General features: G+C 67.7%; 45 protein-coding genes and 1 rRNA gene (1 of these 46 running past the window's edge). 16 read left to right on the forward strand and 30 right to left on the reverse strand.

Annotated elements, in window-relative coordinates:
- Both A6745_RS08690 and A6745_RS08695 read right to left on the reverse strand, forming a co-directional pair.
- A 16S ribosomal RNA gene (locus tag A6745_RS08690) occupies nt 1–1,355 on the reverse strand; the annotation flags it as partial.
- Nucleotides 1,356–2,297: 942 nt separating this feature from the next.
- The gene (locus tag A6745_RS08695; protein ID WP_066125907.1) at nt 2,298–2,564 is read right to left on the reverse strand and encodes a hypothetical protein; all 267 of its coding nucleotides are present in this window, start codon (nt 2,562–2,564) and stop codon (nt 2,298–2,300) included.
- Between the two features lie 96 nt (nt 2,565–2,660).
- Here A6745_RS08695 and A6745_RS08700 point away from each other — a divergent pair, with 96 nt between their 5' ends.
- The 3 genes from A6745_RS08700 (at nt 2,661) to A6745_RS08710 (ending at nt 8,814) form a co-directional block, all read left to right on the forward strand.
- Nucleotides 2,661–3,569, forward strand: a complete 909-nt coding sequence (locus A6745_RS08700; RefSeq protein WP_066125909.1) for a LysR substrate-binding domain-containing protein — start codon at nt 2,661–2,663, stop codon at nt 3,567–3,569.
- Nucleotides 3,570–3,944: 375 nt separating this feature from the next.
- Nucleotides 3,945–6,008, forward strand: coding sequence for an alkaline phosphatase D family protein (locus tag A6745_RS08705; RefSeq protein WP_066125912.1), 2,064 nt, complete (start codon nt 3,945–3,947; stop codon nt 6,006–6,008).
- A 316-nt stretch (nt 6,009–6,324) separates the two neighbouring features.
- The gene (locus A6745_RS08710; RefSeq protein ID WP_066125914.1) at nt 6,325–8,814 is read left to right on the forward strand and encodes a DUF3772 domain-containing protein; all 2,490 of its coding nucleotides are present in this window, start codon (nt 6,325–6,327) and stop codon (nt 8,812–8,814) included.
- Between the two features lies 1 nt (nt 8,815).
- Here A6745_RS08710 and A6745_RS08715 read toward each other — a convergent pair whose 3' ends face one another.
- From A6745_RS08715 to A6745_RS08725, 3 genes are all read right to left on the reverse strand, one after another.
- Nucleotides 8,816–10,465 (reverse strand): putative bifunctional diguanylate cyclase/phosphodiesterase, encoded by a 1,650-nt coding sequence (locus A6745_RS08715; protein WP_197488127.1) that lies wholly within the window; start codon nt 10,463–10,465, stop codon nt 8,816–8,818.
- Nucleotides 10,466–10,725: 260 nt separating this feature from the next.
- Complete coding sequence (locus tag A6745_RS08720; RefSeq protein WP_066125917.1) at nt 10,726–11,622, reverse strand: EamA family transporter; 897 nt, start codon at nt 11,620–11,622, stop codon at nt 10,726–10,728.
- A 6-nt stretch (nt 11,623–11,628) separates the two neighbouring features.
- Complete coding sequence (locus tag A6745_RS08725) at nt 11,629–11,925, reverse strand: YciI-like protein (RefSeq protein ID WP_066125919.1); 297 nt, start codon at nt 11,923–11,925, stop codon at nt 11,629–11,631.
- A gap of 137 nt (nt 11,926–12,062) precedes the next feature.
- Here A6745_RS08725 and A6745_RS08730 point away from each other — a divergent pair, with 137 nt between their 5' ends.
- Nucleotides 12,063–12,353 carry an antibiotic biosynthesis monooxygenase family protein gene (locus tag A6745_RS08730; protein WP_066125922.1) on the forward strand — a complete coding sequence of 97 codons (291 nt, stop codon included), beginning with the start codon at nt 12,063–12,065 and terminating at the stop codon, nt 12,351–12,353.
- A gap of 175 nt (nt 12,354–12,528) precedes the next feature.
- A complete protein-coding gene (locus tag A6745_RS08735) occupies nt 12,529–14,097 on the forward strand; it encodes a gamma-glutamyltransferase family protein (protein WP_066125924.1) in 1,569 nt (522 codons plus the stop codon).
- A 163-nt stretch (nt 14,098–14,260) separates the two neighbouring features.
- Here the strand turns inward: A6745_RS08735 and A6745_RS08740 are convergent, their stop codons facing one another.
- The 4 genes from A6745_RS08740 to A6745_RS08755 all read right to left on the reverse strand — a co-directional run bounded on the left by A6745_RS08740 (nt 14,261) and on the right by A6745_RS08755 (nt 17,074).
- Nucleotides 14,261–14,848 carry a hypothetical protein gene (locus A6745_RS08740; RefSeq protein WP_066125926.1) on the reverse strand — a complete coding sequence of 196 codons (588 nt, stop codon included), beginning with the start codon at nt 14,846–14,848 and terminating at the stop codon, nt 14,261–14,263.
- 160 nt (nt 14,849–15,008) lie between these two features.
- Complete coding sequence (locus tag A6745_RS08745; RefSeq protein WP_066125928.1) at nt 15,009–15,470, reverse strand: RcnB family protein; 462 nt, start codon at nt 15,468–15,470, stop codon at nt 15,009–15,011.
- Between the two features lie 110 nt (nt 15,471–15,580).
- The gene (locus A6745_RS08750) at nt 15,581–16,255 is read right to left on the reverse strand and encodes a 3'-5' exonuclease (RefSeq protein ID WP_082852980.1); all 675 of its coding nucleotides are present in this window, start codon (nt 16,253–16,255) and stop codon (nt 15,581–15,583) included.
- Between the two features lie 105 nt (nt 16,256–16,360).
- Nucleotides 16,361–17,074 carry a glutathione S-transferase gene (locus tag A6745_RS08755; RefSeq protein WP_066125930.1) on the reverse strand — a complete coding sequence of 238 codons (714 nt, stop codon included), beginning with the start codon at nt 17,072–17,074 and terminating at the stop codon, nt 16,361–16,363.
- Between the two features lie 213 nt (nt 17,075–17,287).
- Here A6745_RS08755 and acnB point away from each other — a divergent pair, with 213 nt between their 5' ends.
- A complete protein-coding gene (gene acnB, locus A6745_RS08760; protein WP_066125932.1) occupies nt 17,288–19,879 on the forward strand; it encodes a bifunctional aconitate hydratase 2/2-methylisocitrate dehydratase in 2,592 nt (863 codons plus the stop codon).
- Between the two features lie 151 nt (nt 19,880–20,030).
- On the opposite strand, the gene A6745_RS08765 is transcribed toward acnB, so the two are convergent.
- The 5 genes from A6745_RS08765 to A6745_RS08785 form a co-directional block, all read right to left on the reverse strand.
- The gene (locus tag A6745_RS08765) at nt 20,031–22,232 is read right to left on the reverse strand and encodes a TonB-dependent receptor (RefSeq protein ID WP_066125934.1); all 2,202 of its coding nucleotides are present in this window, start codon (nt 22,230–22,232) and stop codon (nt 20,031–20,033) included.
- A gap of 259 nt (nt 22,233–22,491) precedes the next feature.
- Nucleotides 22,492–23,220 (reverse strand): phosphate signaling complex protein PhoU, encoded by a 729-nt coding sequence (gene phoU, locus A6745_RS08770; protein WP_066125937.1) that lies wholly within the window; start codon nt 23,218–23,220, stop codon nt 22,492–22,494.
- Between the two features lie 126 nt (nt 23,221–23,346).
- A complete protein-coding gene (gene rpiA / locus A6745_RS08775; RefSeq protein ID WP_066125939.1) occupies nt 23,347–24,027 on the reverse strand; it encodes a ribose-5-phosphate isomerase RpiA in 681 nt (226 codons plus the stop codon).
- A 235-nt stretch (nt 24,028–24,262) separates the two neighbouring features.
- Nucleotides 24,263–25,921, reverse strand: coding sequence for an acyl-CoA dehydrogenase family protein (locus A6745_RS08780; RefSeq protein ID WP_066125941.1), 1,659 nt, complete (start codon nt 25,919–25,921; stop codon nt 24,263–24,265).
- Between the two features lie 92 nt (nt 25,922–26,013).
- Nucleotides 26,014–26,901 carry an isocitrate lyase/PEP mutase family protein gene (locus A6745_RS08785; protein WP_066125943.1) on the reverse strand — a complete coding sequence of 296 codons (888 nt, stop codon included), beginning with the start codon at nt 26,899–26,901 and terminating at the stop codon, nt 26,014–26,016.
- 368 nt (nt 26,902–27,269) lie between these two features.
- Between A6745_RS08785 and acnA the strand changes: the two genes are divergently transcribed.
- The 6 genes from acnA (at nt 27,270) to A6745_RS08820 (ending at nt 35,759) form a co-directional block, all read left to right on the forward strand.
- Complete coding sequence (acnA, locus tag A6745_RS08795) at nt 27,270–29,948, forward strand: aconitate hydratase AcnA (protein WP_066125949.1); 2,679 nt, start codon at nt 27,270–27,272, stop codon at nt 29,946–29,948.
- A 43-nt stretch (nt 29,949–29,991) separates the two neighbouring features.
- Entirely contained in the window at nt 29,992–31,353 is a 1,362-nt protein-coding gene (locus A6745_RS08800; RefSeq protein WP_066125951.1) for a dihydroorotase, read from the forward strand.
- 35 nt (nt 31,354–31,388) lie between these two features.
- Complete coding sequence (locus A6745_RS08805; RefSeq protein WP_066125954.1) at nt 31,389–32,117, forward strand: isochorismatase family protein; 729 nt, start codon at nt 31,389–31,391, stop codon at nt 32,115–32,117.
- A 14-nt stretch (nt 32,118–32,131) separates the two neighbouring features.
- The gene (locus A6745_RS08810) at nt 32,132–33,169 is read left to right on the forward strand and encodes a CobW family GTP-binding protein (RefSeq protein ID WP_231885953.1); all 1,038 of its coding nucleotides are present in this window, start codon (nt 32,132–32,134) and stop codon (nt 33,167–33,169) included.
- Between the two features lie 169 nt (nt 33,170–33,338).
- The gene (locus tag A6745_RS08815; protein WP_066125956.1) at nt 33,339–34,349 is read left to right on the forward strand and encodes a Bug family tripartite tricarboxylate transporter substrate binding protein; all 1,011 of its coding nucleotides are present in this window, start codon (nt 33,339–33,341) and stop codon (nt 34,347–34,349) included.
- 3 nt (nt 34,350–34,352) lie between these two features.
- Nucleotides 34,353–35,759, forward strand: coding sequence for an FAD-dependent oxidoreductase (locus A6745_RS08820; RefSeq protein WP_066125958.1), 1,407 nt, complete (start codon nt 34,353–34,355; stop codon nt 35,757–35,759).
- A gap of 244 nt (nt 35,760–36,003) precedes the next feature.
- On the opposite strand, the gene A6745_RS08825 is transcribed toward A6745_RS08820, so the two are convergent.
- A complete protein-coding gene (locus A6745_RS08825) occupies nt 36,004–36,690 on the reverse strand; it encodes a GntR family transcriptional regulator (RefSeq protein WP_066125960.1) in 687 nt (228 codons plus the stop codon).
- 129 nt (nt 36,691–36,819) lie between these two features.
- Nucleotides 36,820–38,193: a DNA recombination protein RmuC gene (gene rmuC, locus A6745_RS08830; RefSeq protein WP_407922725.1), complete on the reverse strand. Its 1,374-nt coding sequence runs from the start codon at nt 38,191–38,193 to the stop codon at nt 36,820–36,822.
- A 236-nt stretch (nt 38,194–38,429) separates the two neighbouring features.
- On the opposite strand from rmuC, the gene A6745_RS08835 reads away from it, so the two are divergent.
- Complete coding sequence (locus A6745_RS08835) at nt 38,430–40,559, forward strand: bifunctional 2',3'-cyclic-nucleotide 2'-phosphodiesterase/3'-nucleotidase (RefSeq protein WP_066125968.1); 2,130 nt, start codon at nt 38,430–38,432, stop codon at nt 40,557–40,559.
- Nucleotides 40,560–40,646: 87 nt separating this feature from the next.
- On the opposite strand, the gene A6745_RS08840 is transcribed toward A6745_RS08835, so the two are convergent.
- The 9 genes from A6745_RS08840 to A6745_RS08880 form a co-directional block, all read right to left on the reverse strand.
- Nucleotides 40,647–41,399, reverse strand: coding sequence for a DNA-3-methyladenine glycosylase (locus tag A6745_RS08840; RefSeq protein ID WP_066125970.1), 753 nt, complete (start codon nt 41,397–41,399; stop codon nt 40,647–40,649).
- A gap of 21 nt (nt 41,400–41,420) precedes the next feature.
- A complete protein-coding gene (locus A6745_RS08845; RefSeq protein WP_066125972.1) occupies nt 41,421–41,777 on the reverse strand; it encodes a Spx/MgsR family RNA polymerase-binding regulatory protein in 357 nt (118 codons plus the stop codon).
- Entirely contained in the window at nt 41,774–42,580 is an 807-nt protein-coding gene (locus tag A6745_RS08850; RefSeq protein ID WP_066125975.1) for an ABC transporter permease subunit, read from the reverse strand. Before A6745_RS08850 ends, A6745_RS08845 begins: the two co-directional genes overlap by 4 nt.
- Nucleotides 42,577–43,494 carry an ABC transporter permease subunit gene (locus tag A6745_RS08855; protein ID WP_066125978.1) on the reverse strand — a complete coding sequence of 306 codons (918 nt, stop codon included), beginning with the start codon at nt 43,492–43,494 and terminating at the stop codon, nt 42,577–42,579. The genes A6745_RS08850 and A6745_RS08855 overlap by 4 nt, the downstream gene beginning before the upstream one ends.
- Nucleotides 43,491–44,618 carry an ABC transporter ATP-binding protein gene (locus A6745_RS08860; protein ID WP_066125980.1) on the reverse strand — a complete coding sequence of 376 codons (1,128 nt, stop codon included), beginning with the start codon at nt 44,616–44,618 and terminating at the stop codon, nt 43,491–43,493. The genes A6745_RS08855 and A6745_RS08860 overlap by 4 nt, the downstream gene beginning before the upstream one ends.
- Nucleotides 44,619–44,623: 5 nt before the next feature.
- Nucleotides 44,624–45,748: a polyamine ABC transporter substrate-binding protein gene (locus tag A6745_RS08865; RefSeq protein ID WP_066125982.1), complete on the reverse strand. Its 1,125-nt coding sequence runs from the start codon at nt 45,746–45,748 to the stop codon at nt 44,624–44,626.
- 162 nt (nt 45,749–45,910) lie between these two features.
- Entirely contained in the window at nt 45,911–46,639 is a 729-nt protein-coding gene (locus A6745_RS08870) for a 3-deoxy-D-manno-octulosonic acid kinase (RefSeq protein WP_066125985.1), read from the reverse strand.
- Nucleotides 46,629–47,057, reverse strand: a complete 429-nt coding sequence (locus tag A6745_RS08875; protein WP_066125987.1) for a group II truncated hemoglobin — start codon at nt 47,055–47,057, stop codon at nt 46,629–46,631. The genes A6745_RS08870 and A6745_RS08875 overlap by 11 nt, the downstream gene beginning before the upstream one ends.
- The gene (locus A6745_RS08880) at nt 47,057–49,591 is read right to left on the reverse strand and encodes an ABC transporter permease (RefSeq protein ID WP_156513330.1); all 2,535 of its coding nucleotides are present in this window, start codon (nt 49,589–49,591) and stop codon (nt 47,057–47,059) included. The genes A6745_RS08875 and A6745_RS08880 overlap by 1 nt, the downstream gene beginning before the upstream one ends.
- A gap of 282 nt (nt 49,592–49,873) precedes the next feature.
- On the opposite strand from A6745_RS08880, the gene A6745_RS08885 reads away from it, so the two are divergent.
- The 3 genes from A6745_RS08885 to A6745_RS08895 are packed head-to-tail and all read left to right on the forward strand — an operon-like array spanning nt 49,874 to nt 52,695.
- Nucleotides 49,874–50,848: a TRAP transporter substrate-binding protein gene (locus tag A6745_RS08885; RefSeq protein ID WP_066125989.1), complete on the forward strand. Its 975-nt coding sequence runs from the start codon at nt 49,874–49,876 to the stop codon at nt 50,846–50,848.
- A 14-nt stretch (nt 50,849–50,862) separates the two neighbouring features.
- Nucleotides 50,863–51,363 (forward strand): TRAP transporter small permease, encoded by a 501-nt coding sequence (locus tag A6745_RS08890; RefSeq protein ID WP_066125991.1) that lies wholly within the window; start codon nt 50,863–50,865, stop codon nt 51,361–51,363.
- 54 nt (nt 51,364–51,417) lie between these two features.
- Nucleotides 51,418–52,695, forward strand: a complete 1,278-nt coding sequence (locus A6745_RS08895; protein WP_066125992.1) for a TRAP transporter large permease — start codon at nt 51,418–51,420, stop codon at nt 52,693–52,695.
- A 76-nt stretch (nt 52,696–52,771) separates the two neighbouring features.
- Here A6745_RS08895 and A6745_RS08900 read toward each other — a convergent pair whose 3' ends face one another.
- The 5 genes from A6745_RS08900 to paaG form a co-directional block, all read right to left on the reverse strand.
- Complete coding sequence (locus A6745_RS08900; RefSeq protein ID WP_066125993.1) at nt 52,772–54,769, reverse strand: phosphatase PAP2 family protein; 1,998 nt, start codon at nt 54,767–54,769, stop codon at nt 52,772–52,774.
- A gap of 150 nt (nt 54,770–54,919) precedes the next feature.
- A complete protein-coding gene (locus tag A6745_RS08905) occupies nt 54,920–55,363 on the reverse strand; it encodes a hypothetical protein (protein ID WP_066126443.1) in 444 nt (147 codons plus the stop codon).
- A gap of 287 nt (nt 55,364–55,650) precedes the next feature.
- Complete coding sequence (gene paaK, locus A6745_RS08910) at nt 55,651–56,964, reverse strand: phenylacetate--CoA ligase PaaK (protein WP_066125995.1); 1,314 nt, start codon at nt 56,962–56,964, stop codon at nt 55,651–55,653.
- Between the two features lie 105 nt (nt 56,965–57,069).
- On the reverse strand, nt 57,070–57,543 hold the full coding sequence (paaI, locus tag A6745_RS08915; RefSeq protein WP_066125997.1) for a hydroxyphenylacetyl-CoA thioesterase PaaI: 474 nt from the start codon (nt 57,541–57,543) through the stop codon (nt 57,070–57,072).
- A protein-coding gene (gene paaG, locus A6745_RS08920; protein WP_066125999.1) for a 2-(1,2-epoxy-1,2-dihydrophenyl)acetyl-CoA isomerase PaaG crosses the window boundary here: on the reverse strand, nt 57,540–57,671 show its 3' portion. Its footprint extends 657 nt past the window's final position; the window shows 132 of its 789 coding nt (coding positions 658–789); the start codon falls outside the window, past its right edge; its stop codon occupies nt 57,540–57,542. Before paaG ends, paaI begins: the two co-directional genes overlap by 4 nt.

Genomic DNA, 57,671 nt, shown 5'->3' on the forward strand with positions numbered 1-57,671 from the left:
ACATGCTGATCCGCGATTACTAGCGATTCCGACTTCACGCAGTCGAGTTGCAGACTGCGATCCGGACTACGATCGGGTTTCTGGGATTGGCTCCCCCTCGCGGGTTGGCAGCCCTCTGTCCCGACCATTGTATGACGTGTGAAGCCCTACCCATAAGGGCCATGAGGACTTGACGTCATCCCCACCTTCCTCCGGTTTGTCACCGGCAGTCTCATTAGAGTGCCCTTTCGTAGCAACTAATGACAAGGGTTGCGCTCGTTGCGGGACTTAACCCAACATCTCACGACACGAGCTGACGACAGCCATGCAGCACCTGTGTTCCAGTTCTCTTGCGAGCACAGCCAAATCTCTTCGGCCTTCTAGACATGTCAAGGGTAGGTAAGGTTTTTCGCGTTGCATCGAATTAATCCACATCATCCACCGCTTGTGCGGGTCCCCGTCAATTCCTTTGAGTTTTAATCTTGCGACCGTACTCCCCAGGCGGTCAACTTCACGCGTTAGCTGCGCTACCAAGGACCGAAGTCCCCAACAGCTAGTTGACATCGTTTAGGGCGTGGACTACCAGGGTATCTAATCCTGTTTGCTCCCCACGCTTTCGTGCATGAGCGTCAGTGTTGTCCCAGGAGGCTGCCTTCGCCATCGGTGTTCCTCCGCATATCTACGCATTTCACTGCTACACGCGGAATTCCACCTCCCTCTGACACACTCTAGCCCGGTAGTTAAAAATGCAGTTCCAAAGTTAAGCTCTGGGATTTCACATCTTTCTTTCCGAACCGCCTGCGCACGCTTTACGCCCAGTAATTCCGATTAACGCTTGCACCCTACGTATTACCGCGGCTGCTGGCACGTAGTTAGCCGGTGCTTATTCTGCAGGTACCGTCAGTTGCTCCAGGTATTATCCGGAACCGTTTCTTTCCTGCCAAAAGTGCTTTACAACCCGAAGGCCTTCATCGCACACGCGGGATGGCTGGATCAGGGTTGCCCCCATTGTCCAAAATTCCCCACTGCTGCCTCCCGTAGGAGTCTGGGCCGTGTCTCAGTCCCAGTGTGGCTGGTCGTCCTCTCAAACCAGCTACGGATCGTCGCCTTGGTAGGCCTTTACCCCACCAACTAGCTAATCCGATATCGGCCGCTCCAATAGTGCGAGGCCCGAAGGTCCCCCGCTTTCTCCCGTAGGACGTATGCGGTATTAGCTACGCTTTCGCGTAGTTATCCCCCGCTACTGGGTACGTTCCGATACATTACTCACCCGTTCGCCACTCGCCACCAGACCGAAGTCCGTGCTGCCGTTCGACTTGCATGTGTAAGGCATCCCGCCAGCGTTCAATCTGAGCCAGGATCAAACTCTTCAGTTCAATCTCTGTTTGTGCACCTTGAATCTCATCCTAAGACTCAACCCAAGATGCGTTCGCTAGCTTATTCAAAGGAAGTGAGGTTTAAAAAACCTTACTTCAATTGTGTAAGCGCTTGATGATACTTTTGCTTCGGCGCGAATCTGCGTAAACGCAAACCGCACCATGCACACGCATCAAGCGCCCACACTTATCGGTTGTTCAGTTGTTAAAGAGCGGTACTGCGAACTGCTTTTACTATCAGCGCCGTGCAACTTCCGTGTCACGCCGCCTTGCTAATCTTGTCCTGCCTACTGCTTGCCTTGCGTCGTCCGCCGCTGTGTCAGCAGCAGAGAAACGAGATTATGAAGAAGTTTTTTGACGCTGTCAAGTCAGTTCGTTTCGCCTCTCCGTTTTTCGATCAACTTATTCGTCGATCGGGATTCCTCAGCCGCGCTTGGCGCCACACCTCAGAACCACCCCGGATAAGCGCGTTTTCTGCAAAAAGCCCTCAGAAAACAACCACTTGACCTAACTTTCTTCACTTCGTCTCGCCGCAGTTTCGGCAACAGAGGGACGGGATTATGAAGAAGTTTTTTCAGCGTGTCAAATCAATCCGCTTCGCCACCGTTTGCAGCCAACCAACCTCTCGTTGACCGGGATTCCTCCGCCGCGCCTTACGCGCCAAGCTCCGGAACCACCTCGGCAGCTGCTTCGCCCAAACCCCAGGCAAAACAACGCACTGACCAGACTTTTCTTCACTGCCCTGCTTTTTCCTACCCCTCGGCATCTACCGCGTCGTCGCTAATGCGTAGAACGTTTCAACTGCCGAGCCAGCAACTATAGCACGGGCATTTTGAAGAATGCAAATTGGAAGGGGATCGTCCAGGCAGTCCAGCAACGGCCGCTGCCCTCCCCCTATACGCTGCCCCTCCCCCTATAGAGACTTCCTGACCCATCGCAGGCCTACCAAGTATGCACATCCCATGGGCCGCGCGAATGACGGGCGCGCGTCTGCGCCGCCATGTCCCGGACGTGAGCGGATGCGCCGATGTCTTTCAACATCCAGTCGTCCATATGCAGGATTTCGCCTTCTGGCGGCAGCACGGATTCCTCCGCGCGCACCCGACGAAACCAGTCGAGGAGCCGGCGCCACCGGCCTTTGACGACGGTGCCCTGCGACAGGGCTGATGGGGTAGACGGTAAAGGCGGGCTGTGGGCATCGAGGGGCATGGTGCGCTCCAGGTCAATATATGGTCAGGATATCCACCCAAAAGCACCGCGAAAATCGATATATTTCACCCATTCCGGTCGATTTTTCTTACCAATATGAGCCGACTTCCCCTGAATACGTTGCCCGTCTTCCGCTGTGCGGCGGAATTGCAGAACCTGAGGGCAGCGGCAGCCCAACTGCATCTGACGCACAGCGCGGTCAGCCAGCAGATCCGCACCCTGGAGACCCAACTGGGATTCGAGTTGTTCGACCGGCGTGGACGCGGCATTGTGTTGAATGCTGCGGGCCAGGCCCTGCTGCGCGGCGTGGGCCCCGCGCTCGCCATGCTGGAAGACGGGGTGCAGGCGGCCGCCGCCGCGGCCAGCGGAACGGAACAGCGCTTGCGCGTGACCGTGCTGCCGTCTTTCGCGCAGCGGTGGCTGCTGCCGCGCATGGCCAGTTGGCGCGCCCGGCATCCTCATCTTGCGCTGGAGATCGAGGCCTCGCAGAACGTGGTGGACCTGCCTCGCGCGGGACTGCACGCCGCCTTGCGCTATGGCCGAGGCCCGTGGCCGGGCCTGGAGTCCGAGCCGCTATTGGAAGCGCCGTTGCCCTGGGTGGTGGTGGGATCGCCCGGCGCCGCGCAACGGTTGCGCGAGGCATCGCCCGAGGTCCTCACACGCGAGCCCCTGCTGGGGGACAGGGACCTCTGGCAGGCCTGGTTCCAGGCCGCCGGCGTCCGTACGCGTGTGACCCCCGTGGCGGTGTTCAACGATGCGGGCCTGTTGCTGCAAGCCGCGGAACAGGAACTCGGACTGGCGCTGACACGCGAGCTGCTGGCCGCCGACGCGCTGGTGGAACACCGGCTGGAGCGCATCTCGCCGCTGTCCATTCATTATGAGGACACGCAGACCTATCACCTGGTGTATCGGCCGGAGCTGCGCGACTGGCCGCCGTTGCTGGCGTTGCGCGCCTGGCTGCGCGACGAATTGCGGGCGGCCCAAGCACGCGTGGACGCGCGATGATGATGCCGCACCACGGCAGGCGGCGCGCCCCGTTCGGCCGGCTACCGGTCCCATGAGCCGCGCAGGGAAGAACGCGGAAGCGGACGCGGCCGGCGGTGCAGGCACGCCGGTCGACTCGCCGGCACCGCCGGATGCGCCTTGCCCAACGGTCCCGGCAGATCGGTCTGCGACACCCATCCCAGCACGCGGCGTTGCGTATCGACGATGAGGACGGCGTGTGCGCGGCCGCCGGCCAGTCCGTCCCCCGATCTGTCACGCCGATGCAATGGCCCGATGCGGTAATAAGCGCGCTTACGACTTATTACGCCAAACAGACAGCACCGCCGTCATCCACGCACCGCCTGTCTGCATCGACCACATACCGGACGCATATTCATGGACCGCAGAAAATTCCTGAAATGGGGCAGCTTCCTCACCGTTTCCGTCGCCACGACCACCCTGGCAGGTTGCGGCGGCAGCAATGACGACGACGGCAATGAAGGCGGCGGCGAATCGGGCGGCCAGACGCCCCCCGCCAACGGGTCCATCACCTACAGCTTCCCGCAAGGCGTGGCCTCGGGCGATCCGCGTCCGGACAGCATCGTGCTGTGGACCCGCATCGAAGGCGATGCGCAGAATGCCGTGCCGGTAAGGGTGGAACTGGCCTACGACGAAGCCTTCGCCCAGAAGGTGAACCTGACCGACGCCACGATCAGCGCCGAGCCCGACTGGGACCACACCGTCCGCCACAAGATCACCAACCTGCTGGCCGGCACGACCTATTACTACCGCTTCACCGTGGGCGAGACCGTCAGCACCGTCGGCCGCACGCGCACCGCGCCCGCCGAGGCCGCCTCGGTCGACGAACTGCGTTTCGCCTTCATCTCCTGTCAGGACTGGAGCGTGAACCACTGGGCCGCCTTCGACGAGCTGGTGAAGGAAGACCTGGATTTCATCGTGCACCTGGGCGACTACGTGTACGAGACCGTGGACGCGGGCTTCCAGTCGGGCGTGGTGGAAAGCGCCCATGGCCCGCTGACGCTGCCCGACGGCACGCTGCGCTCGGACGGCGCCACCTACGCGACCACGCTGGCCGACTACCGCACGCTGTACCGCAGCTACCGTTCCGATCCGCGCCTGCAGGCGCTGCACGCGCGCTTCCCCATGATCGCGATCTGGGACGACCATGAGTTCTCGGACGACTGCTGGCAGGATCGCCAGACGTACGAAGTGGGCGACGACGAAACGCCGCGCACCGCGCGCCGCCGCAGCGCCAACCAGGCCTGGTTCGAGTTCATGCCGGCCGACGTCAGCCTGGACCTGAACAATCCCTCTTTCAACAACATCCAGATCTACCGCGCGTTCCGCTTCGGCAAGCTGGCCTCGCTGGTGATGACCGACCAGCGCCTGTACCGCGCGGATCACGTCATCCCGGAAACGGCGGCCGGCAGCGAGATCGGCAGCCGGTACTTCGTGCCCAAGGCCACGCTGGCCGCCCTGGAAGGACAGAAGATCACCGCCGCGGGCGGGGCGCTGACGCCGGTTTCCATGCTGAGCGATACGCAACGCGCCTGGTGGAAGCGCCAGATGCAGAACAGCACCGCCACCTGGAAACTGTGGGGCAATGAAGTCTCGCTGCTGCGCATGCAATTCGATGGCACGCAGGCCGTGGCCAGCCTGCTGGCGCAAGGCATCGTGGCATCGTTTCCGACGGTGCCGCTGCAGGCCGCCACGATCGCCCTGATCCAGGACCTGACCGCCGCGGCCAAACCCAGCCCGTCCGCCCCGCCGGTCACCGACTACGACAACCTTGAGGCTGTGCTGGCCGCCGCGCCGGCCAGCCTGCCCGGGCCGGCCATCTCGGCCATCAAGGACTCGCTGAACAGCCAGTTGCCCCCCTCGATGCTGCTGGACGAATACCTGCTGAACGTCGACCAGTGGGATGGCTACAACGCCGAACGCAAGGACCTGATGGCGCATCTGCTGAACAACGGCATCCAGAACGTGGTGGCCTTGACCGGCGACATCCACGCCTTTTTCGCCGGCTCGGTCATGGCCGACTACGACGTGGCGACCGCCGACCTCGAACCCGTGATGGTCGACCTGGTGACGGCAGGGGTGTCCAGCAACTCCTTCTTCAGCTATTTCAAGAGCGTGGTCGACACCAACCCGGCGTTCGCCGCCGCGAAGCCGCTGATCTACTCGGAGTCGGGCGGCGTGGTCACCAACACGTTCAACACCACGCTGAACCAGTTCAATGGCAATTGGATGAAGTACGTCGACACCAACGCGCAAGGCTACGCGGTGGTCTCGCTGACGGAAAGCAGCCTGTCCTGCATCTTCAAGAAGCTCAAGCCGCTGGACGGCGACAAGGCCCCCGCCTCGCCCGCGGTGGCCAGCCAACAGGTGCTGACCGTGGCCGCCGGCGACCCGAACGTGACCGTGGTCTCGCCGATCTAGGCACCGGCTGTCCAGGCGGCCAAAAGGCCGTCCGCGCTCTGCCTCCGCCGAAACAGGCTTCCGCACGTGTTTCGGGATCGGACGGCCGACGTGGACGGCTTTTTTGCTGCTGGCCCGGCGCGCCAGGCACGTCACGCTCCCGTGGCGGATCGATACCCGATACCGGCATCGGTCGCGCGATGAGCGTTCTGGGACGCGTGCGGGGCGCGCATCGCCCGCACCGATCAGACGATTCCTTCCCCGACAGATTTTGTCGCACCCGCCCTGGGCAGACTTGCTATGCTGCCCGCTCCCGAGAGATGAACGCCGTGTGCGCATGAAGTCCAAGAATTTCATCTATGCCGGCCGCCTGCGCGGCTGGATGCTGTGCTGCCTGCTGGCACTGGCGGCCCTGATGGCCGCGGGCGCCGTCCAGGCGCAACCCGACGCCGCGCAGGATGCCGACTCCAGGCTGTCCCAGGCGCGCGAGCGTATCGACGCCATCCGCAAGGGCCTGGACGGCAAGCCTGTCGACAGCGACCTGGAAAAGTGGCGCGGCGACGTGCAGCAGGTGCAATCCCAGGCGGATGCCCTGGCCGAGTCGCTGGCCCCGCGCCTGGCCGACGTCACCGCCCGGCTGAACCAGTTGGGCCCGGTATCCGAGGACGCGAAGGAGGCGCCCGACGTCGCCGAGCAGCGCCGCCAGTTGGAGAAATCCAGCAGCAGTGTCGACGCCCAGGTCAAGCTGGCGCGCCTGTTGTCGGTCGAGGCGAGCCAGACGGCGGAGCGCATCTCCGCCATGCGCCGCACGCAGTTCCAGGAAAGACTGGGCGAGCGGCGCGGCACGTTTCTGTCCGCCACCTTCTGGCGCGAATTGCGCAACGAGGCGCCGCGCGACCTGCGCCGCGTGGGCGACCTGGGCCGTGACCTGCTGGCCGGCATGAGCGAGACGCCCGCCTGGGCCTGGATCGCGCTGGCGATCATGCTGGCCGGACTGCTGGCGCTGCGTCGCTGGCTGCGCGAACGGCTGCTTCGGTTGACCAGCACCCGCGTGCCGCCGGGCCGCCTGCGCCGCTCGTTCCTCGCCGCCGCGCTGGCGCTGCTGGGCGCCGCGGTGCCGGGCGCGGTCGCGAGCCTGATCAGCATCGCCCTGACCTGGAGCGGGTCGCTGGAAGATGACATCCAGGCCCTGCTGGGCGACATGGTGGGCATCGTCTGCCTGGCGGGCTACATCGGCGGCCTGGGCTACGCGCTGCTGTCGGCCAGCCGCCCGTCATGGCGCCTGCTGCCGTTGCCCGATGCCGTGGCCGAAGGATTGCGCTGGCTGCCCAGCAGCCTGGCCATCCTGGCGGTGCTGATGTGGCTGTCGCAGCGGCTGCCCGCCCTGCTCAACATCAGCCTGACCGCCACCATCGCCTTGAACGGCCTGACGGCCCTGGCGCTGGGCGGCGTGCTGGCCGTGGCGCTGATGCGCGGCGAACGCCGCCGCCGCGCCGCCGCCATCGCCGAGGCGGCCGCCTCGGCCGACGCAGGCGCCGATGCCGGCCAGCCGGTGCCGCCGCGCCCGTTCTGGGTGGGCATCCTCGTCAACCTGGCCTGGCTGGCGCTGATCGTCAGCCTGGGCGGCATCCTGATCGGCTACGCGGCCTTGGGCACCTTCATGATCGGCCAGGGCCTGTGGGCGCTGATCGTGGTGTCGTCCGCCTACTTGCTCTCGGTATTGCTGGAAGACGGCTGCACCACGCTGCTGGCCGGCCGCTATGTCGATGAGAAGACGCCGCAGTCGCGGTTGCGCCAGCAGGCAGCCGTGCTGCTGTCGGGCGCGAGCCGCATCGCGGTGCTGATGGTGGCGGCGGTGCTGCTGGCCAGCCCCTTCGGCGAAGGTCCCGACGAGCTGGTACATCGGCTGGACCTGCTGCACCGCGGACTGCAGATCGGCGAGATCCAGTTGAAGCCCGGCTCCTTGCTGCAGGCCCTGCTGTCGCTGGCGTTGGGCATCCTGGCCGTGCGCGTGCTCAAGCGCTGGCTGACCGACCGCTACCTGCCCACCACCAATTTCGATCCCGGCATGCAGACGTCGGCGGCCACGCTGTTCGGCTACGCGGGCATCGTGTTCGCCGTGTCGCTGTCGCTGTCGGTGCTGGGCCTGGGACTGGAACGCGTGGCGTGGATCGCGTCCGCGCTGTCGGTGGGTATCGGTTTCGGCCTGCAGGCGGTGGTGCAGAACTTCGTGTCGGGCCTGATCCTGCTGGCCGAGCGGCCGGTGCGCGTGGGCGACTGGGTGTCGCTGGGCGGCATCGAAGGCGACATCCAGCGCATCAACGTGCGCGCCACGGAGATCCAGATGGCGGACCGGTCCACGGTGATCGTGCCGAACTCGGAATTCATCACCAAGACGGTGCGCAACGTCACACACTCGAATCCGCTGGGCCGCGTGCAGATCCGCCTGCCGATGCCGCTGGCCACGCATCCGGCCGAGGTGCGCGACCTGATGCTGTCCGCCTTCGCCGAGCGTGAGGAAATCCTGGAGACGCCCGCGGCCGACGTGTACCTGGACGGCATCGAGGGCGATCGCCTGATGTTCAACGCCGTGGGCTACGTCAGCTCGCCGCGCGCCGCCTATGTGACGCGCAGCAAGCTGCTGTTCGAGATCCTGCAGCGCCTGGCCGAGGCCGGGCTGGAAATGTCGCCGCAGACCACGATGCTGCTGCGCGAGACGGCGCCGGCTCCGCACGAACCCCTGGTTCCGCCGGAGAGCACCGCGGTGGCGCCCCCGCAGGATGCGCCCATGCCCGAGGACCCGCCCCCCACGCCCGCCAAGGGCTGAATCAGCCGAAGCGCGGCTTGAGCATGTTGACCAGCGCGCGCTCGGCCATGGGCCGCGACAGGCCGAAGCCCTGCCCCAGCGTGCAGCCCAGGCTGCGCAGCACCTCGGCCTGCGCCTCGTGCTCGATGCCTTCGGCGGTGATCTCGATCTTCAAGGCGCGGGCCATGCCGATGACCGCGGTGACGATCGCCAGGCTGCGCGCGTCATCGGGCAGCTTGCGCACGAAGGACTGGTCGATCTTCAGGCGATCGACCGGATAGCGCGCCAGATAGCCCAGCGACGAGAAGCCCGTGCCGAAGTCGTCCAGCACGACGCTGACTCCCATCGCGTGCAGGCGTTGCAAGGTGGTATCGATCTCCTTGCTGCCTTCCATCAGCACGCCCTCGGTGATCTCGAGTTCGAGCAACTCGGGCGCCAACTCGGTACGCACCAGGACGTCGACGACTGCATCGGCGAAATCGGGGCGGCGGAACTGGACCGGCGACACGTTGACCGCCACGCGCGGCGGGTCTTCGTAGCGCGTCTGCAGCATGCGGCCGAAACGGCATGCCGTTTCGAGCACCCAGGCCCCCAGCACTTCCATCAGGCCGGCGGTTTCGGCCACCGGTATGAATTCCGCGGGGCTGACCTGCCCGCGCGCCGGATGGCGCCAGCGAACCAGGGCCTCGGCCACGCGCAAGCGGCCGTCCATCAGATCGAATTCGGGCTGGTAATCGAGATACAGGCTGTGCGCATTCACGGCGGCGGCCAGGTCGCTGGCCAGGGCCCAGCGGTCGCTGAGCGCGCTCTCCATCTTGGGTTCGAAGACCCGCAGGCTGTTGCCGCCGCCCTGGCGGGCATGCGACAGCGCCAGGTGCGCGCGCCGGATGAGATCGTGCGCGCAGGCGGTATCACCCCCGCCCTGGTGTTCGTAGAGGCCGGCGCTGGCGCGCGGATAGGCCACGCGGCCGCTGACCTGCAAGGGTTCGCTGACACGCTTGAGCATGGCCTGGGCCGTGGGCACGGCGGGATCGCCGGCGTCCAGCACCATCAGGAATTCGCCCGCCCCCAGGTGGGACACCACGCCGTCGTACCCGCTGAAAGTGCGCAGCCGGTCGGCCACGGCCAATACCGCGTTCTCCCACTCGGGCAGGCCGCTGGCGCGCGGCAGCGTGCCGACGTCGTCCAGGCCCAGCGACATCACCGCGACGGGACGCCGGCGCAGCAGCAGGGCCAGGCGCTCTTCGAACAGAAACAGGTTGGGCAGGCGCGTGGATGCATCGTGATGCGAGGCGTACCAGGCGTTGCGGCTCTCGGCCGCCCGGCTGGACACGTCCATGGTGACGCCGACATAGCGCCGCCGGCCATTCTGCCGCAGCGGCGAAATGGCCTGCAACACCGTGCGGCGCGACCGGTCGCCGCATTGATAGACGCATTCCTGCTCGAAATGGCGATCGGCCGCCAGCGCCTTGAGCCAGCTTTGCTGGCCGCCCATGCCGACGTCGGGCGTATTGGGATCGAGCAGGGACAGAAAGGAGCGCTTGCCGATCAGGTCGGGAATGGCCTGGCCGGTGAGATCGGCGTAGGCTTGATTGGCATAGCTGAGCGTGCCGTCGGGTTCGCACTCGAACAGGCCGCACGCCGCGCGCGACAGCAGATTCTCGTAATCCACGAACGTCTCCATTGCTGCGCGGCTCCGCGTATCCATTCCTCGGAAACTATACCGAATCGACTCACGAGCGCCAAGGCATCCGCCGCGCAAATGCCGGATTTTATGTGCCGGATAGCGTCAAATCCGCGAAGTACGGCAATTCAGGAATGTTGCAGCAGGAAGGAATCCGCCCGGCGTGCGCATGTTCCGGGCGCCTGAGGGATGGCCCCGGGGCGCCGCCCCCCAGGCCGAGCAGAGCCGTGCTCCCGTGGCGGCAATCCCTAGGCCTGAGGCAGCGCGCGCCGCGCGGCGATGCGGCCCGCGTAAAGATTCAGCGCCAGCCCGCCCAGCACCAGCGCGGCGGCATAGAGCTTCCAGCCCGGCAACGGCTCGGCCATCAGCCAGGCCGAGGACAGCATGCCCAGCACGGGCACCAGCAGGGCGGTCGGCGTGACGGTGGAAGCGGGATGGCGCGACAGCAGCCAGTTCCAGGCGCCGAACGCGAAGGTGGTGTTGCCCAGGCCCTGCCACAGCACGGCCATCCAGCCATTGAACGAGGCATGCGAAACCGCGTGGGCGATGGCGGCCGGCCCCTCGACCATCAGGCTGACGGCCAGCACCGGCGCCGTGCCATACAGGCTGCTCCAGGTGGTGAGCGCCAGCATGTTGACCTTGCCCGCGCCGCGCACCAGGGTATTGGCGCATCCCCAGCAGAAGGCCGCGCACAGCACCATGCCCAGGCCCGCCAGCGTGACGGACGCCCGTGCATCCACGACACTGTGCCAACCCACCAGCGCAAAGCCCGTCACCGCCAACACCAGCGCGGCGCCCTGCAGCATGCGCAGGCGCTCGCCGCCGATCAGCATGGCAAGCAGGATGGTGAAGAAGACCTGCGCCTGCACGACCAGCGAGGCCAGGCCCGGCGAGATGTCCTGCCGCATGGCCCAGTACAGCAACCCGAACTGGCCGACGCTGAGCAAGGTGCCGATGGCCGCCATGCGGGTCCAGGGCACCTCCGGACGCTTGACCAGGAAGACCCAGGGCAGCGCCGAGAACAGGAAGCGCAGGGCCGAGAACAGGAACGACGGGAATTCGTCCAGCCCCCACTTGATGACGACGAAATTCGTGCCCCAGACGAAAACGACGGACAACGCCAGCAGCAGGTGGGAGAACGGCATGGAACGTTACGGCACGGAGTGCGCCGCCCCCTCCCCCACCACCGTCGTCCAGGTTCGCACCCGCCAATGCGTGACCAATCCTTCGCGCACATAGGGGTCGGCCGCCGCGAAGGCTTCGGCCGCGGCAGGGCTGTCGCCCTGGAACAGCAGCACCGCCCCATCGGGGGGATCGGCCAGCGCGCCGGCCAGCACCAGATCGCCGCGCTGCGCGGCCTGGCGGGCCAGGGCCAGGTGTTCTTCACGGTAGGCAGCGCGGCGGGCCACGTAATCGGGCACGACGTCGTAGAAAAGCAGGAAATGCATGATGTCTACTCCCAGGCCGCGATGGCCCTCCCAGGCGCATCATCATATACGCATGACGATCGCGTGGCCGGGCCGCTTGCGCCATACTGGCGTCCTGGCCGCTCCATTGTGGACGCGGCATCCATCGGAGACAGGGAATGATCCAGGAAATCGCCAGCATCCGCGTGCAGGCAGGCAAGGAGGCCGAATTCGAGGCCGGCGTGGCGCAGGCCAAGCCGCTGTTCCTGCGCGCAAAAGGCTGCCATGGCATGCAGCTGTATCGCAGTATCGAGAATCCGCAGCGCTACACCCTGGTGGTCGACTGGGAAACCGTGGACCACCACATGGTGGACTTCCGCCAGTCGGACGATTTCCAGGAATGGCGCAAGCTGGTGGGACCGTATTTCGAGTCGCCCCCGGACGTGCATCACGAACAGCAGGTGGTGTAAGGCCGCAACGGCCAGGCCACCGAAGCGCCGGCGCGCGATCCGCGCCGCTCGGAGACCTGCGGGCCGCGACCTACAATGGCGCGGTCCCATCACCGATTCCCGCGCCCTGGCCGGGCGCCTTCCTTGAGGCTACTCCGTGCAGCATCCCTCTCATCCCGCCCGCGGCACGCGCGGCATGGCGACCGCCCCCAATGCCCTGGCCTCGCAAAGCGCGCTGGCTGTATTGCGTGAAGGCGGCAACGCCGTCGAGGCGATGATCGCGGCTGCGGCGACCATCGCCGCGGTCTATCCGCACATGAACAGCCTGGGCGGCGACGGCTTCTGGCTGATCAGCCGGCCGGGCCATGCACCGCTGGGCCTGGAGGCCTGTGGCGCGGCGGCGGGCGCCGCCAGCATCGATTCGTACCGGGCGCGCGGCCTGGACCGCATTCCGTTCCGCGGCGGGCTGGCGGCCAACACGGTGGCCGGCACCGTGTCCGGGTGGGACGCGGCCTACACCTGGTCGCGCCAGGAACTGCGCGGCCGCATGCCGGTGGCGCGCCTGCTGGAAGACGCCATCGGCTATGCGCGCGACGGCATCCCGGTGTCGCGCAGCCTGTCCGCCTGCATTGCCGCCAAGCGCGACGAGCTGGCCGACGTGCCGGGTTTCGCGCAGACCTTCCTGCCTGATGGCGAAGTGCCCGCCATCGGCAGCCGCTTTTGCCAGCCGCGCCTGGCCGCCACGCTGCTGCAGCTGGCGATGCGGGGCCTGGACGATTTCTATCAGGGCGACCTGGCGCACAGCATCGCTGGCGACCTGGAGCGCGTGGGCAGCCCCTTGCGGCTGTCCGACCTGCAATCGCACCAGGCCGTCTGGAAGACGCCGCTGACGCTGGCGCACTCGCTGGGCACGGTGTACAACATGCCGCCGCCCACGCAGGGGCTGGTGTCGCTGCTGATCCTGGGCCAGCTCGACCGCCTGCTGGAAGACGGCATGGACCCGCTGGGCGCGCCGTTCGTGCATGCCTGCGTCGAGGCCACCAAGCAGGCCTTCGCGATCCGCGACCGCGACATCACCGATCCCGCGTACATGAGCATCGACCCGCAGCAGTTGCTGGCCGCCGAGCGCCTGGACGAGATGGCTGCGCGCGTGCGGCCCGGCATGGCTGGCGCCTGGGCGGGCGGCAAGGGGCCGGGCGACACGGTGTGGATGGGCGTGATCGACGCCGACGGCGTGGCGGTCAGCTTCATCCAGAGCATTTATCACGAGTTCGGCAGCGGCGTGGTGCTGGAGCATTCGGGCCTGCAGTGGCAGAACCGCGGCTGCAGCTTCTCGCTGGATCCGCAATCGCGCAATCCGCTGATGCCGCGCCGCAAGCCCTTCCATACCCTGAACCCCGCGCTGGCCCGCTTCTCGGACGGACGCACGATGGTCTACGGCAATATGGGCGGCGACGGCCAGCCGCAATCGCAAGCGGCCGTGTTCAATCGCATCGCGCATTTCGGCATGAACCCGCAGGCCGCCATCGACGCGCCGCGCTGGCTGCTGGGACGCACCTGGGGCAACAGCAGCGAAACGCTGAAGCTGGAGTCGCGGTTCCCGCCGGACACTGTCCAGACGCTGCGCGCGCTGGGCCATCCGGTGGAGGTGCTGCAGGCCTACGACGAGACCATGGGCCACGCCGGCGCGATCGTGCGCCATGCCGATGGCCTGCTGGAAGGCGGCAGCGATCCGCGCAGCGACGGCGCGGCCGTGGGCTGGTAGCACGCGAGGCGCGTGGCGCCTGCCTGCCGCGTGGCGATGCGGCGCGGCGCTGTGCGATGCGGTGCGGCGCTGTGCGGTGCGGTGCGGCGCTGTGCGGTGCGGTCAGGGCGTCGCGCGCGCAACGCCGCAGGCAGACAACCGGCGCCGGGCGTTCCACGCCGGATCAGGAACCACCGCGAATCCGCCCGCGCAACGTGCGCACCTGCCGGCCCGCCAACTGGTAGCCGCCCCAAAGACAAAAAGCGCGCGAGGTCAGCGCCAGCCACATCAGCAGCGCGCCCAGCAGCGTGAGCGTGGGAAATATCCAGAACAGGCCCGCGTGGATCGCCAGCACCGCCACGCCCGCCGCCGCCAGCAGCATGCCCTGCGTCATGCGGCGCAAGGCGTCCAGGGCCCGGCTGGATGCGCGCGCCGCGCCGACGATGCCGATGACCGCCACGACCGCCGCCATCACGTTCACCAGCATGATCAGCAAGACCCGCGGCGCCGCTTCGCCCGGCGGGCGCGGCAGCACCTGCAGGATGACGGCATCGATGCCGGTCAGCGCCACCGAGCAGGCCAGCAACCAGACCAGCGGCGCCCACATGCCGGGCAGACGCGGATAAGGATTGCCGGCGGGGAAGAAATCGCGCACGGACCTGGGAATGTCCTGCAATCCGCCGGGCGTGCCCGCGCGCACCTTCGCCTCGAAATGGCGGCAATGCGAAATGAGGGCATCCAGGCTGGCAGGCGCGTCGATGATCGTCGGCATGGGCAGCCGCGGCGGTGCGCGGTGGGTGAAATCCGGATCCACCTATGCTAGCGCGATGCGGCCTCTGGGGCACCGCCGATGGACGGATACGCGGAATGAGGCCCGCGGGCCGGGGCCGGGCCGGGCGTGTCCGCGGCCCAGGCCCCCAGGCCCGCCGTGGTTATTGGCTCAGTACGGACTGCAGCACCATGCCCGTGGCCATGCCGATCAGGAAATAATCGGAACCCACGCTGATCCAGTGCGAACCGCGCGGCGGCGGCGCCAGGTGGCGTGCGCGGTAATCGGTCACGACATAGTGGCCGCCTCGGTACGGCGCGGGCACGTACTCGCCGCGCGACCAGCGGTGGTAATGGCGGGGCGGCGCGTAGCGCGGGGCCTGATGATAGTGACGTTCGACCACGACGCGCGGGGGAGGACCGCGGCGCTCGTGGCGCCAGTCGCGGTGATCGTGGCGGGCGCCGCGCCATTCATGGCGGTCGTGGTCGCGGCGGTCGTGGCCGTGATGCTTGTCGCGCTGTTCGTGGCGCCCGCGATCGTGGCCGCGATGATCGTCGGCCTGCGCCAGGCCGCTGACGCCCAGCAGCGAGCCGCTCAACATGACTGCAATCAAGCGCTTGTACATGGCACGTCCTTGCTCCGTTTAGGGAGATTTCAGTATAAGGATCGCGTCAGCCAGGGAAAGGGGTTCGAAATCGGCTGAAATCAGCTTGCAGTCAGCGCAACATTTGGGAATCAAACCGTACCGAGACGTGTGCGCGCCGCCAGGGCCACCGCCACGGTGGTGTGCACGTCGGCCAGCGCGCGGTGGGTGGGCGCGCTGACGCCCAGGTGCCGGGCCAGCAGCCCCAGCTTGTGCGAGGTCAGCTCCGGCCACGCGCGGCGCGCCAGGGCCAGCGTGCAATGCGTGGGGTTGGCGAAGGGCATGCCCGTGGTCTCGGCGGCCGCCAGCAGAAAGCGGCGGTCGAACGAGGCATTGTGGAAGAACACCGGCACGTCGCCGATGAACTCCAGAAACGCGCCAAAGGCATCGGGCATCGGGATGCCATGCCGGTCCACCTCGCCCTGCGTGATGCCGGTGAGCTGCGAGATGAACGGCGGTACGCGCGATTTGACGCGCACGACCTGGGTGTATTCGCGTTCGACCAAGCCGCCGGCGCCGACACGCACCGCCGCGAATTCGAGGATCTCGCAGGAGGCCGTCGACAGACCGGTGGTTTCCAGGTCGGCCACGGCGAACGGCGCGCCCAGCGCGGAAAGCGCCGCGGCGGCCTGACGCGCGGCCGGTGCCACGCGGGCGGGCAGCTTGGCGGGCGCCAGCGCCGGATCGGACGCCACCGACGAATACGGATCGGCATAGGCGCCGGCATGGGGATTCGGCGTGGAATAGCGGCGGCGGAAATAGGCCATGCGAACGGAAGGAAGGCGGTGGACCGTGGGATTGTAGGCGCTGGCGCGCCGCCCTTGAGCCCCCGCCCGCGAAGACGCGTGGAACCGCCCTGCGCGGCCGGCCCGCTATTTCCCATCCAGCTCCGGGTAATGCCGGAAGATGCCGTCGCCGAACGGCAGCCTGCGTCCACTGGCGAAATAATCCCGCAACTCGGGCAGGTTGGCCACGCGCCCGTGCAGCGCCATCACCTTCGGATACTGTGCCGACACAGACATCATGCGCTTGGGGAAGGCGTAGAGCAGGCCATCGACCAGATGGAACAGGGACAGGTCCGCATAACTCCAGCGCCCGCCTTCCGCCAGCCAGTCCCCCTGTGCGCTGTACAGCACCCGTTCGAAGTACGACAGGAATTTCGGAATGCGTTCGGTGCGGAAATTCTCGGCGCGGCGAGCGGCCTCTTCGCGCTGGTCCTCGTAGTAATCGCTGGCCGCGATGGGATGGTGCGTGTCATGCGCCTCGGCCACCATGTCGGCGATGGTCAACTGCAATTGATTGACCCAATAGCGGCCCGACACCGACGCCGGCGCCAGCCCGTGCTTCTCGCCCAGGTACAGCAGGACGTTGGCGGTCTGGCCCAGCGTCAGTTGCCCGGCCTCCATGTAGGGCGGCGCGAAGGGCGGGTGCTTGCGGTCGCACTGCATGTCGTCGGCCACGGCCTGCGCCGTGGCGCCGGGTTCGCGGGCGCATTCCTTGTACGGAATGCCCGCGGCCTCCAGCGCCAGCCGCACGAACTCGCCACGGCCAGGAATGCCGTCCCAATACCAGAGGTTGTAGGTCATGAAGGCTCCTTGTTTCCGGACACGATGACGGCCCCGAACGGGGGCCGTTCGACACATTGCGCCGCAGCAATCGTCGTGCCCGCGCCACGGGTATGGATGCAAATGGACCTCAACTCTTATATAAGATATAAGACATTTGCCCCCGCCCCTCGGTTGCCTCTACAATCGCTGCCGAAACCCTTCCGCCAACCCGACTTCTCTAGGCAGGCATCCATGCTGGAAACCTATCGCAAACACGTGGCCGAGCGCGCCGCGCTGGGCATTCCTCCCCTTCCCCTCTCCGCGCAGCAGACCGCCGATCTGATCGAGCTGCTGAAGAACCCGCTCGCCGGCGAAGCGCAAAACCTGCTGGATCTGCTGACGCACCGCGTGCCCGCCGGCGTGGATGACGCCGCCAAGGTCAAGGCCTCTTACCTGGCCGCCGTGGCGCTGGGCTCCGAATCGTGTGCGCTGATCAGCCGCGCCAAGGCCACCGAACTGCTGGGCACGATGCTGGGCGGCTACAACATCGGCCCGATGGTCCAGTTGCTGGACGACGCCGAAGTCGGCGCCGTCGCGGCCGAAGGCCTGAAGAAGACGCTGCTGATGTTCGACGCCTTCCACGACGTGAAGGAAAAGGCGGACAAGGGCAATGAAAACGCCCGCGCCGTGGTCCAGAGCTGGGCCGACGCCGAGTGGTTCACCAGCCGCCCCGAACTGCCCGAGAGCCTGACCATCACGGTCTTCAAGGTGCCCGGCGAAACCAACACCGACGACCTGTCGCCCGCCCCCGACGCCACCACGCGCCCCGACATTCCGATGCACGCGCTGGCCATGCTGAAGAACAAGCGCGAAGGCGCCGCGTTCCAGCCGGAAGAAGACGGCAAGCGCGGTCCGGTCAAGTTCATCCAGGACCTGAAGGAAAAGGGCCACCTGGTCGCCTACGTGGGCGACGTGGTCGGCACGGGTTCGTCGCGCAAGTCGGCCACCAACTCGGTGCTGTGGTTCACGGGCGAGGACATCCCCTTCGTGCCGAACAAGCGCTTCGGCGGCGTGTGCCTGGGCAGCAAGATCGCCCCGATCTTCTACAACACCATGGAAGACGCGGGCGCCCTGCCCATCGAGCTGGACGTCTCCAACATGGAAATGGGCGACGTGGTCGAACTGCGCCCGTACGAAGGCAAGGCTTTGAAGAACGGCGAGGTCATCTCCACGTTCGAAGTGAAGTCCGACGTGCTGTTCGACGAAGTGCGCGCCGGCGGCCGCATTCCGCTGATCATCGGCCGCGGCCTGACCGCCAAGGCCCGCGAGGCGCTGGGCCTGCCCGCCTCGACCCTGTTCCGCCTGCCCAAGGACCCGGCCGATAGCGGCAAGGGGTACACCCTGGCCCAGAAGATGGTCGGCCGCGCCTGCGGCCTGCCCGAAGGCAAGGGCGTGCGTCCGGGCACCTACTGCGAACCGCGCATGACCTCGGTCGGCAGCCAGGACACCACCGGCCCCATGACCCGCGACGAACTGAAGGACCTGGCCTGCCTGGGCTTCTCGGCCGACCTGGTGATGCAGTCGTTCTGCCACACCGCCGCCTATCCCAAGCCCGTCGACGTCAAGACGCACCACACGCTGCCGCAGTTCATCAGCACCCGTGGCGGCATCTCGCTGCGCCCCGGCGACGGCGTGATCCACTCGTGGCTGAACCGCATGCTGCTGCCCGACACCGTGGGCACCGGCGGCGACTCGCATACCCGCTTCCCCATCGGCATCTCGTTCCCCGCCGGTTCGGGCCTGGTGGCCTTCGCCGCCGCCACGGGCGTGATGCCGCTGGACATGCCGGAATCCGTGCTGGTGCGCTTCAAGGGCAAGATGCAGCCCGGCGTCACGCTGCGCGATCTGGTCAATGCCATCCCGCTGTACGCCATCAAGCAGGGCCTGCTGACGGTCGCCAAGCAAGGCAAGAAGAACGTGTTCTCGGGCCGCATCCTGGAAATCGAGGGCCTGCCCGACCTGAAGGTGGAACAGGCGTTCGAACTGTCCGACGCCTCGGCCGAACGCTCGGCCGCCGGCTGCACGGTGCACCTGAACAAGGAACCGATCATCGAGTACATCAACAGCAACATCGTGATGCTGAAGTGGATGATCGCCAACGGCTATGAAGACGAGCGCTCGCTGGGCCGCCGCATCAAGGCCATGGAAGCCTGGCTGGCCGATCCGCAACTGCTGCAGCCCGATGCCGACGCCGACTATGCAGCCGTCATCGAGATCGACCTGGCCGACATCCATGAACCCATCGTGGCCTGCCCCAACGACCCCGACGACGTGAAGACGCTGGCCGACGTGGCCGGCGCCAAGATCGACGAAGTGTTCATCGGCAGCTGCATGACCAACATCGGCCACTTCCGCGCGGCGTCGAAGCTGCTGGAAGGCAAGCGCGACATCCCGGTCAAGCTGTGGGTCGCCCCGCCGACCAAGATGGACGCCCAGCAACTGACCGAGGAAGGCCACTACGGCGTGTTCGGCACGGCCGGCGCGCGCACCGAGATGCCGGGCTGCTCGCTGTGCATGGGCAACCAGGCGCAGGTGCGCGAAGGCGCGACGGTGATGTCCACCAGCACCCGCAACTTCCCGAACCGCCTGGGCAAGAACACGAACGTGTACCTGGGTTCGGCCGAGCTGGCCGCCATCTGCTCGCGCCTGGGCCGCATCCCGACCAAGGACGAGTACATGGCCGACATGGGCGTCATCAACCAGAGCGGCGACCAGATCTACCAGTACCTGAACTTCGACAAGATCGCCGACTACAAGGACGTGGCCGACGTGATCGAGGTGTAAGGCACCTGCCTGCGGCGCCTGGCGCGCAGGCGCTCGCGACAGCGGCATAAGCGAAGGCCCCGGAGCGATCCGGGGCCTGCTTTTATGGTTTTCCCACTTGAGGGCGTCCCCTTGAGGAGACCGGCTGGCGGGCTCTGAACCGCCAGCCGCTTCAGAACTCCATGCTGGCCGACAGCGTGAAAGTGCGCGGCGCGCCGAGGTTCAGGTAGCCGCTGCCCGCATAGCCGCCGACGGACGACCAGTAGTCGCGGTTGGCGATGTTCTCGACACGCGCGCGCCACGTGACCAGGTGGCCGCCGATGTCGGTCATGTAACGGACGCCCGCGTCGAAGCGGGTCCAGCCCGGCACCCTGAGCGTATTGGCGGCATCGGCATACGATGCGCCGGTGTAGACCATGCGGCCGTCCACGGCCAGGCCCTGCACGCCGGGGATATCCCATTCCACGCCCAGGTTGGCCATGAAGCGCGGCACGCCGATGACGCGCTTGCCGTCGGTGGCGGCGCTGCCGGTGGAGCGCTGCTCCGCATCGATCCAGGTCAGGCCGCCCAGCACGCGCAGGCTGCGCGTGACTTCGCCGTAGGTCGTGAACTCCAGGCCCTGGTGGCGATCCTCGCCCGCCTCGCGGAACACCTGGTCCGAGCCCGTGAAGCCGCGCGGCTTCGCGATGGAGAAGAACGCCAGGCCGGCGCCCAGGCCGTTGCGGTCGAACTTGACACCGACTTCCTTCTGCCTGGACACGTACGGCGCCAGCGCCTGGCCTTGGTTCTTCACCGGGGCGCCATTGGCGGTCTGCGGCGCGGTATCGCCTGCCGTCAGGGCTTCGATGTAGTTGGCGTACACCGAGACTTCCGGCGTGATGCGGAACAAGGCGCCCACGGCCGGCGTGTTGCGGCTGGCATCGTAAGGCGTGCCGCGCGCGCCGGTGTTGTAGGCGTCGTCGCGTTGGTACAGCTTCTGGTGGCGGATGCCCAGCGTCACGATGGCGCGGTCGTCCAGGAACGAAAGCGTATCGCCCAGCGCGTAGCTGGTCGTGCGGACCACGCCCTGCTTGGCGGGATCGTCCAGGTCATTGCCGCGCAGGGCAGAGCTGCTGATCAGCGGCTGGCCGTAGCTGACCGGGTTGTAGATGTTGGTGGCGAACTGGTTCGAGAAGTCCATCAGGTAGGCGTTCTTCTTCTCCAGGTCGTAGAAGGCGCCCGTGGCGACCAGTTCATGCTTGACCGGGCCGGTGACGACCTTGGCGCGCACGCCCAGCTCGCCGGTATGCACCGAGTCCTCGCGCGCGTTGTCGAAACGGTAGAAGCTTCCGTCACCCGTGGCGCCGTTGGTCACGGTGACGTTGCCCAGCGAGTTGCGTTCCTTGCTCTGCCGCGTGCCGTAGGCCGCCCAGGCGGTGACCTTGTCGGTGATGTCGTATTCGCCGCGCAGGGTGCCGAAAACGTCGCGCTCGTTCGAATAGGTCCAGGGCTGCGCGTAGTTGGAGCGCGCCTTGGCCGCGTCCGGCACCACCGTCGTGCCGCTGAGGGTCACATTCGGGCGCGTCTGCTTCAGGCGGTTGTCCTGATAGCCCACGTCGGCCGACAGGCGGGCACGTTCGCCGCGCCAATCCAGGCCCAGCGCCAGCACGCTGTTGCGCGAACGCGAATCGTCGACGCTGCCCTCGCCGCCGCGCTGCGCGGCGTTGATGCGGATACCGAAGCTGTCGTCGGGACCGAAGCGGCGCGAAATGTCGGCCGCGACCTCGCCCAGGCCATCGCTGGTGTAGCCGGTGGACAGGCGGGTCAGCGGCTCGTTGCCGGCGCGCTTGGGCACCAGGTTGATCACGCCGCCGATGCCGCCGCCGTTGGGCGAGGCGCCGGTGAGGAATGCCGAAGCCCCCCGCAGCACGTCGACGCGCTCGAACAACTGGGTCGAGATGTATTGGCGCGGCAGCAGGCCGTACAGGCCGTTGTACGCGATGTCATCCGAGCCGAGGATGAAGCCACGGATGAAATACGACTCCTGGAAATTGCCGAAGCCTCGCGCCACGCGCACGCCCGGGTCGTTCTGCAACACGTCGCCCACGCCCTTGGCCTGGCGGTCCTGGATCAACTGGTCGGTGTAGCTGGTGATGGAAAACGGGGTTTCCATCAGGCTGCGCGTGCCCAGGATGCCGATCCGGGCGCCCGTGGCGACCTGGCCTCCGGCATGAGCAGGCGCAAGGCCCTCGGCCGATGCATCGGCGCTGGCCTCGACCTTGACCGCTTCCAAGGTGATCGTTCCAGCAGGCTTCGCGTCGGAAGTCTGGGCGTGGACGGCGGGCGCCATGCAGGGCAGCGTGGCGATGAGGTAAGCCAGGGGGCGGAGTTTCATGCGGGATTTCGCGAAAGAAGAGATAGACGAAAGATCAGGCCGGATGATAGCAAAAGCAGAATCATTCTCATTAATGTTGTTGTACTTAGTGAGAATGCCGTTGCAGTTCAGCAACGGTATGGCAGCGGCAGGGTTTTTGAGGATGGCGCGGACTCGGCGCGAGAGATAAGTACCGCCATGTCCGCGCCAAGCAAAGAAAAAGGACCCCGCGGGGTCCTTGTCGAGGCCGCTTCCCGGCATGCCGGGAGCGATCGGGGCATTACGCCTGGCCGGCTTCGCCTTCGTCTTCGTCGCCGCGGGCCTGGCGCTCGGTGTTGCGCACGCCGGTGTGGCGGACGTCGGCGCCCTTGACCATGTAGATGACGCGTTCGGACATGTTCTTGGCGTGGTCGCCGATGCGCTCGAGCGCGCGGGCGATGAAGACCATGTCGATGGCGCGCGAGATGGTGCGAGGATCTTCCATCATGTAGGTGATCAGGTTGCGCAGGGCAGCCTTCCACTCTTTGTCGACTTCCTTGTCGCTGCGCACGACCTTGGCGGCCTGCACGGCGTCCAGGCGGGCGAAGGCGTCCAGCGACATGCGCAGCATGTTGCCGACCATGTCGGCCATGTGGCGCAGTTCGACCAGCTGGATCTGCGTACGGTCGCTGTCCTGCATGCGGCGCACGGCGGTGGCGATCTTGTCGGCCTCGTCGCCCGAGCGCTCCATGTCGGTCAGCATCTTGCTGACGGCCAGCAGCGTGCGCAGGTCGATGGCGGTGGGCTGGTGGCGCGCCAGCAGCAGGCTGATGCGCTCGTCGATCTCGACTTCGTGGCGGTTGACTTCCTTCTCGCGCTCGCGGACTTTCTCGACCAGATGCGGATCCTGGGACGACAGGGCTTCGATGGCCTCGTAGATCATGGCCTCGACCACGCCGCCCATCTGCAGGAACTGGGAGCGGACGTGCTCCAAATCGGCTTCAAACTGCTTGTTGGTGTGCTCCGTCATCCGGATTCCTTGCGTGGTTATGAGCAGGCGGTGCCTGGAAAAATAGGGCCTCGCGGGCCTGGAAGCCCGTTCGGCCCGCCAGCTTATGACTTGTATATGACAACAATATGAAGCGGCGGCCCGAGCTCAGGCCGGTTTGTCCAGGCGGCGGATGCCGGCCTGCGTGGCCAGCAGCGCCACGTCGGCGCCGGCCAGCGCGAAAAGGCCGCAGGTGACCACGCCGGCCATGCCGTTGATCTCGGATTCCAGCGCGTACGCGTCGGTGATGGCCAACCCGGATACGTCCAGGATGACGTTGCCGTTGTCGGTGACGAAGCCTTCGCGCAGGCGCGGCTGGCCGCCCAGGGCCGCCATGCGGCGCGCCACGGCCTCGCGCGCCATCGGGATCACCTCGATGGGCAGCGGGAAGGCGCCCAGGCGCTGCACCAGCTTGGATTCGTCGGCGATGCAGATGAAGCGTTCGGCCACCGAGGCGACGATCTTCTCGCGCGTCAGCGCGCCGCCGCCGCCCTTGATCATGGAGAGGTTGGCGTCGATCTCGTCGGCGCCGTCCACGTAGATGGGCATGCCGTCGACGTCGTTCAGGTCCAGCACCGCCAGGCCGTGGCCGGCCAGGCGCGCGGCGCTGCGTTCGGAACTGGCCACGGTGGCGCGGATGCGGCCCTTGAAGCGGGCCAGGCCGTCGATGAACAGATCGGCCGTCGAGCCGGTGCCCACGCCGATGACCACGTCGGGCGCCGCCACGGCGTCGACGAATTCCAGGGCGGCGTCGGCCGCCTGCTGCTTGAGTTCCTGTTGCGTAAGCATGATGTGATTTCCGGCGCGCGATGCGCGCAAGCAAGAAGAAATGAAGGCCCCCACGCCGCGCCTGCCGGCCAGGCCCCCCACGCGGGGGCTGCGTTGCCCAGGCGAGACCTGGCGGCGGAATCCGTCCGGCAATGTAGCAGATGCAGGCCGCCTTTTTGCCCCTGCCCGAGCGGCGCGGGTTCAGGCCCGCGCGCAGCCAGCCTTCCGCCCGCGCCACGACTCCGCGGCCGGCCCCCTACCCCATCCCGGGCCACGCGCGCGCCAGCACCTGGCCCGTCTCATGTCCGGCCGGCCACTCGCCGAACAACGCGGCGCCCTGCTCCAGGCGCGTTGCCACGAACGCCGCGGCCACCGGCGACGGCGCATGCCGGATCAACAGCGCCGCCTGCCACAGGCGCGCCAGCCCCGCCGCGGCCTGGCGGGCGCGCGGCTCCGCGCTCGCGGAATCCTGCAACAGGGCCAGCCACCCTGCCAGCGCCCTGTCGTAGCCCGGCAGCACGCCGCGCGCCGGATCCAGTTCGGCGCGCAGGGCCGGCAGGGCCTCGGTCTCTCGGCCCAACGCCCGCAGCACATCCAGCGCCATGATGTTGCCCGAGCCCTCCCAGATGGCGTTGACGGGCGCCTCGCGGTAAATGCGGCCCAGCGGGCCCTCTTCCACATAGCCGTTGCCGCCCAGCGCCTCCATGGCCTCGGCCGACGCGGCGATGGCGCGCTTGCACACCCAAAGTTTGGCCGCGGGCGTGCCCACGCGCAGCAGGGCCCGCTCGTCCGGCAGATCGGCATGGTCGGCGGCGCGCGCCAGGCGCATCGCCAGCATCGTGGCGGCCTCGCTTTCCAGGGCCAGGTCGGCCAGCACGCCACGCATGACGGGCTGGTCCAGCAGGCGGCGGCCGAATGCCTGACGGTGCGCCGCGTGATGCAGCGCCTGCGCCAGCGCCTGGCGCAGCAGCGCGGCGCTGCCCAGCACGCAATCCAGGCGGGTGGCAGCCGCCATCTCCAGCAACACGGCCATGCCCCGGCCCGGCTCGCCCAGCATCACGCCCCAGGCCTGTTCGAACTCCACTTCCGCGCTGGCGTTGCTGCGGTTGCCCACCTTGTCCTTCAGGCGCCGCACGCGCACGGCATTGCGCGGTCCGTCGGGAATCCAGCGCGGCACGAGAAAGCAGGAGGGTCCCGCGTCCACCCGCGCCAGCACGAGATGCGCGTCGGCCTGCGGGACGGAGAAGAACCATTTGTGGCCAGTCAGCAGATACGCGCGGCCCCGGCCGCCCGGCCCCACCGGCACCGCGCTGGTGGCTACGGCGCGCAGGTCGGAGCCGCCCTGCTTCTCGGTCAGGCCCATGCCGATCAGGGCCCCGCGCTTGCGGGCCAGCGGCGCGTCGGCGCCGTCGAACTCGCGCGCGTACAGCGCGGGCAGCCAGTCGCGTGCATAGTCGAGCTCGCCCGCCGGTTCGCGCATCAGGAGCGGCACGGCGGCATGGGTCATGGTGGTGGGGCACAGCGTGCCGGCCTCGGCCTGCCCCTGCATCAGATAGGCGGCGGCGCGCGCGGCCTGCGCGCCGGGCTTGCGGCGCAGCCAGGCGTTGCTGTGCAGGCCGCGGGCGACGATGCCGCTCATCAGTTGCGTCCAGGCGGGATGGAACTCGATGCGGTCCACGCGGTGGCCCGCGCGGTCGTACGCATGCAGGATGGGACCGTGGCGATTGGCCAGTTCGGCCGCCTGCAGGGTCTGCGCGCGGCCCAGCCAGGCGCCGTGCTCGCGCAGTTCATCCTGCCACGCGCCCGCGCCTTCGCGGACCACGGCCTCGCGCAGCACAGGGTCGGTGTCGTACAGCGAATAGTCTTCGAGCGGCGCTACCTGATTGGCCACCTGATGCGTGCTGAATGCCTGCATGCCGGTCTCCTTGGGCCGAGCGTGCCGACCCGGCCTGCAGACGCTACGCTAGCAGCAGCACCGGCCGGCAGGCAAGCGCCGCGCGCGCGGGCTCAGTTCAGCAGGCGCGCCTCCAGCGCGCGCGCTTCCTGGTAACCCATCAGTTCCATGATGTCCTCGATGCTGGCCAGCAGGTCGGGACGATCGGCGGGCACGCCGGTTTCCATGACTTCGCGCATCACCTTCAGCGCCTGCGTCATGGCGTGGATGGCGGCGGCGGGCAGCATGCGCGGCAGGCTGATGCGGCGCACGCCCAGGGCCTTCAGCTCGGGCAGCGGAATCAGCGGCGTGGTGGGCCGATTGCGGATGCCGAAGCCCATGTTGATCGTGACGGGGATGCCCGCCGCGTCGACGATGCGCTTGATGTCGTCCGGGGTGCGCACGGCGTCGGGGAACAGCATGTCGGCGCCGGCGGCCGCGTAGGCCTTGGCGCGGCGCACCGCGCCTTCGATGCCTTCCACGGCCAGCGCGTCGGTGCGCGCGACGATGACGAAGGCGTCGTCGCGGCGCGCCTGGCAGGCCGCGGCGATCTTCAGCACCATTTCCTCCTGCTCGATCACGTCCTTGCCGGGCATGTGGCCGCAGCGCTTCGGGCTGACCTGGTCTTCGAGGTTGACGCCGGCAATGCCGGCCTCTTCGAACATGCGCACCGTGTGGAACACGTTGACCGGGTTGCCGTAGCCGGTGTCGGCGTCGGCCGTCAGCGGAATCGACACCGAGCGGGCCAGGTTGCGGCAGTGGTTGACGTTCTCGGTCAGGCCCATGACGCCGATATCGGGCACGCCCAGCAGCGCGTTGGACATGGCCGCGCCGCTGGTGCAGGCGGTCTTGAAGCCCGCGGCTTGCGCCAGGCGGATGCTGTAGCCGTCGTACACGCCAGGCGAGACGATGAATTCGCCGCTTTGCAGCAACTGGCGGAATTTCTGGGCACTGGTGGTCATTGCTGTTACTCCAATAGGGAAAGGCCTGACGCGGGACGGCGGCGCCAATGCCGCGGCCAACAACCGGAAGGTGCATTAGCCTATCAAGGCGCCGACAAAAGTGTCAACTCTTTTACGAAACAACCGGCCCTTGTCCTATCCAGGGCGAGTACGCTTGGGAAACGGCGCCGCGCCTGTCCAGGACGGCCCGCTTAATGCAATAAGCACCTGACAAGAAGGGAATCGTCAGCCTCGCGGCTCCGCATTGCAAGCCGGCGACGGCCGCCTTTTCCGCATTGGTGATTACCCTGACGCCTCGGAACAAGTGTTGACAGTAAAACAGCACAGTCATACCATCAACAGGCCGTTTCCTCTCTGCCCCCGACCCGATGCCCTCTGTATTCCAGCTCTCCGGCGACACCATCCGCTACTTCGACATCGCCGCCGCGGCCCGCGGCCACGCGGTGGATCTGGCGGCCTTGCCGTACGTCATCCGCGTGCTGTGGGAAAACCTGGGTCGCAGCCAGCAATGGGGCCTGCCCGTGGCGGACGCGGAGATCGGCGCCGTGGCGCAATGGCGCGAGCGCACGGGAGCCGACCTGCCGTTGCGCGTGGCGCGCGTCATCCTGCCCGACTCCAGCGGCCTGCCGGTGCTGCAGGACCTGGCGGCGCTGCGCGACGCCGTGGCGCAGCAGGGCGGCGACCCCGCCACCGTCAATACCCGGTTGCCGGTCGACCTGATCGTCGACCACTCGCTGCAGGTGGACCACTGGGGCAGCGACCAGGCGGCGGCGGGCAACCTGGCGCGCGAGTTCGAACGCAATGCCGAACGCTACCGCTTCCTGAAGTGGGCGCAGCAGGCGTTCCAGGGCCTGCGCGTGTTTCCGCCGGGCACCGGCATCATCCACCAGGTCAATCTCGAACACATCGCGCCGGTCGTGGCGCGCGCCGAACGCGACGGCGAAACCTGGGCCTATCCCGATTTCGTGATCGGCGGCGACTCGCACACGCCGATGGTCAACGCGCTGGGCGTGCTGGGCTGGGGCGTGGGCGGCATCGACGCCGAAGCCGCCCTGCTGGGCCAGGCCTACACCTTCCCCGTGCCCGAAGTGGTGGGCGTGCGCCTGACCGGCAAGATCGCCGCGCCGGCCGTCACCACCGACGCGGCGCTGCTGATCACCGAAACCCTGCGCCGCGCGAACGTGGCCGGCTGCATGGTCGAGTTCTTCGGTCCGGCCATCGCCGGGCTGAGCGTGCCCGAGCGCGCCACCATCGCCAACATGTCGCCCGAATACGGCGCCACCTGTGGTTTCTTCCCCGTGGACGCGGGCACGCTGGCCTACCTGCGCCACACCGACCGCAGCGCCGGACAGACCGCGCTGATCGAAGCGTATTGCCGCGCCAACAGCCTGCTGCGCGAACCGGGCTCGCCCGATCCCACGTATTCGCGCGTGATCGAGATCGACCTGTCGGCCGCCCGCCCCAGCGTGGCCGGCCCGCGCCGCCCGCAGGACCGCATGCCGATCGGCCGCGTGCCCGCCGACTTCGCCGAGCGCCTGCCGCTGCCGCTGAAGGAAGGCGGCTTCGGCGTCGATCCCGCCCGCGGCGCCGGCCCGCTGCGCCACGGCTCGGTCGTGCTGGCCGCCATCACGTCGTGCACCAACACCTCGAATCCGGCCGTCATGCTGGCGGCCGGCCTGGTGGCGCAGAAGGCGGTGGCGCGCGGCCTGAAGCCGGCGGCATGGGTCAAGACCTCGCTGGCGCCGGGCTCGCGCGTGGTCACCGGCTATCTGCGCGACGCGGGCCTGCTGCCCGCGCTGGAAGCCCTGGGTTTCCACGTGATCGGCTACGGCTGCACCACCTGTGGCGGCAAGTCCGGTCCGCTGGCCGAGGGCGTGCCCCAGGCCATCGAGTCGGGCGAACTGGTCGCGGCCGCCGTGCTGTCGGGCAACCGCAATTTCGAAGGCCGCATCCACAAGCTGATCCGCGCCAACTACATCACCTCGCCGCCCATGGTGGTGGCCTATGCGCTGGCCGGCCGCATCGACCTGGACCTGGAAACCGAACCGCTGGGCGCCGACGCCGGCGGCGCACCGGTGTATCTGCGCGACGTCTGGCCCACGCCCGAGGAAATCGCCGCGCTGCTGCCGCTGGCGCAGAACCGCGAAGCCTTCCTGCGCATCTACGCCGGCGACGCCGGCGAAGACGAATCGCGGTTGTGGCGCCAGATGCAGGCGCCCGAAGGGCTGCGCTTCCCGTGGGATCCCGATTCGCACTACCTGATCGAACCGCCCTTCTTCAAGCAGGCCGGCGACGGCGACGCGCTGACGCGCCTGGCAAAGCAGTTGCGCGGCGCGCGCGTGCTGGCCGCGTTCGGCGATTCGCTGACCACGGATCACATTTCTCCGGGCGGAGAAATCCCGCAGGACTCGCCGGCGGGCCGCTACCTGATGGACGCGGGCATCGCGCCGCGCGACTTCAACACCTACGTGGCGCGCCGCTGCAACTTCGAAGTGATGACGCGCGCGACCTTCGCCAACATCCGCGTGAAGAACCTGCTGGTGCCCGAGGTCGAGGGCGGCGTCACGCGCCACTTCCCCGACGGCGCGCGGATGAGCATCTTCGACGCCTCGCGCGCCTACGAGGCCGAGGGCGTCGGCACCCTCGTGCTGGCCGGCAAGGAATACGGCACGGGCAGCAGCCGCGACTGGGCCGCGAAGGGCTCGGCGCTGCTGGGCGTGCGGGCGGTGATCGCCGAATCGTTCGAACGCATCCACCGCGCCAACCTGATCGGCATGGGCATCCTGCCGTTGGCCTTCCTGCCCGGCCAGGGCTGGCGCCAGTTCGGCCTGACCGGCGCGGAGATCTACACCGTAAGCGGCGTGGAACAGGCCTTGCGCCAGGGCACGCCGGTGCGCGTGGTGGCCGAAGGCGGGCAGGGCCGCCTCGAATTCGAGGCCGTGCCGCAGGTGCTGACGCAGGCCGAACGCGAGCTGCTGGCCGACGGCGGCATCCCCGCCCAGGTGCTCAGGCATTTCCTGGCCGAAGGCGCGCAGGCGCACGCCTAGGATCCTTTTTCAACATCAACGCTTGCCCGCAAGCCGGAACCCCATGTCCCTGGATCTCGTACTGACCAACGCCCAACTGATGCTGCCCGGACAGGGCCTGACCCTCGGCGCGTTGGGCGTGAAGAACGGCCGCATCGCCGTCATCGCCGCCCACGGCGCCGACCTCGGCGCCGCCGCCCAGACCATCGATTGCGGCGGCCTGTGGGTGCTGCCCGGCGTGATCGATCCGCACGTGCACTTCGGCTTCGGCTCGCCCGAGACCGACTTCGAGACCGAGGCGCGCACCGCCGCGCTGGGCGGCACGACCTCGGTGCTGTCGTTCCACCGATCGAAGGACATCCGCGAATCCTGCGATGCCGCGCGCGATCGCGGCGAGCGCCAGAGCTGCATCGACTTCGGCTTTCACTTCGGCATCACCAGCCAGTTGCACGTCCAGACCCTGGAAGAGATCTCCAGCCGGTTCGGCGTGAACTCGTACAAGCTGTACATGATGTACAAGGGCGCGGCGGGCCTGTCCAAGGGCTTCACCGACATCGACGACGGCCTGCTGTTCGAGGCGCTGCGCGCCACCGCTCGCATCCCGGGCGCGATCCTGGGCGTGCATTGCGAGAACGTCGAGGTGATCCCCGTGCTGCGCGATCCGCTGCGCGCGGCCGGCCGCGACGACCTGAAGGCCTGGAACGAACAGAGTCCGGACTTCCTGGAGGCCGAGAACGTGCACCGCGTGTGCTATTTCGCCTCGAAGACGCACACGCCGGTCAACATCGTCCACCTGAGCAGCCGCGAAGCCCTGGACGAGGTGCGCCGCCACCGCCGCCGCGGCACGGATCCCATCTATGTGGAAACCTGCCCGCACTACCTGTTCCTGAACGACGAATCGCCCGCCGGCCCCTACGCCAAGGTGAACCCGCCCGTGCGCGGCCAGGACGACGTCGAGGCCATGTGGGAAGGCGTGCTGGACGGCTCCATCACCACCGTGGGCTCGGACCACGTGCCGCGCAAGCGCGAGACCAAGGACAAGGACATCTGGGCGGCCAGCAACGGCTTCCCCGGCACGGGCATGATCCTGCCGATCCTGCTGCACGAGGGCTATCACCGCCGCGGCGTGCCGCTTGCGCGCCTGGTCGAGATTGCCTCGGCCACGTCCGCCCGCCTCTACAACATGCCGTCCAAGGGCGGCATCGTGGTGGGCCGCGACGCCGACCTGCTGATCGTCGACCCCGACCTCGAACGCACCGTGAACCCCGCCGAGCTGCAGTCGCACGCCGACTACTCGCCGTACGAAGGCATGACGCTGAAGGGCTGGCCCGTCCGCACGCTGGTGCGCGGCCGCACCGTCATGCAGGACGGCCGCATCACCGACGACGCGCGCGCCCATCCCGGCGGCCGTTTCCTGCGCCGCTGACCCCCGCCGCACCGATTATCCGAAGAGGCAATGCCATGAGCGAAAACAAACGAATCTGGGATGACTTCCTGACCGAACGCGACAAGCTGGTCCTGGCGCAGGCCGGCTACGGCAAGCGCGGCGGCTTCGGCAAGCGGCCCGCGCTGTTCATCATCGACGTGCAGTACAACTTCTGCGGCGACACGCCCGAGGACATCCTCGAAGGCCTGAAGCAGTACCGCACGCACTGCGGCAGGGAAGCCTGGGACGCCGTGGCCCACATGGTGCCGCTGCTGGAAATGGCCCGCGAGAAGAACATCCCCGTGTTCTATACCGAAAGCGGCCGCCGTCCCGACCTGCTGGACAGCGGCGTGCAGGTGGGCAAGAACCACCGCGGCGGCGAGAAGACGGTGGTGGCCAACACGCACGCCACGCAGACCGTCGAACCGCTGGCGCCGCGCCCGCAGGACATCCGCATCTCCAAGCAGAAGCCGTCCTGCTTCTTCGGCACCATCTTCATGAGCCACCTGAACTTCCTGGACGTGGACACGCTGATCCTGGTGGGCTGCACCAGCTCGGGCTGCCTGCGCGCCACGGCCGTCGATGCGTACTCGTACAACTTCAAGGTCATCATCCCCGAGGAAGCGGCATTCGACCGTTTCCAGGCCAGCCACGCCATCAACCTGTTCGACCTGAACTGCAAGTACGCCGACGTGATCCCCAGCAAGGAAGTCGGCGACTACCTGGCGAGCCTGCCGGCCCCGGCCGCCGCGCAGGCCGAGTAAGGCAGGACGGCCCCATGGCGAACATGCAAGGCGCGGCGGCTAGCGCGGCGGCTGGCGCGGCGGCTGGCGCGGGTCCCATCCCGGTCTATCTGCTGACCGGTTTCCTGGGCAGCGGCAAGACCACGCTGCTGTCCAGGCTGGTGCGCAGCGCGGCGTTCGCCGACACGGCCGTCATCATCAACGAGTTCGGCCAGGTCGGGCTCGATCATCGCCTGCTGGGTAAAGCCAGCGACGAGGATACCGTGCTGCTGGACTCGGGCTGCCTGTGCTGCGCGCTGAACAGCTCGCTGCAGGACGGCCTGGAATCGCTGTACTACCGCCGCCTGCGCGGCGAGATCCCGCCGTACGCGCGCATGGTGGTCGAGACCTCGGGCCTGGCCGATCCCGCGCCGCTGGTCAACACGCTGGCGGGCGACGCCTCGGTGGCGCGCCACTATCGTTTCGCCGGCGTCATCGCCACGATCGACGCCGTGCACGGCCTGGCCACGCTGGACGCCTACCGCGAGGCCTCGGCGCAGGCGGCGGTGGCCGACGTGCTGATCGTCACCAAGACCGACCTGTGCGATGCGCAACAGCTCGCGCGGGTGCGCCAGGCCCTGGCCGCCCTGAACGCGACCGCCCAGGTGCGGCTGGCCAGCGCCGGGACGTCGGAGGGCGAGGACCGCTTCTTCGACGGCATCCCCGCCACCGGCAGGCTGCCCGTCCGCGCGCCGGGCCAGCCGCCGGCCACGCCGCTGGCGCACGTGCTGCGCTACGGCATCGCCTCTTACATCCTGCGCGTGGACCGGCCCGTGAGCTGGAACGGCTACGCGCGCTGGGTGGCCTATCTGCAACGCCACGGCGGCGAGCGCGTGCTGCGCGTGAAAGCCATCCTGGACTTCGCCGATGGCGAGCGCTACGCCATCCATGGCGTCAGGCACCTGTTCAGCCCGCCGCATGCGCTGGGTCCGGCGGACCCGGCCGCGCCCGAGCGGGCCATCGTCGTGATCGCCCAGGACATGTCCGCCGACGAAGTGGGCGCGTCGCTGGAAGCATTGCAATCGAGCGGCTAATTTGTTGACAGTTCAATCATAAAGTCGGCTGCTGCGTATAAACCGCCTTCATTCCTGCCAGTAATTACCCGTAATTCTTGTTTTTTTCGCTGTTGAATTCAGATTCGGCATTTACCGCGGTCAACCTTAGATTTATAGTGTTGACACTTAAATACAAGGGGAATTTTCCATGACGTTCCGCAGCCCTGCGCTTTCCGCGGCCCGGCGCACCGCCCTCCTGACCGGCCTGGCCGCCGTGGCCCTCGCCCCCTTCGGCCCCGCCTGGGCGCAGGATGCCGCCGCCGGCTTCCCCAAGCACGCCGTCACGCTGGTGGTGCCCTACACCCCCGGCGGCCCGACCGACCTGACCGGCCGCATCATCGGCGAGGCCCTGTCCAGGAAGTGGGGCCAGCCCGTCATCATCGAGAACCGCCCCGGCGCGGGCGGCAACATCGGCTCGGCCATGGTCGCCAAGGCCGCACCCGACGGCTACACCCTGGTGCTGGGCGTCACGGGTTCGCACGCGATCAACAAGTGGCTGTACAAGAACCTGCCCTACGATCCGCAGAAGGATTTCGAGCCGATCGGCATGGCCGCCATCTACGCCAACGCCATCCTGGCCAATCCGAGCGTGCCCGCCAATACGCTGCAGGAACTGATCGCGCTGGCCAGGAAAGAGCCGACCAAGTACAGCTACGGCTCGGACGGCAACGGCGCCGCCAGCCACCTGTCGATGGAACTGCTCAAGGCCCAGGGCAAGTTCGAGATGACCCACATCCCGTACAAGGGCAGCGCGCCGCTGCTCAACGACCTGCTGGGCGGCACCGTGCCGGTGGGCATCACCGGCCTGCCCTCGGCGCAGCCCTACCTGGCCTCCGGCAAGCTGAAGCTGATCGCCATCACCTCGGCGCGCGACTACAGCGGCAACAACTATCCCACGATCGCCAGCCAGGGCTTCGCCGGTTTCGATACCGCGGCCTTCTCGGGCATCTTCGCGCCCAAGGGCACGCCCCGCCCGCTGGTCGACAAGATGTCGGCCGACCTGGCCGCGGTGCTGGGCCAGGCCGACGTGAAGGACAAGATGAACAAGCTCGGCCTGGAAGTGCAGCCGACCACCCCGCAGGAGTTCGCCGCTTTCCAGGCCAGGCAGATCGAACAGTGGGGCGAGGCGGTGAAACTGTCGGGCGCTCAGGTCGACTGAGCCATGGCGATCACCGCAGCGGATACCGCCGTGCCGGACGCCGAGTTCGACGTGCTGGTCATCGGCGCGGGGGGCTGCGGCCTGGCCGCGGCCCTGGCCGCGCATGACGCCAACCCGGCCCTGTCGATCGCCGTGGTCGAGAAGGCGGATCGCCTGCAGGGCAACACCATGTTGTCCAGCGGATCGATTCCCGCGGCCGGCACCCGCATGCAGCGCCAGGCCGGCCTGCACGACAGCGCCGGCGACTTCGTCGCAGACCTGCGCCGCATCGCCGGCCCGCACGAGATGCCCGCCCTGACCGAGCGCCTGGCGGACGTCTCGGCCGAACTGGTCGAATGGCTGGTGGACCGCGCCCACGCGACGCTGACGCTGGTCGAGACCTACAAGCACATCGGCCATCGCCAGTACCGCCTGCACTCGCCGCCCTCCCGGCGCGGCGCCGACCTGATGGCCGACCTGGCGCGCACGCTGGACGAACGCGGCATCCCGATGGCGTTCGGCAATCCCGCCGTCGAGCTGCTGGCCGGACCGGATGGCTCGGTGCTGGGCGCGGTCACGCAGACGCCGGACGGCACGCGCACCGTCATCGCGGCCCGCGCGGTGATCCTGTCCACCAACGGCTTCGGCGCCAACCGGCAGCTGATCTCGCGGTTCTGCCCCGAACTGTCGGGCGCTCCCTACGGCGGCGCCACGGGCAGCGAAGGCGAGGCGGTGATCTGGGGCGAGGCCCTGGGCGCGGCGCTGGCCAACATGGGCGCCTACCAGGCGCATGCCAGCCTGGCGGAGCCGCATGGGTCGCTGGTCACGTGGACCGTGGTCGAGAAAGGCGGCATCGTGGTGGACGGCCAGGGCCGGCGCTTCGGCGACGAAAGCATGGGGTACTCGGCCTTCGCCGCGCTGGAACTGGACCGCACGGGTCCGTTCTACGTGGTGGCCGACGCCCGCGTGCGCGACGCCACGGCGGCGGGCCAGGAAGAGTACGCGGAACTGGTGCGGCACAACGGCGTGCTGCAGGCGGACGATGCCGCGTCGCTGGCGGCCAGGCTGGGCCTGCCGGCCGATGCGCTGGCGGCCTCGCTGCGGGATGCCGCCTCGGCGGCGCGCGGCGAGCAGGCCGACGCCTTCGGCCGCGCGCACTGGGGCCTGGGCGCCTTGCAGGCGCCCTACACGGCCACCCGCATCGGCCCGGCGCTGTTCCACACGCAGGGCGGGTTGCGCGTCGACGGCGACGGCCGCGTGCTGCGCGCGGACGGCTCGGCCATCCCCGGGCTGTATGCGGGCGGCGGCGCTGCGGCGGGCATCAGCGGCAACCAGGGCAGCAAAGGGTATATGTCAGGCAATGGCCTGTTGGCGGCATTGGGGCTGGGCTATCTCGCCGGCCGGGCCGCCGCGCGCGACATGCGGGCCTGACATCCAGGCCCGCGCCCTGCGGGCCTGAAAGCAAAGGACTGGGCAAGTACGGCGAAGGTGCCCCAGTCCGGTGTCCCCTGGACACCGAGCCGTCTGGCGCCAGCAGGCATGCCGGCGCCGGACAACCGGCCGCGACAGCCCGGGCCATCGGCGCTTCATCGGAAGCGGCGATGGCCCGGGGGCCTTTGCAGAACAAGCGGCCAGCGCGCCGGCAAGCGCTCCCAGCCGGGGCCGGGCAGCCCTTTCAGGCCAGTTGCGCCCGCGCCGGACTCTCGATCAGGTTCTCGAACAGGTGATTGGCCGCGCGCTCGATGTGCGAGCGCATCAGCGACTCGGCCAGCGAGGCGTCGCGCGCCTTGATGGCGCGCAGGATCTGCCAGTGCTCGGCATAGGCGTCGTCCTTGCGTTCGAGCACGGTGCCGGAATGGCGGCGGTAGACGCGCAGCAGATGATAGAGATCGCCGCACAGCGTGTTGATGATGCGCTGGTTGCGGCTGGCGCGCACGATGCGTTCGTGGAAGTCGAAGATGCGTGGATGCGGGCTGGGATCGGCGCCGGGCAGGCGCGCCTGGCGGTCCTGCTCGAGCTCTGACAGCAGCACCGAGATTTCCTCGTCGCTCATGTAGCGCGCGGCCAGGCTGCAGGCCACGCCTTCCAGCGCCATGCGCATCTGGAACAGTTCCAGCGCGGACTCGGCCGACAGGGACACGACGCGGGCCTTCAGGTAGGGCTCGCGCGTGATCAGCTGAATGCCCTGCAGGCGCCGCACGGCTTCGCGCACCGGACCGCGGCTGACGCCGAACTCCTGCGCCAGCGCGACCTCGTTGACCACGCTGCCGGGCAGCAGCCTGCCCTGATAGATGGCTTCGAGCAGGTGATCGAACACCTGGTTGGCCAAGGGGCCTTCGGAATCTTCCTTGCGGGTCGCCACGCGCCCTCCATTGCAGCTTGGGATAGCGGCTAGGCTACCAATGCAGGCAAAAAAGTGTCAACTCTTTTTGCCTAAACCCCTGAAATTTAGAGGGTTTCAACGAAATTTTTTATCCACTTCCTGAAAGTGTCAACGTTCACCGGGCTCGGCCCGAGGCTCGTCCGACAACGCAGGCAACTCGCCCTCCGTCCCGGGATCGCCCAGCAGCCGGGCCGCCTCGGCCTCGGGCATTTCCTCCACGTCGCGCAGATTGCGCAGCATGGCGCGCGTGCGCACCTCGGTCTGTCCGATCTTGCTGCTGGCGCTGTCCAGCGTCTTGCGCACGCTGGCCAGCGAGGCGCCGAACTTGCCGAACTCGGTCTTCACCGCGCGCAGCACCTGCCACACCTCGGACGAGCGCTGCTCGATGGCCAGCGTGCGGAAACCCATCTGCAGGCTGTTCAGCATGGCCGCCAGATTGCCCGGTCCCGCCACGCTGATGCGCAGCGCCTGCAGGCGGTCATGCAGGCCCGGCAGGCGCAGCACTTCGGCATACAGACCCTCGGTGGGCAGGAACAGGATGGCGAAATCGGTGGTGTGCGGCGGCGCCACGTATTTCGAGGCGATCAGCCTGGCCTGCGTCTCGACGGCGCGGCCCAGCGCCTGCGCGGCCGCCCGCGCGCCATCCGGATCGGCGGCTTCCTGCGCCTCGATCAAGCGTTCGTACTCTTCCTTGGGGAACTTGGCGTCGATGGGCAGCCAGACCGGCGCGCTGTCCTGCACGCGGCCCGGCAAGCGGATGGCGAATTCGACGATGGCATCGCTGTCCGGCACGGGCTTGACGTTGCGGCCATATTGCTCGGGCGTCATCGCATCCTCGATCAGGCGGGCCAGTTGCACTTCGCCCCAGGTGCCGCGCGACTTCACGTTGGTCAGCACGCGCTTCAAGTCGCCCACGCCCGCAGCCAGCGTCTGCATTTCTCCCAGGCCCTTGTGCACGGCTTCCAGGCGCTCGGACACCAGGCGGAACGAGTCGCCCAGGCGCTGCTCCAGCGTGGCGTGCAATTGCTCGTCCACCGTGCGCCGCATGGCCTCCAGGCGCTGGCCGTTGTCGGCCTGCAGCGCCTGCAGGCGCTGATCCACCGTCAGCCGCACCTCGCCCATGCGGCGGTCGTTCAGCTCGACCAGGCCTTGCAGGCGCTCGCCGAACTGGCTGGCGAAACGCGCCAGCGATTCGCCATGCTCGGTGCGCGACGCGCTGGCATCGCGCGCCAGCGCGCCGCGCAGGTCTTCATGGCGCTGGGCCAGTTCGTCGCGCAGCGCGCGCACCGAATCCGACAGTTCATCGCGCAGGCCACGCTGGCTGTCGGCCAGGTCGGCGCGCATGATGCGCTCCAGGCGCGCCAGCAGTTCGGCCATCTCGTCGGCAACGCCCGCGCCGCCGCGCGGCTGGCGCAGCAGCACGATCAGGCTGACCAGCAAGGCCGCGACCGCCGCGCCCGCGGCGGTCCACAGCAGAATCATCGAATCCAAGCGCATCTCCGCAAAACGCAGATTCTATAGGCGGCGGGACACCCGGGCCGAGCACCACGCGCGCGCCCATCACGCGCACGCTGCTCGGACAGCGTCCGAAAGGGGATTCAATGTCTTGCAACAACCCAGCTTAAATTGAAATGTCACGAAATATTGTCAGTAATGTGTCAGTCAACACCCGCCGAAATAATCGCTGCTCTTTCCCATAGTCCCACCGAGGAGCACCGATGGCTTCCCCCGCGTCGACTTTCGACCCCCGCAAGATCCGCCCCCGCGCGCGGCACGCCGCGTTGGCCGTTGCCATGGCCTGCACGCTGGCCGCATGCGGCGGCCACGATGACGATGATGACGACACCTCGACGCCGCCCGTGGTGGAACAGAAGCCCGCCACCGCCGAACTGGCGGTGCTGTCGACCTCCGACCTGCACTACAACGCGCGCAGCTACGACTACTTCAAGCTCGCCGAGGACAAGACCTACGGCTTCGAGCGCACCGCGACGCTGATCCGCGACGCGCGCAAGGAATTCGCCAACACGCTGCTGGTCGACAACGGCGACACCATCCAGGGCACCGCGCTGGCAGACTACGAAGCCACGGTCGATCCGATCCCCTGCTCGCAGCAGTTGACGATGTACAAGGCCATGTCCGAACTGAACTTCGATGCGGGCACGGTGGGCAACCACGAATTCAACTATGGCCTGCCCTTCCTGAACCAGGTGCTGGGCGGCGGCATGGACGTCGACGGCGTGGACGGCAGCCTGAAGTGCGCGGGCCCCGGGTTCCCGGTCACCGTGGCCAACGTGACGAGCGTCAAGAGCGGCCAGCCGCTGCTGCAACCGTACGTCATCCTGGACCGCGAGATCGACGCCACGCAGGAAGACGGCGCCAAGGTCAAGCTGCCGATCAAGGTCGGCATCGTGGGCGTCACCACGCCCGGCATCATGAACTGGGACAAGCGCTACCTGGACGGCAAGGTCGAGGTGCAGGACGGCGTCGCGTCGGCCGAGAAGTACGTGGCCGAAGCGCGCGCCAACGGCGCCGACCTGGTGTTCGTGCTGCTGCATGGCGGCATGGACGCCACCCAGAGCCCGATGATGGAGAATCCGGGCCGCTTCGTTGCCGAGGTCGAAGGCATCGACGGCTTGATCATGGGCCACCAGCACAATATCTTCCCGGACCGCGGCGCCAGCCCGTCGTACCCGTCGGACGACGTGGTGGACAACACCGCCGGCACGGTCGCCGGCGTGCCGGCCGTCATGCCCAGCCAGTGGGGCAAGGCCATGGGCGTGATCGATTACTCGCTGAAGTGGGACGGCAAGGCGTGGCAGGTCGACAAGGCCAGGACCGAAGTCGACGTGCGCACCACCCAGTACAAGGACGCCGGCGGCGCGACGCAGTACGTCGCTTCGGACAGCGCCGTGGTCGAGGCCGTCGAGGCCCAGCACGAGGCCGCCATCACCTACGTGAAGGAACCCATCGGCCAGACCGACTTCCGCATGAGCACGCTGTTCGCCGACGTGGGCGACCCGGGCGCGATCCAGTTGGTCAACCAGGCGCAGCAGGCCTATGTGAAGAACTACATCGACGCCAACCTGCCGGAATACAGCAGCATTCCGGTGCTGTCGATCAGTGCGCCGTTCAAGGCCGGCTTCAGCAGCGCCACCGACTACACCGACGTGGCGGCCGGCGACCTGGCCATCTTCAACGCGGCCGACCTGTACCTGTATCCCAACACCGTGTACGCGGTGAAGGTGACGGGCGCGCAGCTGAAGCTGTGGCTGGAGAACGCGGCCAAGCGCTTCAACCGCATCGACCCGGCGGCCACCGCCGACCAGTGGCTGATCAAGGACACCAAGACCGGCAAGGTTCCCTCCGGCCAGTCGGCGTTCGCGGGCTACAACTTCGACATGTTCACCACGCCCGACCTGCAATACGAGATCGACGTGACCGCGGCGGAGAACAGCCGCATCAAGAACCTGACGTACATGGGCAATCCGGTCGACGGCATGGACTTCATCGTCGCCACCAACAATTACCGCGCGGAAAGCAGCGCGCAGTACATCCTGGGCCCCGGCAACGCGTTCGACATCGTCTATGCCTCGCCGGACGCGAACCGCGACGTGGTGATCAACTACATCAAGGAAAATCCGACGGTCACGCGCGCCACCAACGGCTCGTCACGCAGCTGGCGCTTCACCCCGGTCACGACCGCGGGCCGCGTGCTGTTCAAGACGGGCCAGGACGCGCAATCCGTGGCGACGGCCGCCGGCCTGACCAACGTCAGCCTGACCGCCGACGCGGATGACCTGGGCGAAGGCCGCGCGGTCTACCAGATCGACCTGAACCCGGTGCCGTAAGCCGCCTTGCCGGTACCCTGACCCGGCAACGGCGCCACTCGCCCCGGCAGGCACGCTGTGCCCGCCGGGGCGATTCACTTGGCGGCGCTAGACGATCACCGCCCCGCCACGATCCACCCACACATAATCCTGTCCCGCCCGCTGCCCCCGCCGCAGCGGATTGCGCGTGCAGAACGCCGCGTAGGCCGGGTCGACGTAGCGGTAGAACAGATGCTCGTCGCGGCCAGCGGGAATGCCCAGCCGCGGCGCGCAGGCCAGGCGCTCGGGCGAGGCGCCGACGTCCTGCACGAACAGCCGCTCAGGATCGAAACGTTGGGCGTCCCATTCAGGCACCTTCAACCCCAGCGACCGGCACAGCAGCGTCTGGCCCGCGCACAGCCTGGCGGGCGGCCGCGCGCCGCCACGCGCATCGGGATTGAGCTGCTGCATGCAAGCCAGGGCATCGGGGCCGGACACGTCATCCACCCACGGATGGCCCGACTTGATCAGCACCGCATTGCCCGGCCCGGCCGCGCTGAAGTTCAGCGAGTCGCCGCCGCGCGCGTAATACATGTAGATCGTGCCGCCGTCCATGAACAGGGCGCGGCGCTTGTGGGTGTAGCCCAGCGAGGCGTGGCTGCCCTTTTCGGCCAGGTAATAGGCTTCGGTCTCGATGATACGTACCGACAGCCACAGGTCGCCCAGCCGGCGGCGGATGATCTTGCCGATGAGTTCGCGCGCCAGCAGGCAGGCGTCGCGATGGAAGAAGCTGTCGGGCAAGGCGGGATGGTGGCCGGTGAAGGCGGTATCGGCAGGCAAGGCCGCCCCCTGCCCCGCGCCCGCCGCCTGCTTGCCCGCCATGCCGCCCAGCCCCGGCCGGCCTCAGGCGAAACGTTCGCCGTAGCGCTTTTCCGAAAAGCCCACCGTCACCTCGCCATCCGGCGTGACGGTGACGGGGCGGCGCACCAGCGCGGGATACCCGGCGATCAGCGCCGACCACTGGCGGTCGGTGGACGCGCCCTTTTGCTCGTCGGTCAGGCCCCGCCAGGTCATGGAAGCGCGGTTGACCAGTTTCTCCCAGCCGCCCACCTTGTCCGCCCATTCCTTCAGCGTGGCGGCCGGCACGGGGTGGTCACGGTAGTCGACGAAGGTGTGCGCGATGCCCTTGGCGTCGAGCCAGTCGCGCGCCTTGACGCAGGTGCTGCACTTGGCCAGGCCGTACAGGGTGGGTTGGGTCATTTGCGGGCCTCCTTGCGCCACTGCATGCGGTTGGCCACGATCACGCAGGTGCCGACGGCCAGGATGAACAGCGTGGCCAGAGCATTGACCTCGGGCTTGAGGCCCAGGCGCACGCGTGAGAAGACTTCCATGGGCAAGGTGGTGGAACCCGGCCCGGACAGGAACGAGGCGATGACCACGTCGTCCAGCGACAGCGTGAACGCCAGCAGCCAACCCGACACCACGGCCGGCGCGATCAGCGGCAGCGTGATGCTGAAGAACACGCGGGCCGGCGTGGCGCCCAGGTCGAGCGCGGCCTCTTCCAGCGAGCGGTCCAGGTCGCGCACGCGCGACTGGATGACCACCGACACGAAGGCCATGCACAGCGTGACGTGCCCGATCCAGATGGTGAACATGCCGTTCTCGGCCGGAAAGCCCAGCGCGCCGCGCAGTTCGACGAACATCAGCAGCAGCGAAATGCCCAGCACCACCTCGGGGATGACCAGCGGCGCGCTGAGCATGCCGACGTACAGCGTCAGGCCGCGGAAGCGCCGCATGCGCGCCAGCACGTAGCCCGCCCAGGTGCCCAGGACGGCCGCCGCGGTGGCGGTCAGCACCGCGATGCGGAACGACAGCCAGGCCGCCGACAGCAGCGCGTCGTCCTGCATCAGCTGGCCATACCAGCGCAACGAGAAGCCGCTCCAGGTGGTGACCATGGCCGAATCGTTGAACGAGAACACCATCAGGCTGAGGATGGGCACGTACAGGAAGGCATAGCCCAGCCCCAGCGCGACGCCGCGCGCGGTCTTGTTGGGCCCTTTCATCGGCGCCCCCCGGCCGGCGCCTGGGCCTGCATCTGGTTGTACTGGAACAGGGCCAGCGGCACCAGCAGCAGCAGCACCATCACGCAGGTGACGGCGCTGGCCATGGGCCAGTCGGCGTTGTTGAAGAACTCGTTCCACATGACGCGGCCCATCATCAGCGTGTTGGCGCCGCCCAGCATCTCGGGGATGACGTACTCGCCCACGCACGGGATGAACACCAGCATGGCGCCGGCGATGACGCCGGGCATGGACAGGGGTACCGTGATGCGGCAGAACGCCTGCCACGGACGCGCGCCCAGGTCGTAGGCCGCTTCCAGCAGGCGCAGGTCCATCTTCACCAGGTTGGCGTACAGCGGCAGGATGAAGAACGGCAGGTAGGCGTAGACCATGCCGATGTACACGGCGATGTCGGTGCGGTAGATCTCGAGCGGCGAGGAAATCAGCCCCAGTGCCATCAACGTCTTGTTCAGCAGGCCGTCGTTGCGCAGGATGCCCACCCAGGCATACACGCGCAGCAGCAGCGACGTCCAGAACGGCAGGATCACGCCCAGCAGCAGGATGTTGCGCACCGCCGGCGACGAGCGCGCGATGTAGTACGCCATCGGATAGCCGATGAGAATGCAGCACAGCGTGGTGATGGCCGCCATCTTCACCGAGTTCAGATAGGTCGCCAGGTACAGGCTGTCGGTGAACAGCAGGATGTAGCCGCGCAGGTTCAGGCTGAGCTGCAGCGCCTCGTCCTGGAACCGGGCCAGCGGCGTGTACGGCGGAATGCCGAACTCCAGCTCGGCGAAGCTGATCTTGAGCACCAGCAGGAACGGCACCAGCAGGAACAGCACCAGCCAGGCGTAAGGCGGAACGATCGCCAGCGCGCGTCCCGAGGGCGCCCAGCGGCGTAACGGCAAGCGGATCATGACGCCAGCACCGTGGGGCTGTCGGCGTCCCAGCTGACGAAGACCTCTTCGTCCACGCCGGGGGCGTCGATGCGGGCCAGCACCATGCCGGGCACGCTGGTCTCGATGGATTTGCCCGAGTCCAGGCGGATCTGGTAGAGCGCGTAGCCGCCCATCCAGGCCACGTGGCTGACCACGCCGCGCGCCCAGTTGTAGTCGCTTTGCGGCTGCTCGCGCCAGATGCGCAGGCGCTCGGGACGCAGCGAGACGTGCACTTCCATGCCCAGGGGCTCGCTGACGCCGTGGTTGACGTACAGCGGGCGGGCCAGGTCTTCGCACTCGATGGCCACGTGGTCGGGCTCGTCCACCACGATGGTGCCGGTGAACAGGTTGGTGCTGCCGATGAAGCCCGCCACGAAGCGCGAATTCGGGAAGTTGTAGACGTCCTGCGGCGTGCCGCTCTGCACGATCTGGCCTTCGGTCATCACCGCCAGGCGATGGGCCATGGTCATGGCTTCTTCCTGGTCGTGGGTGACCATGATGCACGTCACGCCCACCTTCTCCAGGATCCTGACCAGCTCGATCTGGGTCTTCTGGCGGATCTGCTTGTCCAGCGCGGACATGGGCTCGTCCAGCAGCAGCAGCTTGGGCCGCTTGACCAGGCTGCGCGCCAGCGCCACGCGCTGCTGCTGGCCGCCCGACAACTGGTGCGGCTTGCGCCGCGAGTAGCCGGCCATCTGCACCAGGTCGAGCGCCTCGAACACGCGCTCGTGGATCTCGTTGGCGGCCACGCCCTCCTGCTTCAGGCCGAAGGCCACGTTGGCATCGACGGTCATGTGGGGAAACAGCGCGTACGACTGGAACATCATGTTGACCGGCCGGCGGTGCGGCGGCACGGCCGTGATGTCCTGGTCGTCCAGCACGATGCGGCCCGAGGTGGGCTCTTCGAAGCCCGCCAGCATGCGCAGCAGCGTGGACTTGCCGCAGCCCGAACTGCCCAGCAACGCGAAGATCTCGTTGCGGCGGACCGTCAGGCTGGTGGATTGCACGGCGACCGTATCGCCGAATATCTTGACGACGTCGATCACCTGGACGAACGCGTCCGCGTCGCCGCCCTGGGGCGCCGAATACCGGCTCTCGATCATGGCGCTTATCGTCCGGACTTCAGTTCGTTCCACATGCGCGTCTGCAAACGCTGCACCGGCAAGGGCTGGGCCTTGATGACGAACAGCGTCCTGGAGACATCGGCCGGCGGGTAGATCATGGGATTGTCGGCCACTTCCTTGTTCACGTACTTGCGCGCCTCTTTGTTGGCGTTCGGGTAGTACATGTGATTGGTGATGGCCGCGTGCACCTGCGGCGTCTCGATGTAGTTGATGAACGCATGCGCGGACTCGACGTGCGGGGCGTCCTTGGGGATGGCCATCACGTCGAACCAGGCGGGCGCGCCGCCCTTGGGCAGGAAGTAGTTGATGTCGTCGGTGCGCTTGGCTTCCTGCGCGCGGCGGCGGGCGATCATCACGTCGCCCGAAAAGCCGTAGACCATGCACAGGTCGCCCGAGGCCAATTCGTCGATGTAGCCCGACGAGCTGAACTGGCGGATGTACGGCCGGATCTTCTTCAGCACTTCGAGCGCGGCCTTGTAGTCGTCGGGATTGGAGCTGTTGGGATCCTTGCCCAGGTAGTGCAGCACGGCCGGGAAGACCTGGGCGGCCTCGTCCAGCATCGAGATGCCGCAGCTTTGCAACTTGGCGGCGTTCTCGGGCTTGAACAGCATGTCCCAGTTGCCCAGGTCGGCGTCGGCGCCCAGCGCGGCGCGGACCTTGGTGATGTTGTAGCCCAGGCCGTTGGTGCCGTAGCCCCACGGAATGACGTATTGGTTGCCCGGGTCGATGGTGGCCACCAGGGCCATCAGGTCGGGGTCCAGGTACTTCCAGTTGGGGATCTTGGACTTGTCCAGCTTCTGGAACACGCCCGCCTCGATCTGGCGCGAGGCATAGTGCGTGGACGGCACCACCACGTCGTAGCCGGACTTGCCGGTCAGCAGCTTGGCCTGCAGCGTGTCGTTGGTGTCATACACGTCGTAGCGGACGCGGATGCCGGTTTCCTTTTCGAAGCCGGGGATGGTGTCCGGCGCGGTGTATTCGGCCCAGTTGTACACGTTGACGACCTTGCCGTCCTGAGCCTGGGCCGTCGTCGAGACGACTGTTGCCCCGATACCCGCCACCGCCAGCGCCGTTCCCAGCGCCAGCCGCGCGCCCACCATGAATTTCATCGCGTACCCCTTGCCAAAACGCGTGATGGAAAAAAACCAAAGGCAAAATGATAAAGCCTTTTCATAGGGGGATGCAGACGGTTTAACCCCTAAATCGCGCAGCCGGGCGTCGAACCAGGCGCCCCTGCCCGTCGCGATCCCCCTGCCTTGCCCGCCGCGCCGTCAGGCCGTGGCGGACCAGGCCCGTGCATACGCCGCCTGCAGCCGCCGCCAGCAGGCCTCGCCCTGTTCGCCCGCCACCTTGCGCAACGAACGGCGCAGCCGCAGCAGGTTGCCGGCGCGGGCCCGGTTGCTCAGGCCGCCGGCCTTGCCCCGGTCGAAATCGATCAGCCAGGCGTGGCCCTGGGCATCCAGCAGAATGTTGAAGGCGTTCAGGTCGGCATGCCAGACCCCGGCGCGGTGCATGCGCGCGATGGCGCCCGCCACCTCGTCGGGCGAGGCGTCCAGCGCATGGGCCAGCGGGCGCACGTCGGGAACGCGCTCGACCAGAATGGCCGCGCGGTAGCTCCAGCCGCGCCGCCAGTAGCCGGCCGCCAGCGGCACCGGCACTCGCAGGCCCTGCGCGTGCAGCGCCGCCAGCAGGCGGTATTCGCGGAAGCTGCGCGTGCGGTCCTCGCTGCGCCAGGCATAGGATTCGCGGCTGATGCGCGCGACCAGGCCGCCACGGCGGTAGCCGCGCAGCACGCCCTGCCAGCCCTGCCCGGCCACCATCCAGGCGGCCTGCCGGCCGCCGGCCGCGACCGGGCTGGCCAGGCCGCCATAGGCTTCGGGGTCGAACCAGCGCGCCGGCGGCGTATCGCCCAGCCGCGCCGCGTTCCAGAGCATGGCGCCGTCGGCGGGCGCCGGCCAGGCCTGCTGGCGGGTGGCGTCCAGGATGGCGTCAGCCGGCACGGTTGCGCATCCAGTCGGCGGTGCCGTAGAACGCGTGCAGGATCCGGTCCAGCAGCGCGGGCGGCACGCCCTGGTCCTGCATGGCGCGGCCCATGCAGGCCACCCACTGGTCGCGCTCGATCTCGCCGATGGAGAACGGCAGGTGGCGCGCGCGCAGGCGCGGATGGCCGAAGCGCTCGATGTAGTGGTTCGGGCCGCCGAAGTAGCCGCACAGGAACCAGAACAGCTTCTGGCGCGCCTCGTCCAGGCTGGGGCCGTGGGCCGCGCGCAATTCGCGGAAGTCGGGTTCCAGGTCCATCAGGTCGTAGAAGCGCTCGACCAGCGCGTGCAGGCCGGGCTCGCCGCCCAGCAGTTCAAACAGGGTCTTGCTGGTGTCCAGCGGTTCGAATATGGGATCGACCCGGGTGGTGGCGGTCATCAGGCTTCTCTCAGGGTAACCAGGGGCGGCGTGCGCAGCACCCCGCGCAGGGCCAGCGCGCCGCCGGTCCAGGCGCCGGCCATGCCGGCCGCGGGACCGGCGATCCATGGCCACACGCTGTAAGTCATGGCGAAGTTGAACACATAGGTCGCCAGGCCCCACGCCACGGCCGTCGCGCCCGCCGCGGCCAGCAGGCCGGCCAGGCCGCCCACGGCCAGCAGTTCGATGCGCTGCGCGCGCGCCAACTGGCCGCGCGTGGCGCCCAGGGCGCGCAGCACGGCGGCCTCGCGCATGCGTTCGTCGCGCGTGGCCGTCAGCGCGGCGGCCAGCACCAGCACGCCCGCCAGCAGCGTGAACAGGAACAGCATCTGCACGGCGCTGGCCACCTGGTCCAGCACCGACTGCAACTGCTGCAGCATGGCGCCCACGTCGAACACCGTCAGGTTGGGGAACTGCCGCACCAGGTCGCGCAGCACCGGCGCCTTGTCGGGCGGCAGATAGAACGAGGTGATCCAGCTTTGCGGCATGTCCGCCAGCGCGGGCGGCGACAGGATGGCGAAGAAGTTGACCTGCATCGAGTCCCAATCGACCCGGCGCAGGCTGGTCACGGACACGTCCACCGTCTGGCCCGCCACGTCGAAGCTCAGCTTGTCGCCCAGCTTCACGCCCAGCGTGGCCGCCAGGCCGGACTCCATCGAGACTTCGTTGCTGCTGTCGGGCGGCATCCAGCGGCCCTGCTCGATACGGTTGGAACTGGGCAGGGTCTGGCCATAGGACAGGTTGAATTCGCGGTCGACCAGGCGCTTGGCGCGTGGTTCCTCGTAATCCGCCGGCCCCACCTGCCGGCCGTTGATGGCGATCAGGCGGCCGCGGATCATGGGCCACAGCTGGGTCTTCTCCAGGCCGCCGGCGGCCAGTTGCCGGGCCACGGCCTCGCGCTGGTCGGGCTGCACGTTGATCAGGAAGCGGTTGGGCGCGTCGTCGGGCAGCGTGCCGCGCCATCCGGCGATGAGGTCGGTGCGGGTCAGCGTCAGCAGCAGCAGGGCCATGATGCCGATGGCCAGCGCGCATACCTGGGTGATGGTGGCCGTGCGCCGGCGCACCACGCCGGCCAGCGCGAAACGCAGCGCCGGCATGCCGTTGGCCGCGCGGCGCACGCGCCCCAGCGCCTGCACGCAGCCCCAGGCCACCAGCGCGAACACCAGGAAGGCGCCCAGGAAGCCGCCCGACACCACGGCGCCCAGTTGCAGGTTGCCCGCGAACCACCAGATCAGCAGCGCCAGGCCCGCCGCCCCCAGCGCATAGCCCAGGGCGCTGCGCGGGCGCAGGCCCTCCGCATCGCGGCGCAGGACGCGGGCCGGCGGCACGTGGCGCAATTGCGCCAGCGACGGCAGCGCGAAACCCAGCAGCATCAGCACGCCCGTCAACAGGCCCTGCACGGCAGGGATGACGGAGGGACGCGGCAGTTCGGTGTCGATCAAGCCGGCCAGCGCCGACACCATCAATTCATGCACGCCATAGCCGATCAGGCCGCCCACGGCGCAGGCCAGCAGCCCGATCATGGCGAACTCGGCCACCAGCATGCGCGCGATCTCGCCCTGCTGCGCCCCCAGGCAGCGCATCACCGCGATGCCGTCGCGATGGCGCAACATGAAGCGGCCCGCGGCCAGCGCCACGGCCACCGCCGAGATCATCACCGCCAGCATGGCCACCAGCGACAGGAAGCGCTGCGCGCGGTCCATCGTGCGCCGCACCTCGGGCCGGCCCGATTCCACCGTCGCCACCTTCTGGCCGCGCTGCAGGTTCTGGTTCAGCCACGAGGTGTAGCCGGCCACCCCGGGCGGCTGGCCGGCCACCAGCAGGATGTAGTCCAGCCGGCTGCCCAGCGTGACCAGGCCGGTTGATTGCAGGTCGGACAGCCGCATCATGGCGCGCGGCGCCACGTTGACGAACTGCATGCCGCGGTCGGGTTCGTAGGTCAGCACCTTGGCCACGCGGAAACGCGCGTCGCCCAGGCCGATCGTGTCGCCCACCTTGATGCCCAGCGCCGACAGCAACTGGGGATCGACCCAGACGGTGCCCGGCTCGGGCACCTCGCGCGTGGCGGCGTCCTGGCCGAAGGCCTGGTCGGCCACGCGCAGCGAGCCGCGCAGGGGATAGCCCGGCTCGACGGCCTTCAGCGACACCAGTTGCGCGCCCCCCCCGCCGCTGGCCATGGACGGGAACTGCACCGAGGAGGCCACCGTCAGGCCGTCCTGCCTGGCCCGGTCGAGGAACTGGGCGGGAATGGGCTCGTCGGCTTCCAGCACCAGGTCGGCGCCCAGCATCTGGCTGGCGTCGCGCTCCAGCGCGCGGGACACGCGGTCGGCCAGGAAGCCCACGCTGGTGATGGCCGCCACGGCCACCACCAGCGCCAGCACCAGCAGGCGCAGCTCGCCAGCGCGCGCGTCGCGCATCATCATGCGCAATCCCAGGCGCAAGGAGGAAAAGAAACCGGCCTGGCGGCAGGGGCGGGCAGCAGTCGCGTGCATCATCGGCCAATCGTAACCAATCGAAGGCCGGCGGGGGGACATCCCCCACCCTGCCCGGGTTCCGCACTGTACCTGACCGTGATTGCACCGGGAGGTTCAACCGGCCGTCAGGCAGCCGAGGCGCAGCGCACGCCCGCCCCCCATCCATGCCCATGCGGACCTCCCGCCGGATCACCCGTGAAAACCCTGCCCCGTTCTACCTGGACAGCGAATGCCGCTATCATGCCCAGGCGGTGGAAAGCCGCCAAAGAACGACAAGTTCCAGAAGACAACGGAGAAGACAACATGCGCAAGTCCTGGCTCGCCGCCACCTTGCTGGCGTCCGGCATGCTCGCTGCCGCCCTGCCCGCAGCCGCCCAGACCACCCTGAAAATGGCCTACGCCCTGTCCACCTCGTCGCATTACGGCGCCGGGGCGGATGCCTTCGCCAAATCGATCGAAGCCTCGGGCGGCGGAAAATTCAAGGTCCAGCAGTTCGCCAACAGCGCGCTGGGCGGCGAGCGCGAGGTCATCGAGGGCCTGCAGATCGGCACCATCGACCTGGCCATCGTCTCCACGGGTGCCACCCTGAACTTCGTGCCCGAAACGGGCGTGTTCGACATCCCCTTCCTGCTGCGCGACCTGGATCATGCCCGCAAGGTGCTCGACAGCCAGATCGGCCAGGACATGCTGACCAAGTTCCCGTCGCGCGGCATCGTGGCGCTGGCCTGGGGCGAACAGGGATTCCGCCACCTGACCAACAACGTGCGGGCCGTGCGCACCCCCGCCGACGCCAAGGGCCTGAAGATCCGCACCACCGAGAACCCGATCCACATCGCGGCCTTCCGCCAGATCGGCATTTTGCCCACGCCCATGGCCTGGCCCGAGGTGGCTACGGCGCTGCAGCAAGGCACCATCGACGGCCAGGAGAACCCGCTGTCGGTCATCACGTCGGCCAAGCTGTCGCAGATGCAGAAGTACCTGTCACTGACCGGTCACGTCTACGGCCCGGCGTTGATCCTGATGTCGGGCAGCGTCTACGACGGCCTGTCCGACGCCCAGAAGGCTGCATTCCGCCAAGCGGGCAAGGACTCCGCCCAGGCCATGCGCGGCTTCGTCGACAACATCGAAAAGACCGGCGTCGAACAGTTGAAGAAGGAAGGCATGCAGGTCGACCAGGTGGATCGCGCCGCGTTCGCCGCCGCGGTCGAGCCGGCCTACAAGGAGTACTACAAGAAGTTCGACAAGAAGCTCATCGACGCCATCCGCGACGTGAAGTAAGAGGCCGGCCCATCATGCACGCCTTGCGCACGGCCGAGACGGTCCTGTTCCGGCTGGTGTCCGCCGTGGCCCAGCTGCTGCTGGTGGCCTCGGCGGCGGCTGCCTTCTACCAGGTGATCGCGCGCTTCGTCCTGCAATCCCCCGCCGACTGGACCGAGGTGCTGACACGCGCCCTGCTGATCTGGACGGTGCTGCTGGGCGTGGCGCTGGCGTTCCGCCATGGCGCCATGATCAGCGTGGAGCTGTTGCGCAACAGCCTGCGCGGCCGTGCCCAGCGCCTGCTGCAGCACGCGCTGGCCGCCATCTGTGTCCTGTTCCTGGCCATGCTGGCATGGATCGGCGGACAGATGACCTGGCGGGTGCGGTTCCAGACCGTACCCAGCCTGGACATCTCGATCTCCTGGATCTATCTGGCGATCCCGGTAGGCGCCACGCTGGCGGCGATCGCGGTGCTGGCGCGCGTGGCCGCCGGGCCGGATGAACCCGAACCCGCGCGCAACGACGCGCAAGGCTGACCTCAGCTTCCTCTTCACGCTTCCGGCGCGGCCGGACGACATTCAGGTGGTTCCATGTCGCAGTTGATGATTCTCTCGATGCTGATCTTTTTCGGCCTGTCGGTGCCGGTGGCCGTGGCCATCGGGCTGGCCAGCCTGGGCGGCATCTCGGTGGCCGGTCTGCCATGGCTGGTGATGGCGCAACAGCTGTACGCCGCGCTGGACAAGTATCCGCTGGTGGCCATTCCGTTCTTCATCCTGGCCGGCAACCTGATGGAAACCGGCGGCATTTCCGAACGCATGGTCGACTTCGCCAAGAGCCTGGTGGGCGGCGTGCAGGGCGGACTGGCCTGCACCTGCGTGCTGACCTGCATGATCTTCGCGGCGGTGGCCGGCTCCAGCGTGGCCACCACGTTCGCGGTCGGTGCGATCCTGATCCCCGCCATGATCCGCCATGGTTATCCCGCGCCCTTCGCCGCGTCCCTGCAGGCCAGCGCGGCGGAGCTCGGCGTCATCATTCCGCCCTCCATTCCGATGATCCTGTTCGCGGTGTCCACAGACACCTCCACCGGCGAACTGTTCATCGCCGGCGTCATGCCCGGCGTATTGATCGGGCTGTCGCTGATGCTGTACGTGTGGCTGTACGCGCGCCGCCACGGCCTGGGCAAGCACGATGGCGAAGGCCGCCTGTCACTGTGGCCGTCCTTGCGCCGCGCGTGGCTGGCGCTGCTGATGCCGGCGATCATCCTGGGCGGCATCTATGGCGGCGTCTTCACGCCGACCGAAGCCTCGGTGGTGGCGGTGGTCTATGCCATGCTGGTGGGCCGCTTCGTCTACGGCAGGCTGGCGCTGCGCGACCTGTCGGGCGCGCTGAACCGCACGGTGGTATCCACCGCGGTCATCATGTTCGTGATCGCCAATGCGGGCGTGTTCAGTTTCCTGCTCAACCGCGCCGGGATTCCGGATGCGCTGGGCCAAGGGCTGGCGAAACTGTTCGATGACAAGCTCACCTTCCTGGTGGGTGTCAACGCGGCGCTGTTCATCATCGGCATGTTCATCGAGACCTCGGCGTCCGTGGTGGTGCTGGCCCCGCTGCTGCTGCCGGTGGCGGTGCAGTTCGGCATCGATCCCGTGCACTTCGGCATCATCATGGTGGTGAACCTGGCGCTGGGCATGATCACGCCGCCGTTCGGGGTGAATCTGTTCGCCGCCTGCGCCGTGGCGAAGGTGCCACTGGAGCGGCTGATACGGCCGCTGCTGCCCTTCGTGGGCGTGGTGATCGCGTGCCTGATGGTGATCACGTACTGGCCTGGGCTGTCGCTGGGATTGCGCGACCTGGTGTACGCGAGGTAGAGAACACGCCGGGCCTGCAATGAGGAAGGGGGCACACGGTGCCCCCCCTCGTTACTAGGCGCTTGCCGCGCCTGGCTTACTGCACGGCGTCCAGACGAACCTGGACGCTGTCGCTGCCATAGACCGGCGTGGCCTTGAAGCCCGCCACCGACACGCTGTCGAACGTGCCATGGACCCGGGCCGCGGAGATCACCGTCAGCGTATCGCCCGCCTGCGGCGTATAGCCGTCACGGAAATCGACCGTCAACGCACCGGCCAGCGCCGCGTCGGAGGCCACCGACAACTGACCCGCGCCGTCGGCATCCACGTTGACCTGCAACGCGCCAGCAGCCGTCTGCGTGTAGGTCGACTTCACCTGCGCCGCTTCGTCCGCCGCCACTTCCAGCGTGCCGCCGCCCACGTAGACCGCGCCAGCGCCGAGTGCGCTGGCCGAATCCACGCGCAGCGTACCGCCCGCGACCTCGGTGCCGCCGGTGTACAGGTTCTGCCCGGCCAGCGCCAGCGTGCCCGATCCGTTCTTGGTCAGCTTGCCCGCGCCCGAGATGTCGTTGCGCCAGGTATCCAGGGCGTTGAAGCCCCCCTGATTCGCATCCATGGACACCACGACGTCGCCGTTGAAAGCGCCGTAGCCGTCGGCCGCGTCGAACAGGTTCAAGCGGCCGAAGCCTTCATCGTCATCCAGCACCGGATAGCCGGAAGGCAGCGCCGTCGTCTTGAGCACGACGCGGCGCTGTTCCGCCGTCAGGTAAGGCAAGCGGGTTTCCAGCACGGTTTCCGCGCCCTTGGGCACCACGGCCGGGACGCCCGTGTCGCCGATCTGCGTGAAGTCGAACGTCAGGCGGTGGCGGTACAGGCGCTTGTTGGCCTCGTGGTCCGCGAAGCGGTCCTGGGACACGGATTGCGAATGCGCGAACTGATAGAACGCCTCGGGCGTGCTCGTACCCGTCGCGGCCATCAGGGTCTGGCGCGCCTGCGCATACGCCGTGGCGCGCACGCCGGAACTGGCGGCATAGATGTTGCCGACGGCCGAGGCCTGGCCCAGGATGCGGCCGCCGATCACGTCCAGCGGCGAGTGCATGCCGGCAACGATGCGGTTCTCGCCCAGTTCCAGGCCGCGGGCCACCATTTCCTGGAAGCGCTCGGGCACCAGATAGGCCATGGCGACGGCGTTGCGGACGGCCTCGGCGGTGTGGCCGCTGGGGAAGCCGCCATCGGTGGCCGGCGTGCTGCTCTTGGCCGGTTCCAGCGTGGGCAGCACCTGCACGGCAGCCGTCCAGCGCCACGGGCGGGCGTACTTGTAGAAACGCTTGCCCGGTTCGGTCGAGGCATTGTTGCCCATGCTTTGCACGAACGCGATGGCATCGCCGAACTCGGGGTTCGCCGAACCGGACACACCCGTGTTGTTGCCGCCGTCGTCGTACTTGACGGTCGTGGCATCGGCGGCCACGTCGTTGATGGTGGTGGTCTGCTGGGCGGCCGTGCGCCAGTAAGAGGTCAGCGGCCCCATGCCGTCGGTCACGCTGTAGTTCTTGCCGCGGCGGTCGTCCAGGTAGGCCGCGACGGCCTGCTCGGGCGTACGGGCCAGCGTGGTGCGGACCACGAACGCCAGGTTCTCGGCATGCACCGCACCGTTCTTCACGGTGCCGTCGGTGGCGTCGCCGGGCAGGCCGGTCCAGGTGGACTGGGCAAAACCCGGGAAGCCGTCCTGCGCGGGCACGGTGCCGGTGCCAGCATCCACCAGTAGCGTGCTGGGCGTCCAGATGTCCAGGAAGCCCTTCAGCACGCGGACGCCGGCGTTGGTGTCGACCGTGGCGTAGCGGGCATCGCCGCGCTGGTTGGTGGCGGCGAAATCCACGAAGGCGGCGGCGCCGGGCACCTGCGCGACATCGGTGGTTCCCAATCCGGCCGGCGGACCCGGCACGACGTAGGCAGAGTCCTCGCCGCCGGCATCCGCCTGGTCGTCATCATGGTCGTCGCTGCCGCATGCGGACAACGCGAGCAGAACGGCCAAGGAGGTAGCTTGAAGGGCCCATTTGCCCCGGCCCGTGACACGGGAACGCTGCTGGAATGTCATTTTTTGAAAAGACGGAGTTGACAGAGCGACGCATACTAGAAGCTCAATATGTATGACTCGTGACAAAGCACGATATATCGCAAGATGTCGTTCTTAAGACTTCTTCGTCTTTCGCCTTTTCCCAGCGGCGAACGGCACGCGCCATCGCGGCTAGACGTTGGCCAGGAAGGCGTCCGCGTCGCCCCCTTCGCACTTCCACGAAGCGAACACGCCGACCAGCGAGCAGTCGCTGCACCGGCAGCCGATGTACAGCCAGCGCACGTCGTTCGATTCGGAATACAGGGCAACGGCCGACTCGATCTCGAAGCGGCCCTGCTCACAGATGCAGACATGGCTGTCCAGGGGAACGTGATCGCCGGCATACTCGGCGCTGTCGCCCATCAGGTGGATGGCGCCGCATGCGCAACAGGTGCGTTGCGCGACGCCCTCTGCCTCGTTGGTCTCCAGCAGGAACACCTGCTGCCCGCAGGCACAGGTGCTGGAGGCACATTGGTCGGCCGCATACCCGTTGTCTTCCGCGAAGTCGGAGATGACCCATCGCAGGTCATCGCGGGTCGTGCCGTACGAATATCCGTCGCGTTGCTGCAGCGTCATGGCCATCCTGGTCTGGAAGATTGCGCCCCCCTCGCCGCCAGCACACCGCATCCCGAATCAGACACCATGGACCGGCGGGGGAGCCGCGCCAGACCAACCACCCCGCCTGGCGGCCCGAGTATCGCCCCGGAACGGGTCAGGCGTCCAGAGCAGCAAGAAGTCAGATCACTGAATCCATCCTGAAACCCGGCATGTGGCACGAGAAGGTACGCGACATCGCTCACTGCACCGGCCCGGCGGGCCCAACGGCCCTTGCAAGACGGAACCGCCAGGAACCGGACGGCGCCTCAGCGCGGCCGCTTGTCGATCACGCGGCGCGCCTTGCCGGTCAGCGTGCGTTCGACGAAACCGCAATCGGCAACGTTCACGCGCGCGCTGATGCCGATGTAGGCCTTCACCGCCGCCTGCAACTGGCGGCCGATGACCTCGCGCTCGTCGGCGCCCAGGCCGGCGAACTCGCCACGCACTTCGGTCAGGATCTCCAGCTCGTCCAGGTTGCCGTTCTTGGTCAGCACCAGTTGGTAGTGCGGCGCCAGCTGGGCCACCTTCAGCACCAGTTCCTCGACCTGGGTCGGGAACAGGTTCACGCCGCGCACGATCAGCATGTCGTCGCTGCGGCCGGTGATCTTGCCGATGCGGCGCATGCTGCGCGAGGTGGGCGGCAACAGGCGCGTCAGGTCGCGCGTGCGGTAGCGGATGACGGGCATCGCCTCCTTGGTCAGCGAGGTGAACACCAGTTCGCCCTCTTCGCCTTCGGCCACCGGCTCGCCCGTGTCGGGATCGATGATCTCGGCGTAGAAGTGGTCTTCCCACACCACCGGACCGTCCTTCGATTCGACGCACTCGCTGGCCACGCCCGGGCCCATCACTTCCGACAGGCCATAGATGTCGACCGCGTCGATGCCGGCCTGCGACTCGATGTCGGCGCGCATCTGGCCCGTCCACGGTTCGGCGCCGAAAATGCCGATGCGCAGCGAACTTTGACGTGGATCAATGCCCTGCTTGCGCTGCTCCTCCAGAATGTTGCAGAAATAGGAGGGCGTCACCATGATGATGCTGGGCTGGAAATCCTGGATCAGCTGCACCTGCTTCTCGGTCTGCCCGCCCGACATGGGAATGACCGTGCAACCCAGCCGTTCGGCGCCGTAATGCGCGCCCAGGCCGCCCGTGAACAGGCCGTAGCCATAGGCCACGTGGATGATGTCGCCGGCCTTGCCGCCCGCTGCGCGGATCGAGCGCGCCACCAGGTTGGCCCAGTGGTCCAGGTCCTGCGCCGTATAGCCCACCACCGTCGGCTTGCCGGTCGTGCCGCTGGACGCATGCACGCGCGAGACGCGCTCGCGCGGCACGGCGAACATGCCGAACGGGTAGTTGTCGCGCAGGTCCTTCTTCACCGTGAACGGAAACTTCGAGATGTCCGACAGCTGCTTCAGGTCGTCGGGGTGCACGCCGCGTTCGTCGAAGGCGCGCTTGTAGTGCGGCACGTTGTGGTACGCGTGGTTCAGCGTCCATTTCAGCCGTTCCAGCTGCAGCGCCTGGATCTCGTCGCGGCTGGCATGCTCGATGGGGTCCAGCCCGGGCTTGCTGATCGTGTTGGACATGGGTCTCTCTCCTGGAATATCACCGGACGGCGCGCGCCGTCCGGATGTGATGCGAGGCTTCTTTCAAGCGTTGGGGCTCAATACCCGTTCCTGTACGCGGGGCCTTCATGCCGCGTCCGCGGCCTGCCCCACCACCTGACCCTTGATCCGGTAGGAACGGCCGCGGAACAGCGCCACCGGCTTGCCGTCCTGGTTGCTGACGGTGATGTCGTAGATGCCGGTGCGGCCGGCCAGCGAGCGCTCCTGCGCCTCGGCGGTCAGCACGTCGCCCTCGAAACCCGGCGCCAGGAAATCGATGGTGCAGCCCGAAGCCACCGTGCTGACATTGCGCGAGTTGCACGCGAAGGCGAACGCGCTGTCGGCCAGCGAGAAGATGAAGCCGCCATGGCAGGTCTTGTGGCCGTTGAGCATGTCGCCGCGCACGCGCATGGTGACGCGCGCCCGCCCCGGCGCGATGGAGACGACCTCCATGCCCAGGCCCTGCGTGGCCGCGTCGTTGGCGTACATGGTCTGGCGCACGGCCTCGGCCAGCGCCTGGGGATCGGTGGGCACTTCCACGGAAACGTTGCTGCTCATCATTGCCCCTTGAACTGCGGCGCACGCTTGTCCAGGAAAGCCGCCACGCCTTCGGCGTAGTCGGCGCTGCGGCCCAGTTCGCGCATCATGTCGCGCTCCAGGTCCAGTTGCGTGGCCAGGTCGTTGCCCAG

Source organism: Bordetella ansorpii (assembly GCF_900078705.1).
Lineage (GTDB): Bacteria > Pseudomonadota > Gammaproteobacteria > Burkholderiales > Burkholderiaceae_B > Bordetella > Bordetella ansorpii_A.

Coding starts and splice junctions, on each gene's coding strand:
- A6745_RS08695 (WP_066125907.1), bottom strand. CDS start 2,564: ATGCCCCTCGATGCCCACAGCCCGCCTTTACCGTCTACCCCATCAGCC.
- A6745_RS08700 (WP_066125909.1), top strand. CDS start 2,661: ATGAGCCGACTTCCCCTGAATACGTTGCCCGTCTTCCGCTGTGCGGCG.
- A6745_RS08705 (WP_066125912.1), top strand. CDS start 3,945: ATGGACCGCAGAAAATTCCTGAAATGGGGCAGCTTCCTCACCGTTTCC.
- A6745_RS08710 (WP_066125914.1), top strand. CDS start 6,325: ATGAAGTCCAAGAATTTCATCTATGCCGGCCGCCTGCGCGGCTGGATG.
- A6745_RS08720 (WP_066125917.1), bottom strand. CDS start 11,622: ATGCCGTTCTCCCACCTGCTGCTGGCGTTGTCCGTCGTTTTCGTCTGG.
- A6745_RS08725 (WP_066125919.1), bottom strand. CDS start 11,925: ATGCATTTCCTGCTTTTCTACGACGTCGTGCCCGATTACGTGGCCCGC.
- A6745_RS08730 (WP_066125922.1), top strand. CDS start 12,063: ATGATCCAGGAAATCGCCAGCATCCGCGTGCAGGCAGGCAAGGAGGCC.
- A6745_RS08735 (WP_066125924.1), top strand. CDS start 12,529: ATGGCGACCGCCCCCAATGCCCTGGCCTCGCAAAGCGCGCTGGCTGTA.
- A6745_RS08740 (WP_066125926.1), bottom strand. CDS start 14,848: ATGCCGACGATCATCGACGCGCCTGCCAGCCTGGATGCCCTCATTTCG.
- A6745_RS08745 (WP_066125928.1), bottom strand. CDS start 15,470: ATGTACAAGCGCTTGATTGCAGTCATGTTGAGCGGCTCGCTGCTGGGC.
- A6745_RS08750 (WP_082852980.1), bottom strand. CDS start 16,255: ATGGCCTATTTCCGCCGCCGCTATTCCACGCCGAATCCCCATGCCGGC.
- A6745_RS08755 (WP_066125930.1), bottom strand. CDS start 17,074: ATGACCTACAACCTCTGGTATTGGGACGGCATTCCTGGCCGTGGCGAG.
- acnB (WP_066125932.1), top strand. CDS start 17,288: ATGCTGGAAACCTATCGCAAACACGTGGCCGAGCGCGCCGCGCTGGGC.
- A6745_RS08765 (WP_066125934.1), bottom strand. CDS start 22,232: ATGAAACTCCGCCCCCTGGCTTACCTCATCGCCACGCTGCCCTGCATG.
- phoU (WP_066125937.1), bottom strand. CDS start 23,220: ATGACGGAGCACACCAACAAGCAGTTTGAAGCCGATTTGGAGCACGTC.
- rpiA (WP_066125939.1), bottom strand. CDS start 24,027: ATGCTTACGCAACAGGAACTCAAGCAGCAGGCGGCCGACGCCGCCCTG.
- A6745_RS08780 (WP_066125941.1), bottom strand. CDS start 25,921: ATGCAGGCATTCAGCACGCATCAGGTGGCCAATCAGGTAGCGCCGCTC.
- A6745_RS08785 (WP_066125943.1), bottom strand. CDS start 26,901: ATGACCACCAGTGCCCAGAAATTCCGCCAGTTGCTGCAAAGCGGCGAA.
- acnA (WP_066125949.1), top strand. CDS start 27,270: ATGCCCTCTGTATTCCAGCTCTCCGGCGACACCATCCGCTACTTCGAC.
- A6745_RS08800 (WP_066125951.1), top strand. CDS start 29,992: ATGTCCCTGGATCTCGTACTGACCAACGCCCAACTGATGCTGCCCGGA.
- A6745_RS08805 (WP_066125954.1), top strand. CDS start 31,389: ATGAGCGAAAACAAACGAATCTGGGATGACTTCCTGACCGAACGCGAC.
- A6745_RS08810 (WP_231885953.1), top strand. CDS start 32,132: ATGGCGAACATGCAAGGCGCGGCGGCTAGCGCGGCGGCTGGCGCGGCG.
- A6745_RS08815 (WP_066125956.1), top strand. CDS start 33,339: ATGACGTTCCGCAGCCCTGCGCTTTCCGCGGCCCGGCGCACCGCCCTC.
- A6745_RS08820 (WP_066125958.1), top strand. CDS start 34,353: ATGGCGATCACCGCAGCGGATACCGCCGTGCCGGACGCCGAGTTCGAC.
- rmuC (WP_407922725.1), bottom strand. CDS start 38,193: ATGATTCTGCTGTGGACCGCCGCGGGCGCGGCGGTCGCGGCCTTGCTG.
- A6745_RS08835 (WP_066125968.1), top strand. CDS start 38,430: ATGGCTTCCCCCGCGTCGACTTTCGACCCCCGCAAGATCCGCCCCCGC.
- A6745_RS08840 (WP_066125970.1), bottom strand. CDS start 41,399: ATGGCGGGCAAGCAGGCGGCGGGCGCGGGGCAGGGGGCGGCCTTGCCT.
- A6745_RS08845 (WP_066125972.1), bottom strand. CDS start 41,777: ATGACCCAACCCACCCTGTACGGCCTGGCCAAGTGCAGCACCTGCGTC.
- A6745_RS08850 (WP_066125975.1), bottom strand. CDS start 42,580: ATGAAAGGGCCCAACAAGACCGCGCGCGGCGTCGCGCTGGGGCTGGGC.
- A6745_RS08855 (WP_066125978.1), bottom strand. CDS start 43,494: ATGATCCGCTTGCCGTTACGCCGCTGGGCGCCCTCGGGACGCGCGCTG.
- A6745_RS08860 (WP_066125980.1), bottom strand. CDS start 44,618: ATGATCGAGAGCCGGTATTCGGCGCCCCAGGGCGGCGACGCGGACGCG.
- A6745_RS08865 (WP_066125982.1), bottom strand. CDS start 45,748: ATGAAATTCATGGTGGGCGCGCGGCTGGCGCTGGGAACGGCGCTGGCG.
- A6745_RS08875 (WP_066125987.1), bottom strand. CDS start 47,057: ATGACCGCCACCACCCGGGTCGATCCCATATTCGAACCGCTGGACACC.
- A6745_RS08880 (WP_156513330.1), bottom strand. CDS start 49,591: ATGATGCACGCGACTGCTGCCCGCCCCTGCCGCCAGGCCGGTTTCTTT.
- A6745_RS08885 (WP_066125989.1), top strand. CDS start 49,874: ATGCGCAAGTCCTGGCTCGCCGCCACCTTGCTGGCGTCCGGCATGCTC.
- A6745_RS08890 (WP_066125991.1), top strand. CDS start 50,863: ATGCACGCCTTGCGCACGGCCGAGACGGTCCTGTTCCGGCTGGTGTCC.
- A6745_RS08895 (WP_066125992.1), top strand. CDS start 51,418: ATGTCGCAGTTGATGATTCTCTCGATGCTGATCTTTTTCGGCCTGTCG.
- A6745_RS08900 (WP_066125993.1), bottom strand. CDS start 54,769: ATGACATTCCAGCAGCGTTCCCGTGTCACGGGCCGGGGCAAATGGGCC.
- A6745_RS08905 (WP_066126443.1), bottom strand. CDS start 55,363: ATGACGCTGCAGCAACGCGACGGATATTCGTACGGCACGACCCGCGAT.
- paaK (WP_066125995.1), bottom strand. CDS start 56,964: ATGTCCAACACGATCAGCAAGCCCGGGCTGGACCCCATCGAGCATGCC.
- paaI (WP_066125997.1), bottom strand. CDS start 57,543: ATGATGAGCAGCAACGTTTCCGTGGAAGTGCCCACCGATCCCCAGGCG.